A 57,671-nucleotide genomic window follows, 5' to 3' on the forward strand; every position below is an offset into this window, starting at 1 on the left:
CCGCCCCTTTTTGTGCCCCCCCCCCCCCGCCCCTCCGGGGCCCCCCCCGTTGGCGGGGGGCGCGCCCCCCGCCCCCCCCCCCGCGGGGGGGGGGGGGGGCCCCCACCCCCCCCCCCCCCACGCGGCTGTACTGTCCCGGCTCGGTGCTAGCCGGTGACGGTGAACGGTCGGGACACCTTCGTCGCCGACGTGGCGCCGTTCAGCGTGACGCTTGTCGCGCCCGCCTTCGCCGCACGCGGAACGCTGACCGTCGCGCCGGAGATGACGCCGTCACCGTTCGCGTGCACGGTGCTGACCGCCAGTCCGGTCCCGACGGCGATCGTGACCACCTCGTTCGGCGCGAACCCGGAACCGTCGACCATGATCGACGTGCCGCGCGGGCCCGAGGTGGTCAACAGCGCCACCCGCGGCTGGTAGGTCCGCGCCTCCGGCTCCCCGGTCACCTGGACGGTGGCCGTGGCCGGCTCACGCGAGGACGCGCCCGTCGCGGTGACGGCGTACCGGCCGGGTTGCGCGTCACCGGAGGTCGGCACCGAGGCGCGGACCGTTCCCGTCGCGGAGGCCGCGACCTTCATGGTCCGGCCCGGGTCGGTGCCGACGCTGACGGTCACCTGCTCGCCGGCGGCGAAGCCGCTGCCGTTGACCGTGATCGCCCCACCGGTGGTGACGGTGCCGGACGCGGAAAGCGCGATCGCCGGCTGCGATCCGCCCCGAGCCACTGTCACGGTGAAGGACTCGGTGCTGCTCGACAGCGTGTCCCACGCGGTGACGCGCACCGTGTAGGTGCCCTCCCGTGCGTACGTGTGCTGGCCGCTCATCGCGCCGGACGCGCCGATCGTCACGTCGTCCGGAACCGTGCCGTCACCCCACTGGACGCGGGCGCGGTAACCCGTCGTACCGGGAACCCCGCCGGTCACCGCACCGAGGTTCGCCGCGAGGGCCTGCCCGGCGGTGGCCGTCTGGCTCGTCGGGGCGGCGGTCGTCAATGCCGGGGCGGGCGTGCCGTCGTTGGCCACGGCGAACACGTGGATCCGACCCGCCGAGCGAGGGTCGCCGGTCTGCGTCGGCAGGGTCACCGACACCAGCGTCTTGCCCGCCGGAATCTGGTACGGCGCGGTGGCGAAGAGGAACGGCTGGGCGCCGTCGCGGCTCGTGCCCTGCAACCGGTACGCCGTCCGGGCGACGACGATGTTGCCGTAGGACGGGGTGCCGTTGGCGTTGCCGCCCAGCGTCCAGTCGCTCAACTGGATCGGAATGCTGGCCGTGCTGCCGTCGCTGAACGTCGCCGTGCCGGTGGTGCTCTGGTTGCCCTGCGTTCCGGCGCCGACGAACGAGATGCTCTTCGCGTCCTCCGGAAGGTCGAGGACGACCGTCGCCCCGTTGCCGGTGGCGTTGTCCGGCTGCCCGGCCGGGATCACCGGCACTGCGAACCGCAGCGCCGTTCCGGGCACCTGCTGCGGCTGGCCCTGGGTGACACCACCGGCCGCCAGAGCGGCCCGAGAGTACGCCCAGGACTTGGCGTCACAGTCTGCCGCCAGGACCCCCTCGTCACCGATGCAGACGCTGTCGAACGCTGCGGTGAGACCGGAGGCCGGGGCGTACGCCACCTCGACGCCGACCGTCGCGGAGCTCTGGCTGTCGCCGTCGGTCACCGTGACGTTCGCCTGGTGGTAGCCGGGTGTGGTGTAGGTGTGCGACCCACCGATGCGGTAGACGGCCCGCGAGCTCAACGTCACGGTGCCCGCGGTGACCGGCGTGCCGTCACCCCAGTCGATGGTGGCCTGGTAGCCGCCGGCGTCGCCGCCGGTGACGGTGGCCAACGGCACCGAGACGGGTACGCCGGTGGTCGCGTGCACGCCGTCGGCCGCGGTGACGCTGATGTCGCCGCCGCCGAGGTCGAGGTCACCTCCGGCGAGCAGCTCGACCTCGGCGAGGTTGGTCTGCGCGGCGCCGACGGTCTTCGTGACGGCGAGGCGGAACTGGGCGAACCGTCCCGGCTTGTCGATCGAGTACGGGCGGGTCTGGTTGCGCCACGGGAACACCTGGCCGGTGCGGGAGTCCACTGTGGTCCAGGTGAGGCCGTCGTTGGAGCCCTGCAGACGCCAGTCCGCCGGATCGCCGGCAGCGGCCCCGGACGTGACCGTGTAGTACTTCGGCTTCTGCTTGCCACCACGGAAGGCCCAGGTGATCTGCGGGGTCGCCGAGGTGAAGGTCAGCTGCGTGGTCGACGAGTCGTCGAACAGCTTCGACGCGTCCTGACCGCCGGTAGCGCTCGCGGTGCCGAGACCGGGGCCGGTGACGTCCTGCAACGGCTTCGGCGCCTCGTCACCCTTGGTCAGCGACGGCGGCGCGTCGTTCCGGCCGCTGCCCCACGACGACGGTTTGGGGCCCATCTGGAAGTCGATGGTGCCGCCCTTGGCGAGCGTCGCGACATCCACTGACAGGCCGCTCTGCTTCTTGCCGTTGACCTTCACGCCCTGCACGTAGACGTTCGCCGCGCTGTTGTTCGGCGCGTTGACGACGATGTCGCCGCTGCTGCGGTGCACGGTCATCCTGGTGAACTGCGGCGAGCCGATCGCCCACTCGGACGACCCGGCCTGCAGCGGGTAGATGCCCAGCGAGCTGAGGATGTACCACGACGACATCTCGCCGTTGTCCTCGTCGCCCAGGTAGCCCTGGCCGATCTCACTGCCGACGTAGAGACGCCGCAGGATCTCCCGCACGGTCTGCTGGGTCTTGGCCGGCGCCCCGGCCACGTTGTACATGTACGGGATGTGGTGCGACGGCTGGTTGCTCATGCCGAGCTGACCCATCCGCACCGCGCGCGCTTCGAGCATCTCGTGGATGACGCCGCCGTACCCACCGGGGCGGTCGGCGTTCTCCGGGGTGGTGAAGAACGCGTCGAGCTTGTCCCGCAGCGCCTTCTGCCCGCCGTACAGGTTGATCAGGCCCTGGCCGTCCTGCTGGGCGGTGAACGCGAAGTTCCACCCGTTGGTCTCGGTGTAGACGCCACCCCAGTCCAGCGGGTCACCGGCGAGGAAGTTGCCGGCGGCGTCGCGGCCCTGGAAGAGCTTTGTCTTCGGGTCGAAGAGGTGGACGTAGTTGCGGGCCCGCTCCAGGAAGTACCGCGACTCCTCCTTGAGCCGGGCACGCTCCGACTTCGGCGTGGCCGGGTCCTTGGCGAGCGCCGCACCCATGTTGCCGATGCCGAAGTCGTTGATGTAGCCCTCCAGCGCCCAGGACACCGACTCCCCGGTTGACGTCGGCGTGTAGCCGAGGAACAGGGAGCTCTCGATGCCCTTGCGCCCGACCGCGCTGCGCCCGGACGCGACGGTCGCGTCCTTGACAGCCGCGTCGTACGCCGCGAGCGGGTCGGGCAGCTTGACCCCGGTGAGGTACGCCTGGGCCAGCGCCACGTTCGCGCTGGTGCCGGTCATCAGGTCGGCGTAGCCGGGGGACGACCAGCGGGCGATCCAGCCGCCGTCGCGGTAGTGCTGGACGAACCCGTCGGAGATCTTGGCGGCGACGTCCGGGTACAGCAGCGCGTAGGCGGGCCACACGGTGCGGTAGGTGTCCCAGAAGCCGTTGTTGACGTAGATCTGCCCGTCGACGATCTTCGCGCCGGTCCGGGTGGGGGTCGACGCGCCGGTCGGCGCCGAGACCGGGCTCGCGTACTGCCAGCGCGGCGCGGCGGCGGTGCCGGTGTTCTCCGACTGCGAGTTCGGGTAGAGGTTCAGCCGGTACAGGTTCGAGTACATGGTGACCAACTGCGACTCGGTGGCGCCGCGCACCTCGACCCGGCCGAGCCGGTCCTTCCACGCGGCCGTCGCGGCGGCGTGGATCTGGTCGAAGCTCTTGCCGGTGACCTCCAGATCGAGGTTGCGGCGCGCCTGGTCGACGGAGAGGAACGAGGTGGCGAGACGCATCGTCACCTCCCGCGAGCCGGAGATGTCGAAGGTGGCGGAGGTAGCTGCGGACGCCGTCGGCGCCCGGTCGAAGGCGCCGGAGACGAACATCCGGCTACGACCGGCCGACAGGCCGCTTCCGTTGTCGACCCAACCGGTGAACGTGCCGTCCGTGCCGATGGTGAACGTGCCGTTGTGGAAGACGAGACTTCCGGTCGGCTGCCCGGTGGGGAAGGTGAACCGCATGATCCCGGCGTGGTCGGTGGGCGACATCTCCGCGACCAGGCCGTTCTGGAGCGCGACCCGGTAGAGGTCCGGCTGCGCCGTCTCGTCGTCGTGACGGAAGGCGAGCGCACGACTGGCGGGCTGACCGGTGAGCGACCCGCCACCGACGACCGGCATGACGGACATCTGGTTACGGTCACCCATCCAGGGGCTGGGCTCGTGGGAGATCGCGAGGCCCTGGAGCATGGGCAGGTTGGCCTCGTTGTTGATCCGGTGGTACTCGTACTCCCACGAGTCGGAGGTCGCGTCGGTCACCGGGGTGAAGAAGTTGAACCCGTTCGGCACGGCGGTGATCGGCAGGTTGTTGCCGCGCGAGAAGCCGCCCGTCGAGTTGGTGCCCCGTCGGGTGTCGACGTAGTTGGTCAGCTTCGAGCCGTCGATCGACGCCGGCGCGGCCGTCAGCTCGATGTCGTCGAGCCAACCTTGGAACCGGGTCTCCGCAGTGGCCTGCGGATTGTCGTACGCGAGCAGGATGCGGTCGATCGTCTTGCCGCGCGCGACGGTGCCGAGGTCGGCCTGCACCAGGTTCCACTGGTCGGCGAAGAGCACCTTCGAGGCGCCCTGACCGGCGCCCGTGAGTGGGTAGCCGTGCTGGTCGGCGGGCGAGCGACCACTGAGGTAACTGCCGTCGGTGAAGTGCAGGTCGACGGCGGCGTAGGTGGACGGGTACCTGCCGTCTCCACCGGTGAACTCGGGGAAGATCTTGTACGACAGTCGGGTCTTCGGGCCGACCGGGATGGTGACGTCGAAGAGCTTGTTCGTCGCGTACGACCGGCCGTTGCCCTCGGCGCCGCCGGAGTAGCGCAGCGCGGCCAGCCCGGTGAACCCGACGTCCGGCTTCGTGGTGTAGCCGCCGTTCGGGCCGGCGGTCGCCTCGCTGACCATGGGGGTGGCCGGCGGGCGGACGTCCGAGCCGTCGCTGATGTTCCAGTCGGCGAGCTGCAGGAGCGAGTCACCGGAGTTCGCTGTGATGTTGAGCCGGTAGAAGCCGTAGGCGTTCGGGTTGGTGAAGCTGTACGTCTTGGTGGCGAAGCGCCCGCTGAACTTCTCGCCGGCGCGCTTGTCCAGGTCGGTCCAGGTGCTGCCGTCGTTCGACCCCTGGACGACGAAGTCCTTCGGGTCCCGGGTGGGTGCGTCGTCGGCCGCGGTCAGCGAATAGCGCGCCACCGTCGCCGGCTTGGCGAGTTGGTAGGTCACCCAGCCGGTGGACGCGAACACGAGCCACTTGGTCGACGGATCGTCGTCCTTGAGGTTCGCGGCGATCTCTCGCGGCGGGTTCTCGTCGCTCGCGGTCACGGCGCTGACCTGGCCGAGCAGGCTGCCGGGCAGCGTGGCGACAGTGCCGCTCAGGTTGACCTGGACCGGTTTTCCGTTCGGGCCGACCTCCACGGTGCTGGTGGCGGGCTGCGGGTCGGCGGACTCGAACGACGAGGTGAAGTTGCCCGGCGGTGCGGGGGTGGGGGCGGCGTTCGCAAGGGGCGCGGCGACGAGCAGGCCCAGCGGTAGCAGGGCGGCTGTGGTCGCCGCGATCAGGCGGGGTGAGAGGGGGCGCGCAAGGGGGGTGTGCGACATGAGGGACGGAGCCTTTCGACTCGAACCGGGTCGAGTACGTCGAACGTCTGGGCAGTGTGGAGCGGGTGGTGGGTCGAGCCCTGACATCGTTGTCATGAGAGTTCGTGAGTAACGGAAGCCGGGGCGTGTGGACTGCCGCTGATAGTTCCGGGCGCAGCACGGCCGTGTCAACGGGTTGATCGCGCCGAAGCGGCCGCCGCCCTCACCGGGCTCCGGCGGCCGAGGTGCCGGGCCTCGACGCCGTCTGGCGACGTACGCCGAGGCCCGACCACTGATCAGCAGTAGAGGTTGGCTCCGGCGGACACCCCGAGGATGCCGACGAACTGCTGGTACCTGGTGACGCGACTCTGCACCTGGGCGGGGTTTCCGCCGTTGCACTCGATCGAGCCGTTGATGCTGCGGATCGTCTGACCGAACCCGGCGCCGTTGACCATCGCGTTGTGGGCGGTCATGGTGCCCGGCCCGTTCTGGGTCATCCAGTACCAGATACCGGTCTTCCAGGCCACCGCGGCGTCGGTCTGCACCAGCCACGGGTTGGTCAGCAGTGGCAGGTTGAGGGCGTTGCCCGCGGCGTTGTAGTTGAAGTTCCAACTGAGCTGGATCGGCCCCCGCCCGTAGTAGGCGGCCTGCCCGGCGGGGCAGCCGTACGGCTGGCCGTAGTCGCAGTAGTGCGGGTAGTTAGCGGTGTTCTGCTCGACCACGTGCACGAGCCCGCCGGTCTCGTGGTAGACGTTCGCCAGGAAGGCCGCGGCCTCCTGGCGCTGGACCGTGGCGCTGCCGGTGCGCGCGAACGCCGAGTAGGCGCTGAGGGCGGCGACGAGCCCGGAGTACGTGTAGAAGGAGTTGCGACTCGGGAACATCTGGTTGAACTGGGCCTCGGTGACCACGAAGCCACCCGGGTTGGTGGGCGGCGGAGTCGTCGGGGGCTGGCCGCCACAGGTGTAGGGCTCCCAGTACCAGGTGCTGACGACGGGGTCGTACCCCGGGTTGTCGTGCTCGGCGATGTAGTAGGAACCGTTTGTGTACCGGACGATCGCCCCGGCGGCGTACCACGTCCCGGCGGTCCAGTTCGGGTAGCTGCAGGTCCCTCCGGTGGGCGGCGTGGTGCCCCCGCCGCACGCGCCGAGGTCCTCCCAGACGCCGGTAGTGCCCGGCGGCGCCTCATTCTGGGTCCACCACTTCGCCCGGTAGTTGCGGCCGTTGTGGGAGACCTGGGCGTCTCCCCAGTAGACGGCCGATGCCTGCCACGATGCCGTGCAGGCCGCCGCCGACGCGGCAGTGGCCGGGATGACCGCCACCAGCCCGCCGGCGACGATCAGTGCCGCCAGCGCGACCAACGCGCGCAGTCTCGTCATGTGATCACTTCCCTCCTGGGACCTCACTGGCCGAAACCCGAGCCGGATATCGACCGAAGTGACTGTAACATCTTCTGTTCACAATCTTTACTATTAGATGTCGGGGGCGCGACGGTGGACCCGGGGATCGACGACCGGTAGTTCCGGCCACTTTCCGGATCACGTAACGAGGAGACCCATCGATTGATGCGATCAATACGGCATCGGGACTCCAGCCCGACCGAGGCGTGCCTGCCCCGACCGCCGAGCAGCCTCCTGCCGTGTTCCGAGGATGTTCCGGAACTTGTTGACGCGTTGGAATTCTCGCTGTAATACTCCGATCCATTGAGGTCAATGCGATCGGCTTCGTTGCGGTTTCCGGCCCAGCTACCCACTTATCCACACCTGTCCGGACTGTGCTGCCCGCCCCGGGGCGCGTCCGGGCCTGCGCGAAGGGGCACCAGATGAGCAGGCTCTTCCCCCGCACGGCCCTGTGGTCCAGGCGGTTGCGCGCGGCGCTCGCCGTCCTGGCCACCGCCGTCGCCATGTGCGGCGTCGCCCTCGCGGCCACCTCCACCCCGTCGAGCGCCGCCGCCTGCAACGGCTACGTCGGCCTCACCTTCGACGACGGTCCGACCGGCAGCACCAGCGCCCTGCTGAACGTGCTGCGCGCCAACGGCGTACGGGCCACCATGTTCAACGTCGGGCAGAACGTCCAGAACAACCGGTCGGCCGCGCAGGCACAGGTGGCCGCCGGCATGTGGGTGGCCAACCACAGCTGGAACCACGCCCACATGACCTCGATGAGCCAGGCTCAAATGCAGTCGGACCTCTCCCAGACCAGCTCGGCGATCCAGTCGGCCACCGGCAGCCGACCGGTGTTGTTCCGGCCGCCCTACGGCGAGACCAACTCCACGTTGCAGTCCGTCGCGTCGTCACTGGGCATGCGCCAGGTGCTCTGGGACGTGGACTCCCAGGACTGGAACGGTGCCAGCGTCAGCCAGATCGTGGCCAACGCGAGCCGACTCCAAGCCGGTCAGGTCATCCTGATGCACGACGGGATCCAGAACACCCGCGACGCCATTCCGCAGATCATGGCCAACCTGACCAGCCGCAACCTGTGCCCCGGCATGATCTCGCCGTCCACCGGCCGCGCGGTCGCGCCGGACGGCACCACCCCGCCGCCCACCACCACCCCGCCGCCCTCCGGCGGCACCTGCACCGCAACCGCCACGACCCCCAACGTGTGGGGCGACCGGTACAACACGTCGGTGACGGTCAGTGGCGCAAGCACGTGGACGGTGGTCGTGGCCATCACCTCGCCGCAGCGGGTCACCACCATCTGGAACGGCACCGCCACCTGGGACAGCAGCGGCACGGTCATGACCATGCGGTCCAACGGCAGCGGCAACACCTTCGGCTTCACCACGATGACCAACGGCAACAGCAGCGCCCGCCCACAGATTCGCTCCTGCACCTCGGGCTGACATCGCCCAGGTTGAGACGTGCGCGGTGGGTGCGCCCGGCACCCACCGCGCACCTGCCTTCCCGCGGAGCCGGGGCTTCACTCGACGATCCCACCGCGCCCCGTACCCCCGACCGCGTGGCTGACCCTGGGCGTCGGCGCGCACGCGGTGCTCCGCGACGACGCGCTGCGCTGGCCGGACGCCGATTCTGTCGGGGGGCGCCGTTAACGTGTGGTCACTGTCGCCGCGCCGGATCGCGCCGCTCGCTGACCCTCGGAGGCCCCCCATGTCCCAGGAGACGACCTACCTCGAACTGTCCGAAGTGGACGGTGCGCACAAGTTCTACGAGGTCATCGTCGACAATGCCACGCTGACGGTGCGCTACGGCCGGATCGGCGACCAGGGGCAGGTCAAGGCGAGTGCCTATCCGGACAACGCCCGCGCCCGGGCCGCCGCGGCGAAGAAGATCGGCGAGAAGGTCCGCAAGGGCTACGCGCCGGCGGTTCCCGGCGTCCGCCAGAAGCGCACCGTGTCGCGGCGGCAGATCGTGAGTACCCGCTCCACCGCCCACACCGCCCCGGTGCTCTGGCGCTACGACTCCGGCGCCCCCGCCTTCGGCATCTTCGTCGACGGGCAGCACTGCATGGTCGGCAACGAGCACGGGGTCATCACCACCCTCGACCACGACGCCCAGGTGCGCAGCCAGGTCCGCCTTCCCGACGGGGTGAAGTGCATCGTCGCCGACGACGCCTGGATCTACGCCGGCTGCGACGACGGCAACGTCTACGACCTGTCCGGCAAGGTGCCCCGCGTGGCGTACGCGATTGCCCCGGAGATCGACATCTACTGGCTGGACATCCACGACGGCGTCCTCGGCGTCTCCGACGCCGACGGCGGGATCACCGCCGTCGACCACGAGGACGAGTTCCTGTGGCGTCGCCCGGGGCGGGGGCGTTCGGCCTGGATGGTGCGGTGCGACGACGACGCCATCTACCACGGGCACTCGCAGGGCGTGACCGGCTACGAGTGGCGTACCGGCACCGAACTGTGGCACACGAGGACCGGTTCGGTGCTCTTCGGCTGGCAGGAGCACGGCAGTGTGTTCGCCGGCACCAGCACCCGCGAGGTGGTGCGGCTGTCCAAGTCGGGTCGCCACGAACGCACCTATCTGTGTGACGCCCCGGTCTTCTCCTGCGCCACCGCCGAGGGCGGCGAGTACGTCTTCGCCGGTGACAGCCAGTCCTCGATCTACTGCTTCGACGCGGCGGGCACCCGGCTGTGGAAGCTCGGCACCGGCTGCGGCTCGGCGTACTCCATGCAGTACCACGACGACCGGCTCTACGTCGTCACCACGGGCGGCCATCTGGCCTGCATCGACGCGAGCGAGCCGGCGATCCGCGCGGCGCAGGCCGGGGATGTTCCCCAGGTGCGCGACATCAAGGCCCCCCGCCAGGCGCCCCAGCCGGTGCAACCGACGATCGTCGAGGTGACCAGCGACTCGGGCGCGGGCGTGGTCGTGCAGTGCCTGGACGATCGGGGGCGGTTGCGGGTTCAGGTGCTGTCCGACGGTTACCGGCGCGACTGGTCGGTGCAGTTCCCCAAGGGGATTCGCGAGCCGGGCGCCCGATACCTGGTGACCGAGGTGCGCGAGTCCAGCCGCGGTGGTTACTACCGCGCGTACGGCGACATCCGCCGGCTGCGCTGAGCCACGAGCGCGCTGCCTCGTCACCGAGGGGTCCCCGGGCGCACCCGCCCGTGTCGTAGGGTGCCGCCATGGCGCACCCCGTCCGGGCCAACGGCGACGCCAGGAGTGCCTGGTGGGCTGCCCCGCCGACGGGGCGGGTCAGTCACCTGCCGGGCATCGACCCGGAGATGCTGCGGGTGGCACTCGACCCGTTACCGCGGGCAGCGCCCGCGATCGTGCACTACCGGCCCACTGTGACAGGCTCCCTCGGCGTCCTCGTGGACACAGTGCTCGACCAACTGGACTCCGCGGCCCTCGCGATGTTCCCCCGCTGGCTGACCGGGGCCGACCACGTCGACAGCGAGGGCACGCTCGGCGTGGCGGCGGTGCGGGCACTCGCGGCCCGTACCGCCGCCCGCTCCCGGCACTTCGGCCCGTTCCTGGCCGACCTCGCCGAGCGAGGGCTGCGCGGCCCACACCGCCCCGGCGGCCGGTCCCGCTTCGCCCCGGGGGTACGCGCCGCCGGGCTCGCCCGGGTGATCGCCGACGCGTACGACCGGGAAAGCTGCGTACTCGTCGTGGCCCTGCCCGACCTGGAATCCGCCGCCGAACGGACGCTGGTGGCCGCCGCCGAGTGGCTCGTGCGGCACGGTGGCTTCACCGTGTGGTTGGCCGGCGGGCCGCTGCGCCACGCCGACCGGGTGCGCTCGGTGCCCATGCCGGTTCCGGCGCGATTCGCCGAGCTGGCCAGCATGACCGAACGGCTTCCGGCCATCGCCGCGGAGCCGGAGTCGACGGTGCTGGCCTGGCCGCCGATTGCGGGCGTGCCCCGCGGTGACAGCGCCGCCGAACAGGCGTTGGAACGCGCGCTCGCGCCACACGACTGGGCGCGGGGCCGGCGGTGGAATCAGACCTACGAGTGGCACGTCCTGGCCACGGCGTACCGTCTGGATCTGTTTTGGCCCACGGAGGGTCTTGCGGTCGAGGTGGACGGCCCGGAGCATCGTGGGCGAATCGCTTTCGCCAACGACCGGCGGAGAGACGTACAGCTGCAACTCCTCGGGCTGGACGTGCTCCGCTTCACCAACGAGCAGGTGCTCACCGACGCGCCGGCGGTGGTCGACGGGATCCGTCGGCTGCTGGCCCGGCGACGCGCGGGCAGCACGCACCCCCACGGAGATGAGACATCATGACGAGCCCGGCGGACGTCCCGCACCTGACGCCGAACCAGATCAACGCCCTCGTGGTGCTGATGGTCGAGGCACGCCGACTCACCAACGTCGAGCTGAAAGAGCTGGCCGGTTTCACGCTGACCGGCAAGGACAACACGAAGCTCGTCGACCTGGGCCTGGTCGACACCGATCGGACGCACCGGCCCTTCGCCCACGAGCTGACCGAGCAGGGCTGGCGGGTGGCACGTCAGCTGCACACCGCCGCGCCGCCGAAGCAGGGTGGCTCGACGACCCGGTCCCTGTTCGTCGTCCTGTCCAACCTGCACCGTTCGCTGGACCGGCTCCGGGTCAGCCACGGCGACTTCTTCAAGCAGACTGCGGTAACCGCCGCTCCGGCGACCAGCGAGCCGCGACAGGAGGTACCGGCGCCCACCGTGACAGCGACGACGGCGGCGCCGGCGACGGCGGCGACGGCGGCGGCACCGGTGTCCGCAGCGGAGGTGGAGGCGCTGGTTCGCTCTGCGTACCGGGAGCTGGCCACCGCGCCGGGCGCCTGGGTCGGTCTCGCCGACGTCCGCGACCGGCTCGCCGACACCGACCGGGCCGCTCTCGACGCGGCGTTGCGGGCGATGGTCGGCCGGGACGACGTCCGCATCATCCCGGTGGCGAACACCAAGTCACTGACCGCACGGGACCGGGCCGCGGCCGTCCGCATCGGGAACGAGGACAACCACGCCCTGGCGATCGGCCCGGCATGATCTCGGACGACCAGCGGGCCGCGCTGGAAGCGGTCAGCCTCAACCCGGCGGTCACCCCGGACGACGTCTGGCGACCCAGCCCGCACAACGTGCCGGAGCTGCACGAGAAGGTGGCAGCGGAGATCCTGCGCGGGGTGGCGCGGGCCCGCACCGACGACACGAGCATGCCGCTCGGCGTGGCCATGCAGGGCCGCGCGGGCGCCGGCAAGACGCACCTGCTCGGGGCGGTCCGCGAACGGATCCAGGGCGACGGCGGCTACTTCTTCCTTGTCGACATGGTCAGTGGCAAGACGTTCTGGGAGAGCGTGGCCCTGGCCCTGGTGGAGGGCATGGGCCGCCCTCACGTCGGCTGGGGCACCCAGTTGAAGACCTTCCTGCGTCGACTCACCCCCCAGCTCGGCCTGCCGGTGGAGGTCCGCGACGCGGTCGCCGGCGCCCGGCCGGTGACCCGTGCGCAGCTCGACACCTTCATCTGGGCGCTGCGCGAACGCGATCGGGAGGTCGGGCGGGACGCCCAGGACACCGCTCGGGCGCTCGTCCTGCACGGTGCCATCGACTTCGAGGCACAGGACGTCGGTTACGCCCACCTGATCTCCGAACCGGGTGACCCGGCCGCGCGGGCGGCGTGGGGGTTGAGCGCCGCGATCCGCACCCCCCAGCAGGTCGTGCAGGACATCTCCCGGCTGATGGCCCTGACCCTGGACCCCACCGTCATCGCCGTGGACCAGCTCGACACGCTGTTCGCCCAGACCAGCACCTCACTGCTCAACCAGCATCAGGGGCTGGAGGACGGCCAGGCCAAGGTGCTCGGCCCGATCGCCGACGGCCTGCTCAAGCTCCGCGACATCACCCGCCGCACACTGGTCGTCGTCTCGTGCCTGCCGGACACCTGGGTGCTGATGACCCGCACCGCGCCCACCCCGGTCGCTGACCGCTTCCGTACGGCGACCCTGCCGGACCGGATCCCCACCCCGGAGATCGGGCAGGCCATCGTGGCGAAGCGCCTCGCCGCCGCCTACGCGGGCATGTACTTCGGGCCACCGCACCCCACCTGGCCGATCGCCCCCGCCGCGTTCGCCGACGCACCCACCCTGACGCCACGCGCCCTGCTCCGCCGGGTGGACCGCCACATCGCCTGGTGCCGTGATCGCGACGACGTGGTCGAGCTGGACCGGCTCATCGACGGCGCCGACTCGACGCCGACGGTCAGCACCGCCCGTGGCGCCTCCGCCGATCCGAGCACCGACGAGCGCCGGCTGCGCGAGTTGGACGCACGGTTCGCCGAACTGGTCGAGGCCGCGGACGTGTCGGCCGCCGTCGATCCGACGGGCGAGGACGAGCACATGCCGCCGCTGCTCGCCGCCGGCCTGGCCGCCTGGATCGCCGAGCAGGCGCCGACCGGCGCCACCTACAAGTACGATCCGCCGCCCGGCCGCAAGCCCGCGCTGCACGGGCGGCTCATCGAGGTGCTCGACGAGGCCACCGAGAACGAGGCGCACTGGTGCTTCCGGGCCATCGCGCACCCCAACGCCGTCGCCGTCACCGCCCGGGTCAAGGCCGCCTGCACCCTCGCGGGGTTGGACCGGGACCTGCCACAGCGGCGGCTGATCCTGCTGCGCAACGGTCCGTGGCCGACCGGGAAGCGTACGACCGAGGTGTTGACCGGCTTCGACGCGGCCGGCGGCCTGCGGTGTGCCGTGCCGGAGGCGGACCTGCGGGTCTTCGCGGCGCTGCGGGTGATGGCGGCCGAACCGTCCACGGCCTTGCAGGAGTGGCTGGTGGCCCGCCGTCCGGCCAGCGGCACCGAGCTGTTCCGCGCGGTCCTGCCCGGCCCCGACGGGACGCGCGGCGGTGCCCAGCCGCCGACGCCCGACGACGACGAGCCACCGTCGGGTGGCCCCGAATCCGACCCGATGAACGTGCCGGAAGCCGACGTCCCCGCCGGTGTGTCGACCGGTGCGGTGGCCGAGCCCGTACCCGCTGACCCGGCCGACCTCGTGGTCGGCGAGGGCGGTCGGGTCGTCGGGCTGGGGCGGACCGTCGACGGTGGTCACCCGTTCACGGTTCCCCTGGAGTCGTTGCGCCGCCACGCGGTCGTGTTCGCCGGGTCCGGCTCGGGCAAGACCGTGCTGATCCGCCGGCTGGTCGAGGAGTGCGCCCGCGAGGGGGTCTCCGCGATCGTGCTCGACCCCAACAACGACCTGGCCCGGCTCGGCGACCCGTGGCCCGACCCGCCGAGCGGCTGGGGCCCCGGCGACGCCGAACGCGCCGCCGACTACCTCGCACACACCGAGGTGGTGGTGTGGACGCCCCGGGTCACCGCCGGCCGGCCGCTGAGCTTTCAGCCGCTGCCCGACTTCACCTCCCTGCGGGACTGGCCCGACGAGTTCGACCAGGCCGTCCGCTCCGCCGTGGAGGCGCTCGCGCCCCGGGCCGGCGTGGACCGCTCCAGCCGACTGGCCCAGCAGGGCAAGGCGGTCCTCACCGAGGCACTCCAGGCGTACGCGCGCAGCGGGATGGTCGGCCTGCCCGGCTTCACCGAGTTCCTCACCGATCTGCCCGAGGGGGTCAGTCGGCTGGCCCGCGCCGGGAAGCTCGCCGAGGAGTTGGCCGAGGCGCTCAAGGCGGCGATGGTCACCGATCCGCTCTTCGGCGGGGTCGGTGCGCCGGCCGACCCGGGGCTGCTGCTGACGCCGTCGGCGGGGCGGCGGGCCCGGGTGTCCGTGATCAGCTTCGTCGGCCTCACCTCGGATCAGGAGCGGCAGAGCTTCGTCAACCAGTTGCAGATGGCGCTCTTCGCCTGGATCAAGCGGCACCCCGCCGGTGACCGACCGCTGGGCGGGCTGTTCGTGATGGACGAGGCGCAGACGCTCGCGCCCTCGACCGGCACCACGGCCTGCACCGCCAGCTCGATCGCGCTGGCCTCGCAGGCCCGCAAGTACGGGCTCGGGCTGGTCTTCGCCACCCAGGCGCCCAAGGGTCTGCACAACCAGATCTCCGGCAACGCGACGACGCAGTTCTTCGGGCTGCTCAACGCGCCGGCGCAGATCGACGCGGCCCGGCAGCTCGCCGAGGCCAAGGGCGGGCGGCTGCCGGACATCGGCCTGCTCAACAGCGGTGAGTTCTACGCCGCCGGGGAGGGCTTCTCGTTCGTCAAGGTCCGCACCCCGCTGTGCCTGACGCATCACCCGAAGGCGCCGTTGACCCCGGAGGAGGTCGTCGCCCGCGCCCGCCCGGCTGGGTAGCCTGAGGCCATGATCTTCATTACCGCCAAGTTCCGGGTCCTGGCCGAGCACGCCGACCGGTGGCCGCAGATCGCCGCCGAGTTCACCGAGGCGACCCGGGCGGAGCCGGGCTGCCTGTGGTTCGACTGGTCTCGCAGCGTGGACGATCCCACCGAGTACGTGCTGGTCGAGGCATTCCGCGACGACCAGGCCGGCGGGGCCCACGTCCAGTCCGCGCATTTCCGCACGGCCCAGGAGACCCTGCCGCCGTACCTGGCCGAGACGCCGCGCATCGTGAACGCCACGGTGCCGCAGGAGGACTGGTCGCTGCTCGGCGAGATGGCCGTTCCCGAGGGTCGCTGACCGCCGCCGGTCCGCGGTCCGCGACCGTCGTCAACGCAGCCGGTCAGCGGTCCGGGACCCGTCGTCAGCGCAGCCGGCGGGCGGTGAAGCGGGCTGGCGGGTCGGCGATCACGTCCTGCGCCGCGATCAGCTGGATCTCCCGGGTGCCCGCCGCGAGAGTGGCCTCGAGCACGGCGTAGACGGAGGCGATGGTGCGCTCCAGCGCGGTCGCTGGTGAGCCGGTCGTCCACAGGTGCGCGAGGTACAGCGCCGCCGTGACGTCGCCCCCACCGTTCGGGTTGATCGGCAGCAGCGGCGTGGTCACCGCCCAGGCGCCCTCGTCGGAGACCGCCACCACCTCCAGCGAGTCCGGCGGCAGGTCCCCGTGGAGCACGCTGGTCACCAGGACGTGCCGTGGCCCGGTCGCGCGCACCACGTCGACCGCGTCCAGCACCTCGGCCAGCGAGTTCGTGGTGCGACCGGCGAGGAAGTCCAGCTCGAAGTGGTTCGGCGTGATGATGTCCGCACGGGGCACGACGGTGTCCCGTAGGTACTCAGGAATCCCCGGCCGGACGAACATGCCCCGGCCGGCGTCGCCCATCACCGGGTCGCAGCAGTACACAGCGGCCGGGTTGGTCGCCTTCACCGTCGCCACCGCGTCCAGGATCACCGCGCCCATGGCCGGGTCGCCCTGGTAGCCCGAGAGCACCGCGTCGGCGGTGCCGAGGACCCCGCGGTCCTCGATGCCCGCGATCACCTCCGCCACGTCCGCCGCCGGGAGCAGCGGGCCCCGCCACGCGCCGTACCCGGTGTGATTGGAGAAGTGCACAGTCAGGACCGGCCAGACCTCGTGCCCGAGGCGTTGCAGCGGAAAGGCCGCCGCCGAGTTGCCGACGTGACCGTAGGCGACCGACGACTGGATGGACAGGATCTTCACCGGGCCATCATCGCCGCTGCGGCCGGCGTCGCACTGACGGCCCGCCGAATCTGTCGGGTGGCCCACTCGCCGCTCACCCGGCGGGACGGCACGAACAGGCGACCCGGACCGTGTCGTCCGGGCCGCCCGAGCGGTGGCGAGGCGACCAACGCGCCGGCTGGCCGTCCCGTCGTACGGTCAGCCGCCGAGGCTCGCCGCGGCCGAGGCGATCGACGAGGCGAAGTAGCTCACCTGGGTGTAGACACCCGGGTAGTTGGGCCGGGCGCAGCCGTTGCCCCAGCTGACGATGCCGACCTGGATCCAGGCGTTGCTGGCGTCGCGGCGGAACATCGGGCCGCCCGAGTCACCCTGGCAGGTGTCCGTGCCGCCGCTGGCGTAGCCGGCGCAGATCTCCTCGGCGGGGATGAGGTCGCCACCGTAGTTGGCGTTGCAGGTGGAGTCGCTGACGAACGGCACGGTCGCCTTGAGCAGGTACCGCTGCTGGCCGCCGCCCTCGCGCGCGGCGCCCCAACCGGCCACTGTGAAGGTGCCGCTGTCGTACGCGGTGGTGCTGGCGATCGGCAGTGTGCTCAGCCCGGTGACGGGGCTGGCCAACCGGATCAGCGCCCAGTCGCGGCCGGCGCCGTTGTAGCCGGGAGCACGGTAGACGTAGTTGGACCGGACGGTGATCCGGCTGGACGACTGGAGGTCGACCGTCCCGAGCGTCGCGGTGATGCTGGTGTTGGTGCCGGTCCGGCCCACGCAGTGTGCCGCGGTGAGCACCAGCCGGGCGCTGTACAGCGCCCCGCCGCAGCCCATCGAGAGACGCACCATGAACGGGAACTCGCCCTGAGCGGCGCGGGTGCCGCCGACGACGTTCGGCGTCACGGGGCTGTCGGCCGCGGCGGCCGGCGCGGTGAGAGTGAGGCTGGCCGCGGTCACCGCGGCCAACGCGGTGGCCAGCAGGCCAGTGAGGGTACGCCAGCGAACCATGCATTCCTCCGCATCAGGATGGCACGCCTCGTGAGCGCACCGCAGTCGAGATAGCGGTCATCATATTGAGGAATTTGGATCTCGTGGGTCATCCTCTCTGGGTCGTACCACCGGCGGTATGGATCTCGCACGGCACGGGGCTTGTGGGCGACCGGCGGTCAGGCGTCCGGCGGGCCGGTGCTCTCCCGGCGGAGAAGCCGGAACGGTGTCTGCACGGTCAGCGGCCCCTCGACCTCCGCGCCCTCGATGCGGGCGACGAGGCGGCGCACCGCGAGACGGCCGATCTCCCTCTTGTCCGGGGCGATCGTGGTGAGGGTCGGGGCAGTGAACCGTCCCTCCTCGATGTCGTCGATCCCGACCACCGCGACGTCCTCGGGCACCCGGTGACCGGCCTCGGCCAGTGCCCGCAGCGCCCCGATGGCGATCAGGTCGTTGTAACCGAACACCGCGTCCGGCGGGTCACCGAGGGCGAGCAGGTCACGCATGGCGCGCATGCCGTCGAGCCGACCGAACGCGTCGGTGCGGGCGACCAACCGTGGTCGGTACGGCAGGCCGGCGGCCGCCAGGGCCTCCCGGTAACCCCGGACCCGCAGGTGGGCCGACTGCCGGTCACCGCCCGGGGTGGCGCCGATGAACGCTATCCGGCGGCGGCCGATCGCCACGAGGTGCCGGATCGCCGCGTGGCTGGCGGCGACGTTGTCGATGGCGATGTGGTCGTGTGGCACGTCGTAGACGCCCTCGCCGATCAGCACGAGCGGGCTGCCGGCAGTCCGGGCCAGCACCTCCTTCCGGCCGACGCGCACCGGGCTGAGGATCAGACCGTCGATGACGCGCTGTCGCGAGCCGTCGAGAAGCGCCAGCTCCGCCTCCCGCTGCGCGGCGGTGTTCTCCATGACGAGCGTGTAGCCGAGCGCGGCAGCCTCGGAGATGGCGATCTCGGCGAGCTCGGCGAAGTACGGGTTGGTCAGTTCCGGGACGGCCAGGGCGATCAGGCCGGTACGACCCCGGCGGAGATGCCGGGCGCCGAGGTTGGGGCTGTAGCCGAGTTCGTCGATCGCCTGCTGCACCCGCTGTCGGGTCCGCTCCCCCACCGGCCGGTACCCGTTCACCACGTTCGAGACCGTGGCCAGGGAGACACCGGCGCGCTGGGCGATGTCCTTCAGGTTGACGCCCATCCCCAACCTTTCGCTAATTCGACCGGTGGGCCGACCGGACATTGACGAACAAGCATTGACGGGAGGGTCGGCGCGGCTCTATAACGTTATACAGGTGATGATGGATGTCAATATGCCAGTCACCGTTGGCGCGTGGAGATCCCACCGACATCCGTCGCTGACGCCCGCCCCCGTCAATGACCACCCGATGCCCACCACCCACGCGCTTCGGGCCTGGCTGCACCGCCCGCGGCGACTCGTCCCCCCGGAGACGGCATGACACGTCACGTCCCCATCCGCCCCGCCCTGCCACTGCTGCTCGTTCTCGCCCTGCTCGCCGGCGTTCTCGGCGTGCCAACCTCTCCGGTGTACGCCGCGCCGGCCAAGACGCCACCACTGACCACCCCCTGGACCAGCCAGGCCCTGAACGGCACACCTCTGCCCGAGTACCCGAGACCCCAGATGACGCGGCCGGACTGGCTCAACCTCAACGGCGAGTGGCAGCTACGCCAGTCGACGACCGACGACGCCCCGCAGTTCGGCACCAACCTGCCCGAGCGGGTCAACGTGCCCTTCCCGGTGGAGAGCGCCCTGTCCGGCATCCAGCGGGCCGCCAACGACAACCGCAACTACCTGTTCTACCGACGCACCGTCACCATCCCGGCGAACTGGTCGGGCCGGCGCACCCTGCTGCACTTCGGCGCCGTCGACTGGCAGAGCACCGTCTGGGTCAACGGTGTCCGGGTCGGCGCGCACACCGGCGGCTACGACGCCTTCACCTTCGACGTGACGCCCCAGCTCACCACCGGGACGAACGAGATCGTCGTCAAGGTCTGGGATCCCACCGACACCCGGCAGAACGGCAGCCTGCCCGCCATCGGCAAGCAGACCAAAACACCTGGCGGGATCTTCTACACCCCCAGCTCCGGCATCTGGCAGACGGTGTGGATGGAGCCGGTGCCCGCCGCCTCGATCAGCAGCGTGGACGTCTACCCGAACCTGAGCAACAACACACTGCGGGTCCGGGTCTTCACCCGGGGCGACGTGAGCGGGCACAGCGTGCTCGCCGAAGCGCTGAACGGCGCCACAGTGGTCGGCTCGGCCACCGGCGGCTTCACCGACTTCAGCGTGCCGGTGCCCAACGCCCGCCGCTGGTCACCCGACGACCCGTTCCTCTACAACCTCCGGGTGACAGTGCGCGGCGCCACCGGCGCCACAGTGGACCGGACCACGCACTACTTCGGCATGCGGGAGATCACCACCGGCCTGGTCAACGGCGTGCTGCGCCCCAAGCTCAACGGCCAGTTCGTGTTCCAGGTCGGCACCCTCGACCAGGGCTACTGGCCGGACGGGCTCTACACCGCGCCGACCGACACCGCCCTCGCCTTCGACCTGCAGAAGCACAAGGACCTGGGCTTCAACATGGTGCGCAAGCACATCAAGGTGGAGCCGCAGCGCTGGTTCTACCACGCCGACCGGCTCGGCCTGCTGGTCTGGCAGGACATCCCGTCGCTGACCGCACAGGACGTCGACCCCACCGACGCCCAGCAGGCGCAGTTCGAGGCCGAGGCACGTGAGATCGTCGACGAGCACCGCAGCTCACCCGCCGTGATCGCGTACACGCCCTACAACGAGGGCTGGGGTGAGCGGTCCCTCGCCGACACCCGGCGGGTCGCGCAGAACATCAAGAACCAGGACCCGACACGTCTGGTCAACCCGCACAGCGGCCACAACTGCTGCCAGTCCCTCGGCAACCCCGGCAACGGCGACATCGACGACTGGCACGTCTACCTGGGACCGGACTCCCCCGTACCGTCGAGCAGCCGGATCGCGGTGCTCGGTGAGTTCGGCGGCCTGGGCCTGCACACGCCGGGCCACGAGTACAGCCCGAACGGCAGCTTCTTCGCGTACGAGTGGCAGTCCAGTTCGAACGCCCTCACCGACCGGTACGTGGGGCTGGTGCAGGGCACCCAGAACCTGATGCTCGGCAAGGGGCTCAGCGCCTCGATCTACACCGAGATCACCGACCTGGAGGGTGAGCTGAACGGGTTCCTCACCTACGACCGACAGGTGATCAAGATGGACCAGGCGCGGGTACGCGCCGCCAACACCGCCCTGATCAACGCCTCGAAGACCATCGGCAGTTCGGCACCCGTCGCCCTGCCGGTCAACACCCGCCGGTCGTTGCAGGTCACCACGCCCGGCTTCACCAACCGCTACCTTCGCCACCAGGACAGCCTGGCCTACACGGAGGTGGTCGACGCGGCGAGTTCCGGCCTGCTCAAGGCCGACGCCACGTACACCATCCGGCCCGGTCTGGCCGGTGCCGGTTGCTACTCGTTCGAGTCGGTCAACTTTCCCGGGCAGTACCTGCGCCACCAGAACTCCCGGGTCCGCAACTCGCCGGACGACGGCTCCGCGCTGCTTCGTGCCGACGCCACCTGGTGCGCCCGTACCGGGCTGACCGGCACCGGCGTCTCGCTGGAGTCGTACAACTTCCGAGGTAGGTACCTGCGGCACTACAACGCGGAGGTCTGGCTCAGCAACGGCGCCGGCGGCGACGCGTACAACACGCCGGTGTCGTGGACCGCCGACAGCACCTGGAGCATCGCCGCCCCGTGGGCACCCTGACCGCTGCGCCCTGACCGGGCCGTTCCGACAAGAAGAGACGCGGGGGTTCCGGCGTGGGCCGGGACCCCCGCGACGCGTGGACGGTGTGGCGGGCCCGCGCTGCCTACCCGGGGGCCGGCCCCTTCCGTCGGCGCCGACGCCTTCCGTCGCGGTCGGTGACCGGACCCCGGCGTCACTCGTCGTCCCGGAGGTCGTTTCCCCGGTCATGAGCGAAAGCGGCGAGTTGTTTGCACCGTTCGGCCCGGTCGGCTGCAGGGCAAGGACCGGGCCGCAACTTGCATCCGGCCAAGTTCGCTCGGCTGTTGCAACACGCAATTATGCCGACCAATAAATAGACAAGAACCAATCTTGACTTGTACGGCCGGCCAGCGCACCGTAAAGAGCCAGAGGCAGATGCACGCCATTATCGGCCCGGCTGAAGTGGATCGCCAAATGGAGGCGCTGCCGGTTTCGCGCCGCGTGCATCAGGAGGCTTTCCATGCGGTTGAATCCGTTCACCGGGGTCTATCTTACCGATCCGGCTAGCATGTGGCGGCGCATTGTCGACGATCCCGACGGGGTGCACTACGCCGAGGATCTGGGTCTGTGGTTGATCAGCCGGCACGCGGACGTCCGGCGGGCCCTCGCCGACGCCACGACATTCGCCAACGCCCTCACCCTCGCCCCGGTCTACGAGGTGTGTCCACCGGCACTGAACGTCATCATGCAGATCGACGCGCCACCCACGACGGCCGCCGCGGACCCACCGGCGCACCCGCGCACCCGGCGGGCCCTACGGGCGACCTTCGCGAACACCGCCGAGCGGGTCGAGGCCGAGTACGGGGCGATCATCCGACGCCGGGTCGACCAGTTGGTGTCCCGTCTCGCCGCCCGCCAGGGCGAACAGGTCGACCTGATCCCGGAGTTCGCGACCGAGCTTCCCCTGCTGGTGGTCCTGGACATCCTCGGGGTGCCCGACGCCGACATCGGGCGGATCCGGAGTTGGGCGGACGGGCAGATAGCCCTCATCTGGGGGCAGCCGGACCCGGCCGAGCAGGTACGCCTGGCCCAGGGCCTGCTGGAGTTCTGGCACTACTGCGAGGACCTGGTCCGCCAGCGGGTGGACAGTGGACACCGGGGCGAGGACTTCATCAGCCGCGCCCTGGACTACCGGGACGACGACGACAGCGTGCTGACGGTGCCCGAGGTGGCGAGCCTCGCCTTCAATCTCCTGGTCGCGGGTCACGAGACCACCGCCGGGCTGCTCGCGCACGCCCTCGACCAGGCCCTGTCCGCTCCCCAGCGCTGGTCGGCGATCACCGCGGACCCGGGGCTCGTCCCGGCCTTCGTGGGCGAGACGCTCCGGTTCGCGCCCGCCATCGACGGCTGGCTGCGGGTGACCACCCGGGATGTCACAGTGGGGGCGGTGACGATCCCCGCCGGGGCGCGTTGCCTGCTGTTGATCGGAGCGGCGAACCGGGACCCGGTGGCGTTCCACGACCCGGACCGGTTCGACCCATACCGGGCCGACGGGGGCAATCACCTGTCGTTCGGCCACGGTCCGCATTTCTGCATTGGCGCGGGATTGGCGCGACTTGAAGCCGGAATCGCCCTCAGCCGGCTCGCCGAAGCCATTCCCGGGCTGAGACTGTCACCGGAGCAACATCGCTCGTACAAACCCAATATCGCGTTTCGTGCGCACCGCACGTTGCTCGCGATAATCGACGTTCCGGCATCTGCGGGCGTGTCGGCGACACCGGATGGCGCGACGGCCGAAGTGCACGCCGCCTGAGCGGGCGCGGGCGCCAGCGGTGCTGACCTGCGGACGGGTCGACGGTGGGGTGGGGCCGGCGTCGAGCCGTTCCACCCGGCGCACGTCGGCGCCGGCACCGGTCCGGCGCGCACCTTTCCCGCTTTCCCCGACGATCCATACCGGTGAACGTCTTCACACCCATCGCTTCCTGGGTTAAGAATTGCCCTCTGTGAATGTTCAGCTCATCGGTCAATCTCGATCTGGCGTCCGCCGCTGAATGTCCGTTCCACGAAGGTGAGCGCATGGAGCACACGTCCCCGTCGAGCTCGGCGCACTCTGCGGCCAGTCAGCGGTTCCGACGGGAGTTGCGCGACTGCCGCGTCCAACGGGGCCTGACCCAACGAGCCCTGGCAGATCTGGTGCGGTTCAGCCGGGAGACCGTCGCGGCGGTCGAGTCAGGTCGCCGGTTCGGCAGCCACGAGTTCGCACAGCGCTGCGACGACGTGCTCGACACCGGTGGCCGGCTGGCCACGCTCTGGCCGCAGGTCGCGGCCGAGCAGTTGGCGGCCGACGGTCGCCGAGGCCCCCGCGCTCCGGAGCCGGCTCGACTGGATCGGCAGGTGCCGCGTCAACGTGGACGCCGTGACGCGCGCGACCCGGGCGCCGTGGTGGACGCGATCGACGAGCTGCGGGAGCTGATCGGCCAGGTGCTCAACGGTCAACCCGAACCGGATGGACCGGAGCGGCGGCAGCCGTCGGCCGAACCCCTCGACAACCAGCGCTGACCCGACGGATCCAGTCCGACCTCGCGGCGTCACCGGTTGCTGACGTTGGGTACAGATACTGGTACGGGCAGTTTGTACCACGGCCAGGTCTGGTCTACGAGCGCGGCTTCCGGCCGAATGGGACTTGCATTCGGCAACGTGCGGATAGACCGTCATCGACGAGTCGTGGGAGTCAATCTTGGCGTCGAGCACCCGGTCCCACGCGGCCAGACCCTACCCGACCCGCCGACGCGGTTGGAAGATAGCCGGCCGGATGCGCCTCATCGTCGCGGCCCCGCTCGTCGCCGTGATCGGCTTCGCCGGTCTCGCACTGACCGAGAGCGCACGCCAGACGGCCCGCGCCGGCGACCTGCAGATCCTGGCGCAGGTCGGTGCCGAGGCCGGCGACCTGGCCTACCGCCTGCAACGCGAACGCATCGCCGCCGCCGACCTGCTCACCCATGCCCGGCCGGAGCAGCAGGACGCCTTCGGCGTGGAGATGGCCGCCACCGATGACGCCGTCGCCCGCTACCGCGGGCAGCGTGACCGACTGTCCGGCGACAACGGCACCAACTCGGCTCTCCTGCGGCGTATCGACGCTGCCCTGGACGGCCTCGCCCCGCTGCGCACCCAGGTGCGCACCGCCACGCACGCGTCGGTGTCGGCGATGACCTTCAGCTACCGCATCGCCATCGCCGACCTCATCAACTTCCGGGAGAACGTCTCACACGGCGTGGTGGACGCCCCACTCGCCGACGGGATCCGGGCATCGGCGGCGCTGTCGAAGACGGCCGAGGCCATCGGTCAGCAGCAGGTGGCCGTGCTGCGCGCCGTCGCGGGCGGGGAACTGACCCCGGCCACGCAGCAGGACATCACGGCGGCCCGCACCAGCTACACCGAGTCGAGCCTGTCGTTCCTGGCCCTGGCCCCACCCGAGTGGAGCATCTGGTGGGAGCAGGCCGGCACCGGCAAGGAGGCGCTCACCCTGCAACGGATGCAGGACGAGGTGTCCCGGGCCCAGCCGGGGTCGCAACTGAAACTGGAGACCGACGCGTGGGTGTCCACCACCCAGACCCGCGCCGCCCGGCTGGCCGACCTGCGCGCCCGGGTCGACGACGCGGTCCGCGACGACGTTCGCGCCGCGCACGCCGACCAGCGCCGCCGGGCCGTGGCCGAGGCGGCCAGCGTCCTCCTGGCCCTGATCCTGACCGCGTTGGTGACCTGGGCCGTCGCACGGCAGATCACCCGACGGCTGCGCCGGCTACGGGACGCGGCCAACGCGGTCGCCTTCGAACAGCTACCCGCCGTGGTGGCCCAGCTCCAACAGCCCGGCAGCGCCGCCGTCGACCCACAGAAGCTGGCCCACCAGCAGTCCAGTGCCGCCCTCGAACCGTCCAGCGACGACGAGATCGGCGAACTGGGCCAGGCGTTCAGCGCCGTGCACCATGCCGCCGTGCGGACCGCCGCCGAACAGGCAGTCATGCGCGCCAACACCGCCGACATCTTCATCCACCTGAGCCGCCGCGAACAGCGACTGGTCGACGCCGTCCTGGCCCAGGTCGACCTGGTCGAGCGGGACGAAACCGACCCCGACCGGCTCGACCAGTTGTACACACTGGACAACCTGGCGACCCGGATGGGCCGGATCAACGCCAGCCTGCTGGTGCTCGGCGGTGTCGGCGTGGGTCGCGTACGCCAGCGCGACGTTCCGCTGCAACAGGTGCTCCAGGCGGCGCTGTCCCAGATCGAGCACTACGCGCGGGTCCGACTCGGCATGATCGACGGGGACGTCGCGGTGGCCGCCAAGACCGTCGACGAGGTCGTGCACCTGCTCGCCGAACTCATGGACAACGCCACGACGTACTCGCCGCCGGGCAGCGAGACCTGGGTGAGCGGCCGGAGCCTGGGAGACCGCGTCATCGTCCAGATCAGCGACGAGGGTGTGGGGCTGTCCACGCAGAGGATGCAGCAGCTCAACGAGCTGCTGGCCCACCCACCGGCCATCGACGTGGCCGCCGTACGGGCGATGGGGCTGGTCGTCGTGGGCCAGCTCGCGACCCGGCTGGGCGCCACCGTCCAACTGCGACGCGGTCCCCGACGCGGCGTCCTCGCCGAGGCGACACTGCCCGCGGCGATCATCCGGTCGCTGCCACCGGAGGAGTACCTGCTCGCACCCGGCCGGCTGTCGCGGCGGGCAGCGCGGACGCCCAGCCCGCCGCCGCCGTACCAGCCGCGCCCCGAACCCACCGCCGGACGCCCGCCGACCGAACGGACCCTGCCGGCCGCGCCGGTCTTCCGACCGGCTCCCCCACCCCCGGACCGGGGTGACGCGCCCACCGAGGAGCTGCTCATCTTCGAACAGGTCAACCACTGGTTCCAGAACGACGTCGTCGACGGGCAGAACGGCCAGAACGGCCAGCAGTGGTCCAGCCCCGCCGACGACGCCTGGCGTACGGCCGCCCAGGCGCACACCCCCGAGGTCGCCACGACCACCAACTCCGGCCTGCCCAAGCGGCAGCCGCAACGCCACCTCGTGCCCGGCGGTGTCACGGTGCCCCAACAGCAGCAACGGTCCGAGTACCGCGACCCCGCTCAGGTGGCCACGGCGATGGCCGCGTACGCGCGCGGCGTGGCGAACCGACGGCGCACCCCGATCAACCTCGGTAACAAATGACGCGACAGGAGAGCACGTGACCGACCAACAGGATCTCGGCTGGCTGCTGGACAACTTCGCCTCGCGCGCGACCGAGGTCAGCCACGCGATCGCCATTTCCAGCGACGGCCTGATGGTGGCCGCCACCCGCGACCTGCCACCGGACCGGGCCGACCAGCTGGCCGCCACGGGTAGCGGGCTGGTCAGCCTGTTGCGGGGGGCGGCGGCCTTCTTCGACGCCGGCGCGGTGATCTCCAACGTCACCCAGCTCGAGGGCGGGTTCATGTTCTCCATGGCCTTCAACGACGGCGCCTCGCTGCTGGTGCTCGCCGCGCCCGAGTGCGACGTGGGCAAGGTCTCCTACGAGATGACCGAGCTGGCCAACCGCATCGGGGACGCGCTGACCCCCGCTGCCCGAGCGGCGCTCGCCCGCAGCCGCTGACCACCCCGGCGCCCCCACGCCGGAGACCCCTTCCCCTTCCTCTGGAGTTAGACATGCCTCTCACCACGCCTTGGCGCAGCCGTGCCCTCACCGCCGCGCTGCTCGCCGCCGTGCTGACCACCAGCACGGCCTGCGGCGACGACGCTCCGGGCACGGGCGCCGGCGGCTCGATAAAGATCGGCCTGCTCGCGTCGCTGTCCGGGACGTACCAGGCGGTCGGTACGGAGATCCGCGACGGCTTCCAGCTCTACCTGGACACCCACGACGGCAAGTTGGGCGGCCGGCAGGTCGACCTCATCGTCGCGGACGAGGGCAACGGCGCCCAGACCGCCGTCCCGGCGGCGACCAAGCTGCTCAAGCAGGACCGGGTGTCCGCGCTGACCGGCATCGTCGGTGGCGGCTCGGTCGCCGGGGTCACCCCCGTGCTCAACGAGACCAAGGTGCCACTGGTCGGCTCTAACGGCCGACCGGAGCTCAAGGACGTCTCCCGGGTCTGGCACACCTCGTACCTCTCCGACGAGCCCGGGGAGGCGATCGCCCAGCACGTCCGCGACAACGTGAAGGGCTCCGTGTACGCGATCGGCCCGGACTACCAGGGCGGTTGGGACGAGCTGCGCGGCTTCACCGACGCGTTCGGCAAGATCGGCGGGAAGCTCGCGAACGCCGACGGAAAGACGACCTTCACGCCGTTCCCGGCCACCACCAACTTCCTCCCGTACTTCGCCCGCATCAAGGCATCCGGCGCGGCGGCCGTCTACACCTTCTACGCCGGCAGCGCCGCCGTCGACTTCGTGAAGCAGTACGCGCAGTCCGAGATCAGGGACGTCCCGTTGTACGCGGCCGGGTTCCTCACCGAGGGCGGCGTGCTCAACGCGCAGGGCGAGGCCGCCCGGGACATCTACTCGGTGCTCAACTACTCGCCCGACCTCGACAACGCGGAGAACCGCGCCTTCGTGGCCGCGTGGAAGGCGAAGCACGACGGTTCGCCGACGACCTACGCGCTCGCCTCGTACGACGCGGCGGCGGTGCTGGACCGGGCGATCGGCGCCGCCGGAAGCAACCCGACCCCCGAGGCCATCAACACGGCCATCGGTCAACTCGGCCAGATCGCCAGCCCGCGCGGTACCTGGCAGTTCTCCACCACCACGCACTCGCCCGTGCAGAAGTGGTACCTGCGGCAGGTCCGCCAGGACGGCCGGGCGCTGTCCAACACCGTCGTGGGCGACCTCGCGACCGTCGGCCGGTGATCGCGGTGGCGGCCGGCACGAACCGGATCGACCCGTACCTGATCCCGGCGTTGGACGGAGTCGCCTACGGGCTGCTCGTGTTCGTCGCCGCGTCGGGCCTGGTCTTCTGTTTCGGCGTCGCCAACATCCTCAACCTGGCGCACGGCCTGCTCTACGCGATCGGCGGGTACACCGCCGCGGCGCTGCTCGACGGCGGCTGGGTGAGCCTGGCGTTGGCCCTCGCCGTCGGTGTGCTGGCCGCCGCGGCGACGGGGGTGCTGCTGGCCGGCCTGCTCACACCGGTCGCCACCGGCAATCACCTGAGTCAGGCGCTGCTGACGTTCGGGGTGGCGCTGGCCGGCGGCAGCCTGCTCGTCGCCGGCTTCGGGCCCGACAACCCGCAGGTCCAGGTGCCCGCAGCCCTGGAGGGGTCGGTGATGGTCGCCGGTCACCGCTACGCCGCGTACCGGTTGGTGTTCATCGTCGTCGCGGCGGTGCTCGCCGCCGCCCTCTACCTGGTGGTGCGACGCACCAGGGCCGGGATGCTGGTCCGGGCGGCCGTCGACGACCCGGAGATGGTCGCCTGTCTGGGTGTGAGTCCGGCACGGATCCGGGCCGGTGTGCTCGCCGCCGCGGGTGCGCTGGCCGGCGCGGCCGGTGTCCTGGGCGCGCCCATCATCGGCCCCGGCACAGGCACCGCCGACACGGTGCTGCTGCTCTCCCTGGTGGTGGTCGTCCTCGGTGGTCTCGGGTCGATGGCGGGCACCCTGCTGGCCGCGCTCGCGATCGGCGAGATCCAGACGCTGGGGGTGGCGCTGCTGCCGTCCGCCGCGCCGTTTCTGCTGTTCGCCGCCATGGCGGCCGTGCTGGCCGTGCGGGCCCGTGGCCTGGCCGGCAGGTGGAGGGCGGCATGAGGGGTGAGGTGATCCGGCGGGTTCGGGGCGGCATCGCGGCGCTCGTCCTGGTCGGTCTGGTCGTGGCGCCCTGGGTTGTCGACGACTACACCACGGCGATCCTGGCCCGGACGCTGGCGCTGGCCCTGGTCGGGGTGAGCGTGGCGCTGCTCACCGGCGTCGCCGGCATGCCCACCCTCGGCCAGACCGCACCGTACGCGGCCGGCGCCTACGCCTGCGCCGTGGTCGGCAGCCGAGTCTCCGACGTCGGCGTCGTGCAGCTCGTCGTCGCGGCGGCCGCCGGGGCGCTGCTGGCCGCGCTCACCGTGCCGCTCGTCGTGCACGCCCGAGGGGTGATCGTCCTGATGATCACCCTGGCCATCGGTGAACTCGTCGTCATCGTCCTCGGGCGGTGGCGATCGGTGACCGGTGGCACCGACGGGCTGGCCGGCATCCCCGCGGTCCGCCCGTTCTGGGGGCTTCCGGCCCTGGCCAACGATCAGGCCCGTTACCTGTACGCCCTGGTCGTCGTGGCCACGCTGGTCGGCGCGGTGCTGGTGCTGCTGCGTACCCGGGCCGGGCTGGTGCTGCGTGCCGGCCGCGACGACGAGACGCGGTTGCGGGCCAGCGGTCACCGGGTGGCGCTGCACCTGTCCGGCGCGCACATCGCCGCCGGGGCGATCGCCGGTGCCGCCGGCTCGCTCCTGGTCGTCGCCCAGCAGTACATCTCCCCCGCCGACTTCGGCTTCGACACGTCCGCGCTGCTGCTGCTCGGTGTCGTCATCGGTGGCACCGCCTCGGTGGGTGGCGCCCTGGTGGGCGCGGCGTTGGTCATCGCCGCCCGGGACTGGCTGTTCGGGGTGCTGCCGGGCCACGCGCCACTGGTGCTGGGCGCGCTGTTCGTGGCGACTGTCTACCTGCTGCCCACCGGCGTCAACCGGGCCCGGGGACGGCTCCGCCCGCCGGGAGCCCCGGCGCTACAGCCGGAGCAGCCAGCCGCCCATGACCAGGCCACCGTTGCGGAGCTGCACCGATGACCGGCCTGCTGGAAGCCCAGGGGATCAGCGTGCGGTACGGCTCACTCGCCGCACTCGACGGCGTGGACCTGCGCATCCATGACGGCCAACGGCACGCGTTGATCGGCCCGAACGGGGCCGGCAAGACGACCCTGCTCAACGTGCTCGGCGGGTCCACCAGGCCGCAACGCGGCTCGGTGCGGTTCGACGGGCGGGACGTCGGTCGGCTCGGCCCGGCGGCCCGGGCCCGGCGGGGCATCAACCGCATCCACCAACGTCCCGCGGTCTTTCCGACGCTCACCGCGACGGAGAACGTCGTGGTGGCTGCGCTGCCCCGGGTCATCCCGAGCCGCCGGTGGTGGCCGGGCGGCCGCCGACGCGCCGCGCAGCGCCTGGCCGGCCCGTTGCTGGACCAGATGGGGCTCACCGCCGTCGCGGCGGTGCCGGCCGGGCACCTCGCGCACGGGCAACGACGCCAGTTGGAGATCGCGATGGCGCTGGCCGGTCGCCCCCGCCTGCTGCTCCTCGACGAACCGGCGGCCGGGCTGTCCGCCATCGAGGTCGGCCGGCTGGTCGAGTTGCTCCAGGCGCTGCCCAGGGCGGTCGCCGTGTTGCTTGTCGAACACCGACTGGACCTGGTGTACGCCCTCTCCGACACGGTCACGGTGCTGCGCGACGGTCAGAGGTTGGCCGCCGGCACGCCTGACGAGATCCGTACCTCGCCGCTGGTGCGGCAGGCCTACGCCGACGGGGTGGCCTGATGCTCACTGTGGATCGTCTCTGCGCCGGCTACGGCGGGGGAATCGTCCTGCACGAGGTCAGCCTGCGGGTACGCCCGGGCAGCATCCAGGCAGTGGTGGGCCGCAACGGGGCGGGCAAGAGCACACTCGTGCACACCATCGCCGGGCTGGTGCGGGCGTCCAGCGGTCGCGTCGAGATCGGCGGCGTGCACGTCGCCGGCCGACAACCTCATCGCATCGCCCAGTCCGGCGTCGGTCTCGTCCCGCAGGGTCGACGGGTCTTCTCCCGGTTGACGGTGGCCGAGCACCTGCACCTGGCGGCCGCGCCGTGGCGGGCCCCCACCTCCGGCGGCGGGGGCTGGACGGTCGCCCGGACCCTGGAACTGCTGCCAAGGTTGGCGGTGCGGCTGCGACACCGCGGCTGCGAACTATCCGGCGGTGAGCAGCAGATGCTGGCGATAGCCCGTGCGCTGCTCGGCCAACCCCGGGTGCTGCTGCTCGACGAACCCTGTGAGGGGCTCTCGCCCGATCTGGCGGCGCGGGTCCGCGAACTCGTCAACGGTCTCGCCGCCGACGGCCTGACCGTGCTGCTCGTGGAGCAGCAGCTCCAGCACGCGATCGAACTCGCGGACCGGGTGGCGGTGCTGGAGTACGGCCGGGTGGTCTACGACCGGCCGACTGCGGAGGCCCGCCGCGACCCGGCCCCACTGGCGGCGATGTTGAGCGTCGCCGCCGTTGCGCCGCCCCCGGCCAACCGACCGACCCCTCGGCTCTGGGCCGACACCCCGTAGTCAACGACCCTTCACGAGTCACCCGACCCTTCACGGAGAGGTAGACACCGATGACAACCGCTACGAGCGATGACACGTACACGTTCGACAACGGCGCACCGGACGCCGTTCCCCAGATGCATGCGCTGGAGTCCTTCCTGGATCCGATCACGACGCGTCGGCTGGCCCGCCCGGTGCTGGAACCGGGCGCGACCTGCTGGGAGGTCGGGGCCGGTGGCGGCTCGATGGCCCGGCGGATGGCCCGCGCGGTCGGCGACGACGGTCACGTGCTGGCCACCGACATCGACCCCACCCACCTGGTGGCCGAGGGCAACCTGCACGTACGCCGGCACGACGTGCGCACCGAAGCGCCACCCGGGGACGCGTTCGACCTGATCCACGCCCGGCTGGTGCTGCTGCACCTCCCCGATCGGCGACGGGTCCTGCGCACCCTCACCGGCGCGCTGGCGCCGGGCGGGTGGCTGGTGGTCGAGGAGTTCGACTGCACCGCGCCGCAGCGGGTGCTGACCGCGCCCAGCGACGACGCCGCGAAGCTCTTCGCGCAGGTCATGGACGCCATGATGGGTGTCCTGGAGGACCACGGCGCCGACCTGGGCTGGGCGCAGGACGTACACACCGAGATGGCTCTCGCCGGTCTGACCGACCTGGACACCATCACCCACTCGCAGAGCTGGGCCGGCGGGTCGACCGGAACGTCGCTCTACGAGACCAACTCCCGCCAGTTGGAACCGGACCTGCTGGCGGCCGGGCTGTCGCCCCAGCAACTGCACGCCTTCCGGCGGCTGCTCCGTGACCCCGGGTTCGCCGTCATGTCGTACCACTTCGTCTCCACGCGGGGCCGCCTACCGAGCTGAGCAGGTGGACCGCCGCGCGGAGCGCGGTCACGCCGTCCGTACCTCTCCCGCCGCAGCACCTCCCCCCCGCTGCGCTCCGGACAGCTCTACGACGGCGTCGACCGCACCGGCCGGGCTCCCCGCAAGGGAGCCCGGCCGGCCCGCGCCCCGCGCCCCGCGCCCCGCCGATCTTGCAGTTTCGGTTGCCTATACGAGTGGAATGGTCCCTATGTCGGGGCAGAAAATGCAAGATCGCGGCACGCGGGCGGGCTTTTATCGCCCACCACAACTCCATGATCGACGAGGTGACGCGGGGTTGATGGACAACTACTCCACCTGACGCGATGGTGTTGCTGTCAGATCGTCAGACTTGCCGAAGAGCGGGACTTCAACGGCTTCCTTGGTCTGGCGGCCGAGGTCGAGTGCTGGTTCGGCCCGATGGTCGAGGATCGTGGCTTCCATGACGCGGTGCGCAAGCACATTCGTCGGACCACAGCGATCGTTGCTTTCTCCTCCGGGTCCGATCTCCTGGGTGGGTTGTTGTTCACGGCGAAGGTTCCGACCCACCACGTCCACTGGCTTGTCGTTGCTGAGCAGTCACGGGGAAAGGGTGTTGGTCGTGCACTGATGACAGCAGCGATGCGCAGGTTTGTACCGGGCTCAGGTTCCGTCGAAGTGGTCACCTTTGGTGCCGATCACCCGGGCGCCTGCGTCAGCGGTGCGCGTGCCTTCTACGAACGCCTTGGTTTCACCCCTGCCGAGGCCGTCGATCCCGGTCCGGAGGGCGGTTCCCGGCAGGTCTTTCGCCTGGCCGTCGCCTGATCCATCCGACGGCGGTCTAGACAACGAAGCTGTTCAGGAGGATCTGACCGGGGCCCGGAGGAGACGATGCGGGCACACCGAGGCGGGCCCTGGCTCAGCGCGGAGTGGTCTCCTGGTCGGCCAGGACAATCAGGTCGTCGGGGCGGGCCGACAGCGGCGCCGTCGCCCCGTCGAGCCACACGAGATAGCCCACCGGCGGACCTGACCGACCCCACCGGGCACCGATGATCGTGGCCGACCCCGCGTGGTGCGGCTGCCTGAGCAGGCGTACCCGGGTGCCCGGCGCGTGTCCGTCGTCGGCGACGATGAGCAGCGCGTCAAGGATCTGCCGGGCACCGCCAACGGGCAGCCCCGGAACGTACGGCTCGCCCGCGGACCCGAGACGCGGCGTCATCATCGTGCTCAACAGCGCGGTCTGCCGGATCGCCTCCTGGCGGACCTGCCCGTCCACGCTACGTTCGACAGTGGTCAGCGCCTGCTGGATGCGCGACCAGAGGGCCATCGGCTCCTGGTCGAGCAGCCGGCGGGCCTCGCGGTCGATGTCGGCGCAGGCCGTGTCGAGCGCGGTGTCCTCGCCGAGTTCCGCGATCCAGGCGAGGTCCCCGACCTCGGGCAGCAACCCTGGCGACTCGGCCACGATCACGATGTACAGCATCGCGAGCAGTTCCTCGCGGCCCTCGCCGTGATAGAGCGAGTCCACCCCGCTGCCGGTACGCCCACGGCTGGGCGGGAACCGCCCGACGAGGTGCTGCGCGCGACCATGCGGCAGGACCGCGGCCCGCCTGGTGTCCGCCACCCGCTCCTCGAACGACCGCCGCTCACGGCGTTCGACGAGCAGTTGGCGGTGCGGGTCGAACCCGATCGGATAGATCGTTCGCCCGTACCTGGAGAGGGTTTCGCCGGGCCGAAGGCCGACCGACTCGAGCTGCCGGGCGGCCTCCGAGTAGGCGACGCCAGCCCGGGCTGCATGTTCACGGATGGCGCGCTTGCGGGCGCGTCCCGGAGCTGGGGTCCGTCGGGGGGTGGAATCAGACATGACGCCTCCGGTGCAGCCCCACGCACTCCACCGAACAGGCGGCGTGACCGGCACGCCGGGAGTCGACGGATCGGCGCGGAGTCGGAGACTCTTGGCCCCAGGCATGTGGTCGGGCGTGGGCCACCACATCGGGCGCTGGCAGGCGCTCTGCCGTGGCCAGCATATCGTGACGCCGACCGTTGGAACCCGTGCCCTATACAGCTCGTCAGTCAAGGTACTCTTCGGACCAATTGGTGATCACTCACGCTTTCCATCCGTTGGAAGGTCAGCGCTTGACCGTGCTGTTTTCGCAGCGCAAGCGCACTGGGCTGTTCTTCATGTGCGAGGTCGAGGGGGGTGGCGGGACACCGTGGCTCAGGAGTGGACCGACCGCGGCGTGCCCGCCTCAGCTGGTCGCCTAGCGGTGGATGGCTTGACGGCGGCGCGGTCACTCGTCGACGCCATCGACCCCAGCGGAGCGCGGCCCAGCGGTCGATGCAGCAGCCGGGCCCACGAATAGTCAGCTCTGACGGACTGCGGCACCCCTTGTCGTGTTTCAGGTGGTGGCGTACTGCGGGCGCCCGGCGGGTCGGTAGACCTGGAGCGTTATGCCCTTCGGGAAGACTTGCGAGTCGACCAGGTCCAGTGCGATATCTGGGCCGGTGTCGGGGAACATGCGCATGCCTTGGCCGACGACCACCGGGACGATGAGCAGGTTCATCTCATCGACGAGGTCGTTTTCGAGCAGCCACCGGGTCAGGATGGCGCTGCCGTGCACCTGCAGCTCACCCGCCGGCTTGGCTTTCAGCTCGCGGATGGCCGCCGCGGGGTCACCGGAGAGGGTGATCGTGTTCGCCCATTGCGGGTCGGTGAGCGTGGTCGATGCGACGTATTTGGGCTTGGTGTTCAAGGCACCGACGATGGGGTTTTCCAGGTCTTCTCTCACGCCCCAGTAGCCGGCGAACAGTTCGTAGGTCCGCCGACCGAACAGGAACGCGTCAGCGCGCTGGTAGGTCTGGTCGACGAACGTCATGGCCTCGTTGTCGAAAAGCGGCCGGGCCCATCCGCCGCGCTCCATTCCAGGGTCGAGGATCGGATGCCGCCCGCCGTTTGCCTGCATCACGCCGTCGACAGACACCTGCGTGGTGGTCGTCAGTTTCATGATCGTGGTTCCCTTCTCGTTGGTTGGTCGTCCTTCGTGGGGTCGTCATTCGGCAGGGCCGGACCGCCCACGCCGAAGCCGCGGGTCATCGCGCCCGCTGCGCGAGATAGCAGCGGAAGACGAGGCCCAGGCGGATGGTCCCGTCGGCTCGTGATCGCGGCGCGAAGAAGGACCCCAGCGCCGCTTCCACGGCCGCGCGGCCGGAGTGGCGGACCGCCGCGCTGACTGGGCCGGCCGGCATCTGGGCGGCGATCGCCTCGTTCTGGTCGTTGAATTCGATGTCGAACGCGATGTCGGTCGACGTGACGGATGCGAACCCGGCGTCGAGCAGGGCGCTGCGAGCCGCGTCCGCGTCGGCGAGGTCGAGGGTGCTGCGGTCGGGCACTTCGTCGTGCGGAGCCAGTGGATTGATCAGTGCTGCGCTTTCGGCCTGTTCGGGACCGACGCCTACGGTTACGACGGCACAGCCTGCGGGGGCGGTCACGCGCGTGATCTCGGCGAGCGCGTGGCGGGGGTCGGCGGCGTAGAGCACCGAGTTGAACGCGGTGACGATATCGAAGCCGCTGTCGCTGAACGGTATGTGCTCCATGTCGTCGACGACGTAGCGGGCCGCCGGGCGTCGGCAGCGTGCGTACTCGACGAGTCCCGGGGCCGCGTCCAGCCCGACGACGTCAGCGCCGCGCTGGGCGGCAAGCTCCGCGAACAGGCCCGAGCCGCAGCCAACGTCGAGGAGCCGCGTGCCGGGGCGAAGGTGAAGGCGTTCGAGCACACGCATGTACAGCGGCCGGATGCGGCCCTCCGCGGTCTGCGCCCAGCCCTGCGGATCGCTGCTCCAGAGCCGGCCTTGGATGGTCGCGTTCACCGTGCGCTCGCACGGGCCGGACCCTGGCGTCGATCTTGGGGTGGTTGAGCGGGGCCCGGTCGGCGGTCGGGTGTCGGCGGCCCCGTCAAACAGAAGGTCATGAAGTCGAACATGGCCAAACCGTACGGCCGGATTCGCTCCGCGCTCTTGAACAAACCGGGCGTCCTTCTCGCGGCCGACCAACCCGCGCGCGACATACTGGTCACGTGACCAGCGACCCGTTCTCCGCCCACGCCGCGGGCGGGCAGAGCTACGTCGAGCGCTCGCCCGCTCCGGCGTTGCGCGAGCTCGTCTCGTCGGTCTGGGTGCAGCAGGTCGGGCGCGACGCCGCGCCGTACGTCCACCGGCGCATCCCCAGCGGCGCTGTCGAACTCGTATGCAGGGTTGGCGCGGCCCCGCAGGTGATCGGCCCGCTTACCGAGCCGCTGGTCGAGGTACTTCAGCCGGGCACCACGATTCTCGGCGTGCGCTTCGTGCCAGGCGCCTTCCCGATGGTCGCGGGACAGCCCACGTCCGAGGTCGTCGGACTCACACTGGACGCCGAACAGCTGTGGGGCCGCTCTGCCGCCGCACTCGGCGACGTGGTCGGCACGGCGGCCTCGCTCCAGGAAGCGCTCGCCGCCGTGCAGCTCTACGTGCAGGAGCGCGCCAGCGCCGGCCAGCCCGCAGACTCGCTCGTGTCCGAGGCGGTGCGCGGTCTCATGCCGTGGCGCACGGTCGACGTGACGTCGCTGAGGGCGTCTCTGCACATCTCCGAGACGCAGCTGCGGCGCCGCTGCCGGACGGCGATCGGGCTCGCGCCGAAGTCGCTGCACCGGATACTGCGCTTTCAGGGCTTCCTCGCGCTCGTCCAGCAGGCGATCGCCCAGGGCCTCGCGGCGACGGACGACGGGCTCGGGCTGCTCGCCCTCCGCGCCGGCTACGCCGACCAGCCTCACCTCACACGCGAGTGCGTCCGGCTCACCGGCGTCTCGCCGCACGTGTTCATCGCCGAGACACAACAGACCTGCGCCTCCGGGCACGATCACTCGGCGTCGTTCGCGCCCGTGCTGCGCGCCGAGACCGAAACACTGCCCACCCGGGCATAGCGCAGCGCCCGTCGGTGTGGATGTGCATGCCTCCTCGGCGGCTCCGATGTCAGCCCGTGTCGGCCCGTGTCGGTGCCGTGTCGGGGCGGTGTCAGCGGGCCCGCACAGACTGGGCGCATGACAGCTGACCTGGTGATCGAGGCTGAGGGCCTCGTGAAGACGTTTGGGAAGACGAGGGCGCTTCAAGGCGTGGACCTCGCCGTGCCCCGCGGGACGGTGCTCGGGGTGCTCGGCCCCAACGGCGCCGGCAAGACCACCGCCGTGCGCATCCTCTCCACACTGCTCACCCCGGACGGCGGGACCGCCCGGATCAGCGGTTTCGACGTGGTACGGGACGCCGAACGCGTTCGGCAGAGTATCGGCCTCACCGGCCAGTACGCCTCGGTCGACGAGGATCTGACCGGGCGGCAGAACCTGGAGCTGTTCGGCACCCTGCTGGAACTGGGGCGCGCCGGCGCCCGGCGACGGGCCGCCGAGCTGCTCGACTGGTTCGACCTGACCGATGCGGCGAACCGTCAGGCCAAGACCTACTCCGGGGGCATGCGGCGACGGCTGGACCTGGCCGCCAGCCTGGTCGGCTCCCCCGACGTGATCTTCCTGGACGAGCCGACGACCGGGCTCGACCCGGCCAAGCGCGAGGACATGTGGGACGTGGTCCGAACGCTTGTCAACAACGGTTCGACGGTGCTGCTGACCACCCAGTACCTGGAGGAGGCCGACGCGCTCGCCGACGCGATCACGGTGATCGACCACGGCCGGGTCATCGCGCACGACACCCCCGAAGGGCTCAAGCGGGTGGTCGGCGGGCAGACCCTGGAGGTCCGGCCGTCCGATCCGGCTCAGCTGCCCCGCACCGCGGACATCCTGACCCAGGTCGGCTCCGGCGCGCAGGCCGACGAGATCCGCAAGGGCGTGCTCGCGGTGCCGGTCACCGACGACGCGGCCCTGACCGAGAGCGTCGCGCGGTTCGCCACGGCCGGCATCGCGGTCACCGAACTCTCCCTGCACCTGCCGAGCCTCGACGAGGTGTTCTTCACCCTCACCGGGCGTACGGCATCAGAAGACGACACCACCCGCCCCACGGAGGTCGCGGCATGAGCACTCTGACCGACACCGCGCCCACGAGAAGCCGGGCGCTCTCGACAACCGCGCCGAATCCTCGGCCGTTCCGGCTGGTGCGGCACTCGTTGGCGCTCGCCAAGCGCAGCCTCATCAAGACCTGGCGTACGCCCGAGGCGCTCATCGACGTCACCCTGCAACCGGTGCTGTTCCTCATCATCTTCGTGTACGTCTTCGGCGGCGCCGTCGCCGGATCGACCCACGACTACCTTCAGTTCCTGCTCCCCGGCATTCTGGCGCAGACGATCGCGACCGGTGCCATCGCGATCGGCGTCAACCTCAACACCGACATCGCCAAGGGCATCTTCGACAGGTTCCGGTCATTGCCGATCCCCCGCTCCGCACCTCTGGTCGGCGCGGTCCTCGGCGATGTCGTCCGGTACGTCATCGTCACCGTGTCGACCCTCGCGATCGGCTACGTGATGGGTTTCCGGATCGACACCGACCTGTTCCGGGCGATCGCCGGGTGTCTGCTCGCTGTGCTGTTCGCGCTCTGCCTGAGCTGGCTGCCGGTGCTGGTGTCGATGAAGGTGCGGACCGCGGGCGCCGTGCAGGGGGTGATGTTCGCGTTGATCATGCCGCTGAGCTTCGCGTCCAACGTGTTCGTCGGCGCCGACACCCTGCCGGGCTGGATGCAGGCGTTCGTGGACGTCAACCCGATGACCCACCTGGTGGCGTCGGTACGCGGGCTGTTCCTCGGCACCCCGCTGGGCAACCACGTGTGGTGGACGCTCGCCTGGTGCGCCGGCTTCGTTGCGGTGTTCATGCCACTGGCGCTGCGGGCGTACCGCAAGAAGATCTGACCTACGCGAGCAGGTCGTCCATCAGCTCGCGGATCCGGCTGACGGCCGCGGCGGGTGGCCGCTCGCGCCACGCGGCCAGCAACGGCTCACGCTGCTCCTCGTTCCCGAGGATGGCGTTGAGCCGTTCGCCGTTTTCAAAGGGGAAGAACATCTCGATCTGGGTGCCGATCCGCTTCGCGAGTACGGCCAGTTCGCGGGCGGCCTCGACGTCACCCCGGTACGCCGCGAACTCCGCGCCGCCCGACGCCCACGCCCCGATCACCGGCAGGTCCCGTGAGGTCAGCGCGTCCTCGCGGGCGAGCGACAGCATCGCGGCCGCCTGGATGGTGGCGTCGGTGCCCGACACCCGCCCAACCTGGGCCACCCGCAGGTAGATGATCGCCGCCGTGGCTCGGAGCATCACGCGCGGCTGTGGCTGCGGCCCGACCCAGCCGGCGAGGACGCGCGTCACCTCGTCGGCGTGGGCGAGCGCCTCGTCGTACCGCTCACGCTGCCAGGCGAGGTGCGCCAGGCCGAGCAGCGCCTGCGCGGCGTCGATCTGCTCGGCCTGGCCCAGGGCGGCCGTCTCGCCCAGTCGCCGCTCCGCCTCCGCGTCGCCGGTCAGGGCCAGTTGCACGTCCAGCCGTACCCGGATCGACCGGGCGTCCTGCGTGGCGCCGACCAACTCCATGTGCCGGACACTGCGGGTCAGCCACTCGGCCGACCGGGCGTCTCCGCCCGGGACCAGGAACTGCCCGACCGCACCCGCCGCCATCGCCATGCCCCAGTGGTCGCCGGCGGCCTCGAAGCGGTGGTAAGCCTGCTCGGCGTCGCTGATCGACGCTTCCGGCAGGCCGCCGTTCTCCCGTACCGCCGCGCGCGCGAAGAGCCCCAGCCCCTGCACGTACGGGTCTGGGTGCGCGACCATCTCGGTCGCGCTCTTCAGGCTCTGCTCCACGTCGGCGGCGTCGAAGCCGGGCAGTGCCGACGCGATAGCGGTCAGCCGGGACGACACCTCGGCGGGACGTTCGGTCAGGAGCGTCCGCAGCGCCCGCCGGGCGAGCACGGCGGGCCGCAGGTCGGCGCTGACGCCGGCGTTCACGCTGATCACCACGCACGTCCAGGCCAGCCGTTCGGCGTTGGGAAGTGGCCGGCCGCTGGCCGCGCCGCGCAGGATCGTCGACCGCAGCCGCCGCTGCGGGTCGTCGATGTGCAGCAGCCCGCGCGCCCAGGCGAGGACCTCCAGGTGCAGGCCCCGCACCGACCAGAGGTGGAACAGGGCGGTGGCGACGTCGACGGCGGCGGGCTCGTCGTCCGCTGCCATTGCCCATCGCAGGCCCGCGACCAGGTTGTCCTGCTCGGCGGCGCAACGGTGCAGCGCCTCGACCTGGCCGGGGCCGATGAAGTGGGCGGCCAGCACGACGGCCTGCTTCCGCGCCCACCTGACCAGGCCGGCCATGGCCTGGTCCCGGGCGCCGGCCGCGTCCAGCCGGGCCTCGCCGTACTCACGGACCGTTTCGAGCATGCGGTAGCGCGGCGGGCCGTCCCCCTCGACCAGGGACAACAGGGATTGTTCGACGAGGGTCGCCAGGCCGCGACGCACGTCCGAGGCCTGCGCGACGGCGGCGGCGAGGTCCGCTGTAAACGGCGCGGGAATGACCGCGACCCGCTGGAGCAGGTCCCGGTCGGCCTCGGCGAGCAGTTCCCTGCTCCAGTCGACAAGCGCCCACAGGCTCGCGTGCCGCTCAGGCAGGCCGCGCAGGGCGTCGTCGAGCAGCGCGAACCGGTCGGTCAGCCCGGCGAGTACGTCGTCGATCGGCATGTGCCGCAGTCGCGCGGCGGCCAGTTCGAGCGCCAACGGCAGGTTGTCGAGTCGGTGGCACAGGGCGAGCGCCCGCTCGGTGTCCCAGGTCGGCACGGCGCCACCGGCTTGTGCCCGGGACTCGACCAGCGCGAGCGCGTCGGCGTCCGGCAACGCGGTCAGCCGGTGCACCAGCTCGCCGACCAGGCCCAGTGGGGCGCGGCTCGTCGCGAGCACCGCGACCTCCGGCGAGGCCGCCGCGACCAGGTCCGCGACGACGACGGCCACCGCGTCGAGCACGTGCTCGCAGTTGTCCAGCACCACCAGACCGTCGAGGTCCGGCGCCACGGCCCGCAGCCGCTCCTCGGGGCTGAGGACCCGCCGTTCCAGACCCAGGTTGCCTCCGGTCGCCGTGGTGTCCGCGCCGCCGAGCGCCCCGAGCACAGTGGGCAGCACCTCGTCGGGCGAGCGCAGGCCAGCGAGTTCGATCACGCGTACCGCCCGCCCACCCGCTGCCGTACGCCTGGCCACCTCGGCGGCGAGCCGGGTCTTGCCCGCCCCGCCGGTCGCCACGATCGTCACGACGGGTGTCTCGGCGAGCGCGTCGGTGACGGCCTTGACGTCCCGCTCCCGCCCGACGAGGGCGGCCATGGGGCGGCGCCACGCGGCGGGCAGCGTGATCCGCGCCTGTTGCCGGGGCGGCGCCGCGACGGGCGGTGCGGTGAGTTCACCGCGCAGCAACGCCAGGTGGACGCTCGTGATCACGGGCGACGGGTCGGTGCCGTAGCGCTCGGCCAGCTCGGCGCGCAGCCGCTCGACCACCTCCAGCGCCTCCGCCTCCCGTCCCTGCGCGGCGAGCACCCGGACGAGCAGGGCGGCGGACGGCTCGTCCGGCGGTGTCTTCGCGACGAGTCGGCCCAGGTCGACCTCGTCGAACGGGCCCACGCCGGCGAGTGCCGCCTGCGCGCGCAGCGCGGCGACCTCCGCGAACAGGCGGCTGTCCTCGGCGCTGACCAGCTCCGGCACCTCGGGGAACAGGGCCCGCGCCTGATCGGCCAGGCCGCGGGCGGCATTGACGTCACCGCATCGGAGCGTGGCGCCTGCCTGGTCGACGAGCGCGCGCGCCTCGACCGCGTCGACGGTGATCTCCTCGGCGGGCAGCCGGTATCCGCCCGGCACCGCGACCACGGGCAGCCCGAGACGGCGTACCCGGGACACGAGGGCCTGGACGGCGCCGGTCGCGTCGTCGGGTGGCGCGCCGTCCCAGACGGCGTCCACGAGCAGGCTCACGGAGACCGCCCGGCCCCGCGCGTCGACGAGCGCGCGGAGCACCGCCGCGAGCCGTTCACCCCGAACGGGCTGGCCGTCGACGGCGAGTGGGCCGAGGGTCGCGATCTGCACGGACCCAGCATCCCCCACGCGCGCACGGGCCCGACGACCACCGGTCCGCTAGGCCGGTCGCCGCCCCGTGACCGGCTTGACAGGCCGTCATCTGGTTAGGTTAGCCTAACCTCATGCAGAGCGAGTTGGCGTCGGTCAACGGGGAGCGCAGCCTGTCCGGCGTCGACCTCCGTCTGGGCTATCACGGTGTGCCGGTGGTGCACGGTGCCGAGATCAACCTCCGCGCGGGCGCCGTCACCGCACTGGTGGGGCCCAACGGCAGCGGCAAGTCCACACTGCTGCGGGCCCTGGCCCGGCTGCATCCGATCGAGGCCGGAATCGTGCACCTCGCCGACGGCGTCACGGCCGCCAGCCTCGCGGCCCGGGATTTCGCCCGGCGGGTCACCCTGCTCGCCCAGAGCCGGCCGGTGCCCAGCGGCGTCACCGTCCACGACGTCGTCGGCTACGGCCGCCACCCCTACCGGGGGCGCTGGCGCACCGAGGACCCGGACGGTCCCGCCGCCATCGCACGCGCCATGGACGTCACCGGCGTCGCCACGATGGCCGACCGTCCCGTCGACGAACTCTCCGGAGGCGAGTTGCAGCGGGTCTGGTTGGCCACCTGCCTCGCCCAGGACACCCCGGTTCTACTCCTCGACGAACCCACCACATTCCTCGACCTGCGCTACCAGGTGGAGATCCTCGACCTGGTCCGTGACCTCGCGGACGATCACGGCGTCGCCGTCGGCGTCGTGCTGCACGACCTCAACCAGGCAGCCGCCGTGGCGGACGAGGTGGTCCTGTTGCAGCAGGGCCGGGTCCGCGCCACCGGCACCCCGGCAACGGTGTTCACCGAGAACGCCCTCACCGAGACCTACGGGATCCGCATCGAGGTGACCACCGATCCGGTCAGTGGACTGGTCACCACCCGCCCGGTCGGGCGGCACCAGATCCGCGCCCTGGTCTGAGCACCCCCATCCACAGCAGAGAAAGACCGTCATGACCCGTACCCGTTTCACCGCCCTCATCGCCGTCGTGGCCGCGCTGACGCTCGGCGCCTGCGGCACCACCGAGAACGCCGCAGCCCCCGACACCTCCGCCTCGGCGTCCGGCGGCCCGGTCACCGTCACCGACAGCAGGGGCAAGGAGATCACCCTCAAGGCGCCGGCGACCAAGGTCGTCGGGCTTGAGTGGGGCGAGGTCGAGCTGCTGGTCAGCCTGGGCGTCATGCCCGTCGGTGTCGCCGACCCCAAGGGCTACGGCACCTGGGTCACCTCCGCGAAGCTCGACCCGGGCGTCAAGGACGTCGGGGTCCGCGGGGAGCCCAGCGTCGACGCGATCGTCGCCCTCCAGCCCGACCTCGTCGTGATGGAGGACGACCGGGGCGCCACCATCGTCAGTCAGCTGGAGAAGTTCGTACCAGTGGTGGTCGCCAAGGGCAGTGACGCCACCGACAACCTCGGCCGGATGCGCACCGACCTCAACATGATCGCGAAGGCGGTCGGCAAGACCACCGAGGCGGAGAAGCTGCTCGCCGACTTCGACGCGGCCATCGCCGACGGCAAGAAGAAGATCGCCGACGCGGGTGCCGCCGGCCGACCGTTCGCCATCGCCGACGGCTGGAAGGAGGGCAGCACCGTCAGCATCCGGATGTTCGGCACTGGCGCGCTGGTCTCCCAGATCGGCATCCAACTCGGCCTCACCAACGCCTGGACCGGCAAGACCGATGAGGTGTGGGGCCTGGGCCAGACCGACGTCGAGGGCATGACGGTCCTCAAGGACCCGAACACGCACCTCTTCTACAACGCCTCCGACGGCGACGACGTGTTCGCCGACGGTCTCGCCGGCAACGCCATCTGGAAGTCGCTGCCCTTCGTGCAGAAGGGCAACCTGCACAAGATGCCCAACGGCATCTGGACCTTCGGCGGTCCGCTCTCCGGTAAGCAGTACATCGACGAACTCGTCAAGACGTACACGGTGTGAGCGTGCTGAACGCACCCCCGCGCCCGGAGCCGGCCACCCGGCCGGCTCCGGGCGGAAGCCCGGCCGTGCCCCGCATCGCCGTCGTCTTCGTCGCCGCGATCCTGCTGCTGCTCGTGGTCGGCGCGGTGCACCTCACCCAGGGCACCTCGAACGTCGGCGCCCTCGACCTGCTGCGGCTCGCGACCGGCGCCGACGACGAGGCAGCCCGCGTCCTGATCGCGTCCCGGCTGCCCCGGCTGCTCGCCGGGCTCGCCATCGGCGTGGCGCTCGGGTTCGCCGGGGCGGCGTTGCAGTCGATCGCCCGCAACCCGCTCGCCTCCCCCGACACCCTCGCTGTCAACGCGGGCGCCCACCTGGCGATCGTCGCCGTCGCCGCGTTCGGCGTGTCGCTGCCCGCGCTGCCGGCCGGCGGCCTCGCCTTCTGCGGCGGACTGGCCGCCGCCGGCCTGGTGATGGCGATGTCCTCCGGTGGGCAGGCCGGCACCACCCGGCTGATCCTCGCCGGCTCGGCGACCGCGCTGGCGCTCGGGTCGGTGACCACACTGCTGCTGCTCCTGTTCGAGCAGGCCACCATCGGGCTGTTCGCCTGGGGGAACGGCTCGCTGGTGCAGAGCGACCTGACCGCGCTGACCCAACTCGCTCCGGTGATCGTCGGCGCCGCCATCGTGCTCGTGCTGCTCGGGCACCGCCTCGACATCCTCGCCCTCGGCGACGACACCGCCACGGTGCTCGGCCTCGACGTGCGGCGCACCCGGCTCACCGTCATGGTGCTGGCCGTGCTGCTCTCCGCCGCGGCCGTCACCCTCACCGGCCCGGTCGGCTTCGTCGGCCTGTGCGCACCGGTGATCGTTCGGCTGCTCGCCCCGGTGGTGCCGGGGGTGCACCGGCACCGCGTCCTGCTGCCGTTGTCCGGCATCGCCGGGGTCATCATCGTGCTCGGCTCCGACGTGCTGCTGCGGGCCGTGATGGGCGGGCAGGCCGGTGTCGACATCCCCACCGGAGTGGTCACCACCCTGTTCGGCGCGGCGATCCTCATCTGGCTGGCCCGCCGGCACCGCGACGCCGGCCCCACCCGTCGTCCGCCCGGCGGGCACGCCGCCGTCCGCTCCGCCGCCTTCCACCGCGGCGTCGTCGCCGTCACCGCCGTCCTGACCGTCTGCGCCGTGGCGGTCGGCATGCTCGCCGGTGACACCTGGGTGCTGCTGGGCGACGTCGTCAACTGGGTCAACGGCACCACCGGGCCCGCGTACACCTTTGTGCTGGACCAGCGGTGGCCGCGCGTCGCCGCGGCGGTCCTGGCCGGCGCGGCGCTCGCGGTCGCCGGCACCACAGTGCAGGCGGTCTGCCGCAATCCGCTGGCCGAACCCGGCATCCTCGGCATCACCGCCGGCGCCGGGCTCGGCGCGGTCTCCCTGCTCACCTTCGTGCCGCTGGCCGGGGTGTGGGCCGTCTCCGGCGTCGCCGGGCTCGGCGCGATGCTGGCGTTCGCCCTGGTCTACGGCCTGGCCTGGCGCGGCGGACTGAGCTCCGACCGACTGGTGCTGATCGGTTTCGGCGCCTGGCAGGGCGGCATGGCGGTCATCACCTACCTGGTCGTGGCCTTCGACCCGTGGAACACCGGGAAGGCGTTGACCTGGCTGTCCGGCTCCACCTACGGTCGGATGCCCACCCAGGTGCTGCCGGTGCTGATCGCCCTGCTGGTGCTCACTCCGGCCGTGGTCGCCGCCCGCCGGGAGCTCGACCTGATGGCGCTGGACGACGACACCCCCCGGGTGCTGGGCGTCCGGCTGGAACGCACCCGGTTGATCGCGCTCGGCGCGGCGGCGCTGCTCACCTCCACCGCCGTCTCGGCCGTCGGGGTCATCGGTTTCGTCGGTCTGGTCGCCCCGCACGCCGCGCGGGCGCTCGTCGGCGGCCGGCACTCCCGGGTACTTCCGGTGGCCGCCCTGCTCGGCGCTGCGCTGGTCAGCATCGCCGACACCTTCGGTCGGACGGTCATCGCGCCGGCCCAGATCCCCGCCGGCCTGGTCACCGCCATGATCGGCACCCCGTACTTCGTCTGGCTGCTGTGGCGCTCCCGCGCCGTGGCGAGCACCACCCGGTAGCGCCGCCCGAGTCGAGAGAGGCACCATGACCGAGACCCTGCCCATCGCCCCGTGGCGCGTGTTCGCCGTCACCGTCCGGGCGGTACGCCGCCTGAGCCCTTCCTTCACCCGGGTGACCTTCACCGGGGCGAACCTGGACCGCTTCGCCGACAACGGCTACGACCAGCGGATCAAGCTGGCGCTGCCGCTGCCCGGTCAGGACCGGGCGACCCTGCCGGACGGCGCGGACTGGTACGCGACGTGGCGGGCCCTGCCCGAGCACCTGCGCAACCCGATACGCACCTACACGGTGCGGGCGGTCCGCCCCCACCTGGCCGAGGTGGACGTCGACCTGGTGCTGCACGGCGACAGTGGCCCGGCGACGCGCTGGGCTCGGCGGGCCAGCGTCGGCGACGAGATCGCCCTGGTCGGGCCGGATGCCGGCTTCGACGGCAACCACGGCGGAGTCGAGTTTCGACAGCCCACCGGCGGCACGCTGTTACTGGCCGGGGACGAGACCGCCGTGCCGGCGATCAGCAGCATCTGCGAGCGGCTCCCCCTCGACGCCCGGGGCACTGTCGTGCTGGAGGTGCCCGACGCCGCCGACGTGCTGCCGCTGCTCGCGCCGCCTGGCGTCGAGGTTCGCTGGCTGGCCCGGGGCGCCGACGGGTACGGCAGCCGGCTGGTGCCCGCCGTCGTCGCGGCGGCCGGAGAGCTGCTGGCCCCCGGCGTGTCGACGGCCGCCCAGCCCGTGCCGGACGTCGACGTGGACACCGAGATCCTGTGGGAGGTGCCCGAGCAGGTGGCCTCGGCGCCGCTCTACGCGTGGCTGGCCGGGGAGGCCGGTGTCATCCGTAACCTGCGCCGGCACCTGGTCGCCGAGCGGGGTCTGGACCGGCGGGCGGTGGCCTTCATGGGCTACTGGCGTCTCGGCCACGCCGACGCCGACTGACAGCGCCGCGAGGCGCACCACGCCGGGAGGCCGCGAGGTGCGTCGGAGACCGTGAGGCGCGTACCGTTTCGGGTCGGACTTGGGGCGGGTCGGCTGGAGCCGGCACGGGATACGGGACGAGACAACGACGCATGACGGTGGACAACATTACCGAAAACGGTCAAGAGGGTATTGACCGAAGCCGGCTGGAGGCCTGCCTCAGCGTCTTCGAGGCGTTGGAGGCGCTGCCCTCCGACCACCCCGACGTGGTGCAGGTGCAGCGGGCCACCGCCCGGCTCTACAAGGTGATCAAGCAGCGGCGGCGGGAGGAGCGGCGGGACGCCATCCTCGCCGCCGACCGCGCGGTGACGGAGGCCACCGCCACCGGCGCTCCGGGGCGGATCGACGACGAGACGCAGGGCATTCCGCTCGCGTCCTCCGTCGCGGGCGAGACGGCGGGCTTCCTGCACAATCCGCGCGGCTGCTACGTCTGCAAGCAGCGCTACCGCGAGGTGGACGCCTTCTACCACCAGCTCTGCCCGTCCTGCGCCGCGCTGAACCGGGAGCGCCGCGACGCCCGCACCGACCTGACCGGCCGGCGTGCGCTGCTCACCGGCGGCCGGGCCAAGATCGGCATGTACATCGCGCTGCGCCTGCTGCGCGACGGCGCGCACACGACGGTGACGACGCGGTTCCCGCACGACGCGGTTCGCCGCTTCGCCGCGATGCCCGACAGCGCGGACTGGCTGCACCGGCTGCGGATCGTCGGGATCGACCTGCGCGATCCCGCCCAGGTGATCGCCCTCGCCGACGACGTCAGCAGCCAGGGCCCCCTCGACATTCTGATCAACAACGCGGCGCAGACCGTCCGCCGGTCCCCCGGGGCGTACGCGCAGCTCATCGCCGCCGAGGCCGCGGCCCTGCCGGACGGCCCGCTGCCGGAGCTGATCACCTTCGCCAAGCCGGACGGCCAGGGCGGCCCGGTGGGCAGCCTGACTGCCGGGCCGCAGTCGACGGCGCTCACCCCGCACGCGCTCACCGCGCTGGCACTGACCAGCGGCTCGGCCTCGCCGGAACGGATCGCGGCGTCCACTGCCATCGACGCCGGCGGTCTCGTGCCCGACCTCGACTCGGTAAACAGCTGGGTCCAGCGGGTGCAGGAGGTGGACCCGGTCGAGCTGCTCGAAGTGCAGCTGTGCAACGTCACCGCGCCGTTCGTGCTGGTCAGCCGACTGCGGCCGGTGATGGCCGCCGCGTCGGCCCGCCGCAAGTACGTGGTGAACGTGTCGGCGATGGAGGGCCAGTTCGGCCGCGGTTACAAGGGGCCGGGGCACCCGCACACCAACATGGCCAAGGCGGCGCTGAACATGCTGACCCGCACCAGCGCCGAGGAGATGTTGACCGACGGCATCCTGATGACCAGCGTCGACACCGGCTGGATCACCGACGAACGCCCCCACCCGACGAAGATGCGGCTGGCCGACGAGGGCTTCCACGCCCCACTGGACCTGGTCGACGGGGCGGCCCGGGTGTACGACCCGATCGTCCGCGGCGAGCAGGGCGAGGACCTGTACGGCTGTTTCCTGAAGGACTACGCGCCCTGCGCCTGGTGATCGCCCCGCACGACGCACCATAGAGGAGAAGAACATGTCAGCTGACCGTGAACAGTGGCCGACGCTGGACGAGCTGCTGCGCGAGGAGAACGAGCTGGAGCTCGCGGGCCTGTCCGAGACCGACGCGTACGAGCTGGGGATGCTCGCCGTCACCGCCGCGACCGAGCAGCGGCTGCCGGTCTCGGTGGGCGTGTGGCGGGCCGGACGGCAGCTGTTCCACTGTGGCCTGCCGGGGTCGACGGCGGACAACGACGCGTGGCTGCGCCGCAAGGGGCGGGTGGTGATGCGCTTCGAGCACTCCTCGCTCTACATGGCCCGGCTGTGCCAGGACAAGCAGGTGACGCTGGCCGAGCGGTTCGGCCTGCCGGCCTCGCGGTACGCGGCGGCCGGGGGCGCGGTGCCGTTGCGCGTGCGCGGCACCGGTGTGGTGGGCTGGGTCGGTGTCTCCGGGCTGCCGCAGCTGGACGACCACCGTTTCGTGGTCGACATCCTCCGCAAGCTCCCCCGCTAGGGCGCGTTCCTGGCGGCCTCGCAGGCGAGGCCGCCAGGTCACTCGCTCAGCGTTCGCGCCGGTTGGCGCGTAGGGCGCCCAGGAGCACGCCGGGCCGGGCCAGCGAGTGCGGATGCTCGCGCATGGAGACCACGTCGTTGAACCGCCGCGCGGTCGCCACGTCCGTGACGGTCGCGGCGATGATCTGCCCACTGGCCCACTTGGAGAGCCGGTAGCCGCGCGGGTAGGGCCCGTCGACGTGCGGCAACGCCAGGTCCGCCGAGGTGGAGAGCGACCAGGCGGCGTCGACCACTACCTTCTGGAGCGCGAGGTAGTGGCGCGCGGGCTCCCGCAGATCCGGGCCGGACCGGAGGTACGTCGACAGGCAGGCCGCGTGCAGGGCCGCCGCCGTCATGCCCTGCCCGTACACCGGGTTGAACGACGCGACGGCGTCACCGATGCTGATCAGCCCGGCCGGGAACCGCTTGAGCGCGTGGAAGTCCCGTCGCCGGCTGTCGGCGTGGTGGTAGGTCTGGACGTCGCCGATCATCTCCTGGTCGGCGACCTCGGCGAACTCCGGTGGGAACTGCTCGCGCAGGCGGCGGACGAAGTCGTCAGCGGTGCGCCCCGGGCGGTCGTTGCCGTAACCGGCCATCATGGCCATCCACCGACCGTCCTCGATGGCGAAGAACGCGGCCCCGGCCACGTCCATCGCCGTCCTCGGCGTGTTCAGGGCCAGGACGACGGTCGAGGCCGGGGTGACCTCCGGGCGGCGGAACAGGGCTGTCGCGTAGTTGAGGTGCACTGTCATCCGCCGGGTGACCGGCCGGTCCCAGTCGGCCTGCTCCAGCCAGTCCGACAGTCGGCTCGACCGCCCCATGGCGTCCACCACGAGGTCAGCGCGTTCGACACCGAGCACCCCACCGACCTCGCAGTGGACCCCGGTGACCGCGGTGCCGTCGAACACGAGGCCGGTGGCGCGGGCGGTGATCGTCTTGACGTTGGGCAGTCGGAGCACCTGCTGGCGGATCAGGCCCTCCAGCAGCGGCCGACTGCCCGCCAGACTGTCGGCGTCGTCGGGGACGACGACCTTCGGACGCCCGTCGAGGTAGTTGCGCCGGGCCGCGGGCGGCGCCTCGACCGCTCCGCGCGCCAGTGCCTCGTCGCGGAATCCGGGAAACAGCCGCTCCAGCTGGAAGAGGCCGCCGGGCAGCAGCGCGTGCAGCTGCGTCCCCTGGGGTACGCCGGGCCGCGCGCCGGTCACCTGCGGGTCGTCCCGGTCGATGATGACGACGGTGTCGGCGTGGTCGGACAGCACCCGGGCGGCCAGTAGACCGGCGACACTGCCGCCGACCACGACGGCCGTGCCCATCGTCGGGGACGGCTGGTCAGGGGGTCGAGCCGCATTCAGCTCTGCGAAGACCCGGGACGGGGAGAGGGACATCGTGCTCTCCAAGGGGGTAACGGGGTGTGTGCCCTCCCCGGTCACTGTCCGCGGCCGTGCGCGGACAGACCGGTGGACGGTCGTTCGACGTTTTGCCCGCCGATCGTCGCACAACCACCTGAAGGGCAACCGGCTGTGTCCGCCAGATGACCGTGTGTGATCCGACGGGCCGGGTGTGGACCATCGTGCCACGCCCTGACACGATACTTGCGCTAGCAGTGCAAATACTTCGTCCGTCCCAGGTGGAGGATCGATGCACACATCTCGCCGGAGCCTGCTCTCCGTGGTGGCCGGGATCGCCCTCGCGGCCAGCCTGTCCGCCGTCGCCGTTCCACGCGCCGCCGAAGCCGCCGCCACGCCGACATACCGTCCAGTGGTCTTCGTACACGGCAGCGCGGGATCGGCGGCGCAGTTCGAGACCCAGGCCAAACGGCTGGCCAGCAACGGGTACCCGATCGACATCATCGAAGCCCACGAGTACGACTCCCCGAACGTCGCGACGATCCTGCCCCAGGTGTACGCGGGACTCGACGCACGGATCTCCCGCCTGCTGGCGGCCACCGGCGCGGACCGGGTCGACCTCGTCGCGCACTCACTGGGCACCTTCGTCTCGCAGGGCTACCTCACCAGCTCGCCGGAGCGTGCCGTCCGGGTCGCGCACTACGTCAACCTGGACGGGCGCACCGCCACCTCGCCGCCGGGTGGTGTGCCCACGCTCGCCATCTGGGGCGAGGGTGACCCGGCCCGCGCCGTCGTCGGCGCGACAAACGTGCACCTGCCGGACCAGTCGCACACCCAGACCGTGTCGTCGGTGGAATCGTTCACCGAGATCTTCGGCTTCCTCCGGGCCCGCGCACCCCACACGACGCGGATCGTGCCGCAACTCTTCGGCGCCGCCCGGGTCTCCGGCCGCGCCGTGCTCTTCCCGAGCAACGTCGGTGTCACCGGTGCGACCCTCGAGGTCTACCCGGTCAGCCCGCTGACCGGCGGCCGGCTGTCACACCGGCCCGCGCATCGGCTGTCGCTCGGCGGCGACGGCTCGTTCGGCCCTCTCCCGGTGCTCGCCACGGCCCGCTACGAGTTCGCCATCGTGCGCCCGGGCGCCGCGACGCACCACTTCTACTTCCAGCCGTTCCTCCGCTCGGATTCGTTGGTGCGCCTGGCGACCAGCGAGCCGGGCGAGGGCCTCAGCGGCCTGGTCGAGACCAGCGACAGGCACACGGCGCTCACCATCCAACGGCAGAAGGAGTGGTGGGGCGACCAGGGCGACGCCGGCGACCACCTCTGGATCAACGGCAGGGATGTCCTGAACGCGGCGAACGCACCCCGCGTCAAGCGGACGATCGGCATCTTCGCCTTCGACGACGGCAGCGACGGCGTCACCGACCTGACGGCCCCGTTGCCGGAGTTCTTCAGCCAGACCTTCATCACCGGCATGGACGTCTTCATCCCGGCGACGCCGGCACACCTCGGCCTGGTCCGGATCACCGTGGGCCAACGCGGCGGCGGCCACGAGGTAATCAACGTACCCAACTGGAGATCGAGCACCGACCGGGTGACGGTCAGCGTCGACGACTTCTGACCGCGCCTCGCGGACGGCCCGGCCACCTCAGGTCGAGACGGTGGCCGGGACCGCTCGCACTCGTCAGACGATGACCGGGACCCGCTCGCGCACCCGGCGCCCGACGGCGAAGCTGACCAGCCCCAGGATCAACCCGACGACCGCCAGTACGACGCCCACCCGGGCCGGCGCGAGGTAGCCGAATCCAGCGGCGATGGCAACGCTGCCCAGCGCGGCGCCCAGGCTGTTCGCGATGTTCATGGCCGACTGGTTGACCGCCGCGCCCATCAGTTGCGCTCCCGGGGCGACGGTGATCAGGCGCGCCTGCAGGACCGGACCGAGATACAGGCTGGTCGCACCGACCAGGAACGCACCCACGAACAGGCCGACACGGGTCGACGCCACGAGGCTGAACACGGCGATGCTCACGATCATCGCCACGAAGCCGACGACCATGCTCCGCTGCAGGTCGCGGTCCGCCAGCCAACCGCCCAGGGCGTTGCCGACGGTCATCCCGAGACCCACAGCGACCAACGTCCACGGCACCGTCGCGGCGGAGAGGCCGGTGACGTCGGTGGTGACCGGTGCGATGTAGGTGTTCACCGCAAAGAAGCCGGCGAACCCGACAGCGCCGGTCGCGGCGACCAGCCAGACCTGCGAGGTCCGCAGCGCCCGCAACTCGGCGGCCGGCGAGCCGTCGACCGCCGCGGCGACCTCCGGAACGACCGCCAGCACCGCCAGCAGGGTGAGCAGGAAGAAGCCGGCGATCACCAGGTACGCGACCCGCCAGTCGACCGTCTGCCCGAGCCGCGTGATGAGGGGTACGCCGACCAGGTTGCTCACTGTCAGACCGCCGAGCACCGTGGCGAAGCCACGGGCCTCGTTACCGGGGCCCATCAGGGTCGCCGCGAGCAGACCGGCCGCGCCGAAGTACGCGCCGTGCGGCAGCGCCGCCGCGAACCGGGCCACCAGCACCAGGTCGAAGGTGGGGGCGAGCGCGGACGCGACAGTGCCGACAGCGAACAGCACGAGCAGCCCGAGGACGAGCTTCTTGCGGGGCAGGCGCGCGCTCAACGCGGCGATCAGCGGCGCGCCGACGACCACGCCGAGCGCGTACGCGGTGATCATCCAGCCCGCCCGGGCGACGGCGTCCGACGACGACCGCGCGTACTCGTGCGGGAGCAGACCGCGGGCGATGTCGGGCAGCAGCCCCATCGCCACGAACTCGGTCAGGCCGACCGCGACGCCGCCCAGTGCGAGGGCGGCAAGCGCCGCCAGCCGTCGGCCTCTACTCATCTCGATCACCGAAAAAATTTAGCAACAGCGTTGCGTAATAGGGTGGTGAGATGACTCGCGTCACTGCCGACGTCACCTTCCTACGCGGCTACAACGAGGCCATGGTCATGGCGGTGGGACGCACGGCCCGCACGTTCGAGCGCTCGACAGTGGTCGAGGCCACCGGCCTGACACCGCAGGGGGTCTCCAAGGTCATCGCCCGGCTGACCGCCGACGGCCTGATCCGCCCCGCCGGCGTGCGACGTCCCGGCATCGGCAAGCCCGCTGTCGTCTACGAACTCGTCCCGGACAGCCGGTACGCGATCGGCGCCCACGTGGCCCGCCGCACGCTGCGGCTCGTCCTGGTCGACCTGGCCGGCACCGTGCACCCCTCTGCGGTCAGCCCACTGCCCCGCGACTTCACCCCGGAGCAGCTCCTCGGCGCCCTGAGCGCCGGCATCGACACGCTGGCCGGCATCGGCGACCTGCGGGGCCGGCTCACCGGGCTGGGCATCGGCATGATCGGTCCACTCGACCACGCCAACGGCCTGGTCCGCGACGCCCACGGCCTGCGGCACTGGCACGACGTACCGCTGCGCGAGATCGCCGAGAAACACCTCGGCCTCCCCGTCCACCTGGACAAGGACGTCACCGCGGGGATCACGGCCGAGGCCTGGCGGCACGGCGCGACGTTCGGCGACGCCGCCCTCATCATGGTCGAGTCCGGCATCGGCGGCGGCTTCTGGCTGGGCGGTGCGGCCCACCGGGGGGCGCACACCAACGCGGGCGAGTTCGGCCACACGGTCGTCGACCTGACCGGGCCCCGCTGCGTCTGCGGTCGGCACGGGTGCCTGGAGATCGTGCACCACCGGGCCGCCGAGGCCGGAGACATCGCACACGCCGCCCGCGTTCTGGCCGTCGGCGTCGTCAACCTGCTCCAGACCCTCGACCTCGCCCACGTGGTGCTGGCGGGCGCGGACCTCCTCCGGCACCCGCAGACCTATCTCGCTGCGGTCACCGAGGCCGTCGGGGCGGACGCCCGGCGGGCGGACTGGCTCAGCACCAGGGTGGCCCTGTCCAGCCTCGGCGCGGACGTGATCGCCGCGGGCGCCGCCATGCAGGTCCTCGACCAGCACTACGGCATCCCGGAGCTGGCCCATTCTTGATCGTTGGCAGCTGAGCAGCTCCACACACCGAACGACGCCCTGCTGGGCTGCCACCGATCGCCACGAGGTCGGGGGACTCGCCGCGTCGCTACGCCCTCGCGGCGTCGGTGTCCGAACGGGTGCAACCGTTGGCCGGGCTCTCGCTGAGCGCGATGACCTCGTCGAGCCGCTCGCGCGCCTGCCGGAGTTGGGTGATCTGCCGATCGATGCGGTCGCGTTCGGCGCGGAGCATGGCCCGCGACTGCGGTGTGTTGACCTTCGCGTCGACGCAGGGCAGCAGGTCGAGGATGGTTCGGCTGGACAGGCCGGCGGCGTACAGCATCTGGATCAGATACACCCGGTCGACCGCGTCGTCGAGGTAGTGGCGCTGACCGCCGCTGCTCCGCGTGGCAGCCAGGAGGCCCTGTTCCTCGTAGTAGCGCAGGGCTCGTACCGACACCCCGGTCTTCGTGGCGAGTTCCCCGATCCGCATGGACCCCTCCCCCAGCCGGTGACGCCAGCCACACAGCCTCGCCTCTCACGTCAACGTCAGGTTTTACCGTAGCTCGCATTTGTTGACGTTCACGTGGTGGGCCTCGGGCCGGTGGTTCAGCCTGCGGAGGCGGTCGGCTCCGGCGTCGGCGCGCCACCGGCGACCGCACGGGCGGGCGGCGGCGACGCCGGGGCCGGTCGCAGATCCGCGGGTACGGGCAGCGCGCTGCCCTTGACGAACTGGCCCCAACTGGCGTTCCAGGCCGTCCAGCCGTTGCCCGACTGGAGCCGGACCTCGGTGCCGGTGAAGGTGACCAGGTCACCGACCCGGGTGACGCCCATCAACCAGTCGGCGTTGGCCGGCGAGATGTTCGTGCAGCCGTGCGAGACGTTGCGGTGTCCCTGATCCGCCACCGACCAGGGTGCCCCGTGGATGAACTCGCCGCCCCAGGTGAGCCGTTGCGCGTCCTCGACCTTCACCACGTAGCCGCCGTTCGGCTCGCCGCGCGTGTCGAACGTGGTGTACTGGTGCTTCTCCATGATCACCATCTTGCCGCTGGACGTGGGGGTGCTGCGCTTGCCCAGACTGACCGGGATCCTGCGGATCAGCTTGCCGTCCCGCAGCACGCGCATCTGCTTGGTGGCGTTGTCGACTTCGAGCGCCACCTGCCGTCCGATCCGGGACGTCGCGGTGCGGTCGGCGTCACCGACGTGGTTCTTGCCGATCGGCAGACCCGCCAGGCCAGCCCGGACACTGATTGTCGTCCCGGGCCGCCAGAAGTCGGGAGCCCGGTAGTAGACCTGACTGCCGTCGTCCACCCAGGACCAGGCACCCGGCTGCGGTGGGTTCGTGGTGACGAACAAACGACGCTGCACGTCGGCGCGGGCGGCCCTGGCGATGGGCGGATCGAAGCCGATGGTCACCGGCATCGCGGTGCCGTACGTCTGCTTGTCGGCGAAGTACAGGGTGCTGCTCACCTGCGGCGTCGTCGACGCCGCCGCGGTGGTGAAGGTGGTGGTGCGGGTGGTGGTCCGCCCGGAGTCGCCGGTGGCGGTCACCGCCACGGTGTAGGTGTGCTGCGGGCGCAACGGGACGCTCGGCACCCAGGCCGAGCCGTCCTCGCGTGGCTCCGCCCGGACCAGCGTGCCCGCGTCGTCGACGATGCGCACGGCGGTGATCTTTCCGCCCGTGACGAGCGGAACCACCTCGGCGCTGAGCGGCACGTCCCGGGAGAGATCGGCGGGCGTGACGGTCAGTTCGGGCGACGGCACCTCCTGCTCGGCGGGACGCACGGCGGCCTTCCGCTCGGTGGTGCACCCACCGAGGACCAGCGGTATCGCCGCGACGGTCACCGCAACGAGCGCCATACGCCTTCGTAAACCCATCGAACGTCCCCCGGCTTCCGCGTGCTCCGTGGCGGCAATTCTCTCCGCGTCGGCGGCGCCCTGCGCTGTTTCCGGAAATCACGCAACGAAGGTGGGAACGGTCGGCAGGGCACCCGGTCCGGGCCCCTCGGTTGCGCTTCCCTTTCGTGATCCTCGGGGCATCGAAGTGTGATGCTGCCGTGGAATGCTGGCCGACATGCGCAGAAGACGACGTCCATGGATTCTGCTCCCGCTTCCCCTCCTGCTCCTGACCGCCTGCTCGCCGGTGGATGAGCCGATCGTCGCCCTCGCCGTCCAGGATGGTCAGCCGGTCGGCGTACTGGTCACCTGCGAGGACAGGGACGCGCGCCTCGCCGTGTTCGAGAACGACCATCAGGGTGATCCGGGCAAACGAACCCTGATCAGGTGGAGCATCAACGGCCCGCCCGCGAGTGAGATCGTGGAAGTGGCCCTGCTGGGTCAGCCGCCGGAGGGCTGGGAGGTCGCCGACGCTGTCGACACCCCAGCGGCCGAGGCGGACATCGATCCGGACGTCGCGCCGCTCACCGAATTTCGGCCCGGGGTCACCTACACCGTCACCGGGTCGAGCCGCCGTAACGCCATCTCGGTGGACTTCACCCTCGCGGACCTCCCACGGATCGGCCCGGACCAGGTGCTGGCGCCGCGCGGACACGACTCGACGACTGTCGTGTCCCGGGAGACCTTCCTGC

Annotated in this window: 45 protein-coding genes (1 of these 45 running past the window's edge); 30 read left to right on the forward strand and 15 right to left on the reverse strand. The window is 71.4% G+C overall.

The window, feature by feature from the left end; genetic code table 11:
• Positions 1–146: 146 nt before the first annotated feature.
• Entirely contained in the window at positions 147–5,762 is a 5,616-nt protein-coding gene (locus tag ABZ794_RS19775) for a GH92 family glycosyl hydrolase (RefSeq protein WP_357516821.1), read from the reverse strand.
• A 275-nt stretch (positions 5,763–6,037) separates the two neighbouring features.
• Positions 6,038–7,117 (reverse strand): glycoside hydrolase family 19 protein, encoded by a 1,080-nt coding sequence (locus ABZ794_RS19780; protein ID WP_238689407.1) that lies wholly within the window; start codon positions 7,115–7,117, stop codon positions 6,038–6,040.
• 443 nt (positions 7,118–7,560) lie between these two features.
• Here ABZ794_RS19780 and ABZ794_RS19785 point away from each other — a divergent pair, with 443 nt between their 5' ends.
• The 6 genes from ABZ794_RS19785 (at position 7,561) to ABZ794_RS19810 (ending at position 15,763) form a co-directional block, all read left to right on the forward strand.
• Entirely contained in the window at positions 7,561–8,583 is a 1,023-nt protein-coding gene (locus ABZ794_RS19785; RefSeq protein ID WP_238689406.1) for a polysaccharide deacetylase family protein, read from the forward strand.
• A 265-nt stretch (positions 8,584–8,848) separates the two neighbouring features.
• Positions 8,849–10,267: a PQQ-binding-like beta-propeller repeat protein gene (locus ABZ794_RS19790; RefSeq protein WP_210786132.1), complete on the forward strand. Its 1,419-nt coding sequence runs from the start codon at positions 8,849–8,851 to the stop codon at positions 10,265–10,267.
• A 68-nt stretch (positions 10,268–10,335) separates the two neighbouring features.
• Entirely contained in the window at positions 10,336–11,439 is a 1,104-nt protein-coding gene (locus ABZ794_RS19795; RefSeq protein ID WP_357516825.1) for a DUF559 domain-containing protein, read from the forward strand.
• Positions 11,436–12,176: a hypothetical protein gene (locus ABZ794_RS19800; RefSeq protein WP_357516827.1), complete on the forward strand. Its 741-nt coding sequence runs from the start codon at positions 11,436–11,438 to the stop codon at positions 12,174–12,176. The genes ABZ794_RS19795 and ABZ794_RS19800 overlap by 4 nt, the downstream gene beginning before the upstream one ends.
• A complete protein-coding gene (locus ABZ794_RS19805) occupies positions 12,173–15,421 on the forward strand; it encodes a DUF87 domain-containing protein (protein WP_357516829.1) in 3,249 nt (1,082 codons plus the stop codon). The genes ABZ794_RS19800 and ABZ794_RS19805 overlap by 4 nt, the downstream gene beginning before the upstream one ends.
• Positions 15,422–15,430: 9 nt before the next feature.
• A complete protein-coding gene (locus ABZ794_RS19810; RefSeq protein WP_030490272.1) occupies positions 15,431–15,763 on the forward strand; it encodes a putative quinol monooxygenase in 333 nt (110 codons plus the stop codon).
• Between the two features lie 64 nt (positions 15,764–15,827).
• Here the strand turns inward: ABZ794_RS19810 and pdxY are convergent, their stop codons facing one another.
• The 3 genes from pdxY to ABZ794_RS19825 all read right to left on the reverse strand — a co-directional run bounded on the left by pdxY (position 15,828) and on the right by ABZ794_RS19825 (position 18,826).
• Complete coding sequence (gene pdxY / locus ABZ794_RS19815) at positions 15,828–16,679, reverse strand: pyridoxal kinase PdxY (RefSeq protein ID WP_210786127.1); 852 nt, start codon at positions 16,677–16,679, stop codon at positions 15,828–15,830.
• A 177-nt stretch (positions 16,680–16,856) separates the two neighbouring features.
• Positions 16,857–17,651 carry a serine protease gene (locus tag ABZ794_RS19820; protein ID WP_210786126.1) on the reverse strand — a complete coding sequence of 265 codons (795 nt, stop codon included), beginning with the start codon at positions 17,649–17,651 and terminating at the stop codon, positions 16,857–16,859.
• A gap of 158 nt (positions 17,652–17,809) precedes the next feature.
• Positions 17,810–18,826, reverse strand: a complete 1,017-nt coding sequence (locus ABZ794_RS19825; protein WP_357516832.1) for a LacI family DNA-binding transcriptional regulator — start codon at positions 18,824–18,826, stop codon at positions 17,810–17,812.
• A 255-nt stretch (positions 18,827–19,081) separates the two neighbouring features.
• Here ABZ794_RS19825 and ABZ794_RS19830 point away from each other — a divergent pair, with 255 nt between their 5' ends.
• Positions 19,082–21,436 (forward strand): AbfB domain-containing protein, encoded by a 2,355-nt coding sequence (locus tag ABZ794_RS19830; RefSeq protein ID WP_210786124.1) that lies wholly within the window; start codon positions 19,082–19,084, stop codon positions 21,434–21,436.
• Positions 21,437–21,751: 315 nt separating this feature from the next.
• On the opposite strand, the gene ABZ794_RS19835 is transcribed toward ABZ794_RS19830, so the two are convergent.
• On the reverse strand, positions 21,752–21,934 hold the full coding sequence (locus ABZ794_RS19835) for a hypothetical protein (protein WP_357516835.1): 183 nt from the start codon (positions 21,932–21,934) through the stop codon (positions 21,752–21,754).
• A 28-nt stretch (positions 21,935–21,962) separates the two neighbouring features.
• On the opposite strand from ABZ794_RS19835, the gene ABZ794_RS19840 reads away from it, so the two are divergent.
• The 10 genes from ABZ794_RS19840 (at position 21,963) to ABZ794_RS19885 (ending at position 32,547) form a co-directional block, all read left to right on the forward strand.
• The gene (locus tag ABZ794_RS19840) at positions 21,963–23,207 is read left to right on the forward strand and encodes a cytochrome P450 (RefSeq protein ID WP_357516837.1); all 1,245 of its coding nucleotides are present in this window, start codon (positions 21,963–21,965) and stop codon (positions 23,205–23,207) included.
• A gap of 263 nt (positions 23,208–23,470) precedes the next feature.
• Positions 23,471–23,953: a helix-turn-helix transcriptional regulator gene (locus ABZ794_RS19845; protein ID WP_210786122.1), complete on the forward strand. Its 483-nt coding sequence runs from the start codon at positions 23,471–23,473 to the stop codon at positions 23,951–23,953.
• Positions 23,954–24,206: 253 nt separating this feature from the next.
• Positions 24,207–26,606 carry a nitrate- and nitrite sensing domain-containing protein gene (locus tag ABZ794_RS19850; RefSeq protein ID WP_357516839.1) on the forward strand — a complete coding sequence of 800 codons (2,400 nt, stop codon included), beginning with the start codon at positions 24,207–24,209 and terminating at the stop codon, positions 26,604–26,606.
• A gap of 16 nt (positions 26,607–26,622) precedes the next feature.
• Positions 26,623–27,027 carry a roadblock/LC7 domain-containing protein gene (locus ABZ794_RS19855; protein ID WP_357516841.1) on the forward strand — a complete coding sequence of 135 codons (405 nt, stop codon included), beginning with the start codon at positions 26,623–26,625 and terminating at the stop codon, positions 27,025–27,027.
• Between the two features lie 53 nt (positions 27,028–27,080).
• Entirely contained in the window at positions 27,081–28,274 is a 1,194-nt protein-coding gene (locus tag ABZ794_RS19860; RefSeq protein ID WP_357516842.1) for an ABC transporter substrate-binding protein, read from the forward strand.
• A complete protein-coding gene (locus ABZ794_RS19865) occupies positions 28,271–29,167 on the forward strand; it encodes a branched-chain amino acid ABC transporter permease (RefSeq protein ID WP_210786119.1) in 897 nt (298 codons plus the stop codon). The genes ABZ794_RS19860 and ABZ794_RS19865 overlap by 4 nt, the downstream gene beginning before the upstream one ends.
• Positions 29,164–30,183: a branched-chain amino acid ABC transporter permease gene (locus ABZ794_RS19870; RefSeq protein ID WP_357516844.1), complete on the forward strand. Its 1,020-nt coding sequence runs from the start codon at positions 29,164–29,166 to the stop codon at positions 30,181–30,183. Before ABZ794_RS19865 ends, ABZ794_RS19870 begins: the two co-directional genes overlap by 4 nt.
• On the forward strand, positions 30,180–30,923 hold the full coding sequence (locus ABZ794_RS19875) for an ABC transporter ATP-binding protein (RefSeq protein WP_357516846.1): 744 nt from the start codon (positions 30,180–30,182) through the stop codon (positions 30,921–30,923). The genes ABZ794_RS19870 and ABZ794_RS19875 overlap by 4 nt, the downstream gene beginning before the upstream one ends.
• The gene (locus ABZ794_RS19880) at positions 30,923–31,693 is read left to right on the forward strand and encodes an ABC transporter ATP-binding protein (protein ID WP_357516848.1); all 771 of its coding nucleotides are present in this window, start codon (positions 30,923–30,925) and stop codon (positions 31,691–31,693) included. Before ABZ794_RS19875 ends, ABZ794_RS19880 begins: the two co-directional genes overlap by 1 nt.
• 50 nt (positions 31,694–31,743) lie before the next feature.
• On the forward strand, positions 31,744–32,547 hold the full coding sequence (locus tag ABZ794_RS19885) for a methyltransferase domain-containing protein (RefSeq protein ID WP_357516850.1): 804 nt from the start codon (positions 31,744–31,746) through the stop codon (positions 32,545–32,547).
• 306 nt (positions 32,548–32,853) lie between these two features.
• On the opposite strand, the gene ABZ794_RS19890 is transcribed toward ABZ794_RS19885, so the two are convergent.
• The gene (locus ABZ794_RS19890; protein WP_357516851.1) at positions 32,854–32,988 is read right to left on the reverse strand and encodes a hypothetical protein; all 135 of its coding nucleotides are present in this window, start codon (positions 32,986–32,988) and stop codon (positions 32,854–32,856) included.
• A gap of 6 nt (positions 32,989–32,994) precedes the next feature.
• Between ABZ794_RS19890 and ABZ794_RS19895 the strand changes: the two genes are divergently transcribed.
• The gene (locus tag ABZ794_RS19895; RefSeq protein ID WP_357516853.1) at positions 32,995–33,348 is read left to right on the forward strand and encodes a GNAT family N-acetyltransferase; all 354 of its coding nucleotides are present in this window, start codon (positions 32,995–32,997) and stop codon (positions 33,346–33,348) included.
• 94 nt (positions 33,349–33,442) lie between these two features.
• On the opposite strand, the gene ABZ794_RS19900 is transcribed toward ABZ794_RS19895, so the two are convergent.
• The 3 genes from ABZ794_RS19900 to ABZ794_RS19910 form a co-directional block, all read right to left on the reverse strand.
• Positions 33,443–34,384: a hypothetical protein gene (locus ABZ794_RS19900; protein ID WP_357516855.1), complete on the reverse strand. Its 942-nt coding sequence runs from the start codon at positions 34,382–34,384 to the stop codon at positions 33,443–33,445.
• A 535-nt stretch (positions 34,385–34,919) separates the two neighbouring features.
• Entirely contained in the window at positions 34,920–35,525 is a 606-nt protein-coding gene (locus tag ABZ794_RS19905; RefSeq protein WP_210781136.1) for a dihydrofolate reductase family protein, read from the reverse strand.
• A gap of 85 nt (positions 35,526–35,610) precedes the next feature.
• Positions 35,611–36,387, reverse strand: coding sequence for a methyltransferase domain-containing protein (locus tag ABZ794_RS19910; protein ID WP_238689391.1), 777 nt, complete (start codon positions 36,385–36,387; stop codon positions 35,611–35,613).
• Between the two features lie 206 nt (positions 36,388–36,593).
• On the opposite strand from ABZ794_RS19910, the gene ABZ794_RS19915 reads away from it, so the two are divergent.
• The 3 genes from ABZ794_RS19915 to ABZ794_RS19925 all read left to right on the forward strand — a co-directional run bounded on the left by ABZ794_RS19915 (position 36,594) and on the right by ABZ794_RS19925 (position 39,397).
• Entirely contained in the window at positions 36,594–37,475 is an 882-nt protein-coding gene (locus tag ABZ794_RS19915) for a helix-turn-helix domain-containing protein (protein ID WP_357516858.1), read from the forward strand.
• Positions 37,476–37,592: 117 nt separating this feature from the next.
• Positions 37,593–38,573: an ATP-binding cassette domain-containing protein gene (locus tag ABZ794_RS19920; RefSeq protein ID WP_238689390.1), complete on the forward strand. Its 981-nt coding sequence runs from the start codon at positions 37,593–37,595 to the stop codon at positions 38,571–38,573.
• Positions 38,570–39,397: an ABC transporter permease gene (locus ABZ794_RS19925; protein ID WP_210781140.1), complete on the forward strand. Its 828-nt coding sequence runs from the start codon at positions 38,570–38,572 to the stop codon at positions 39,395–39,397. Before ABZ794_RS19920 ends, ABZ794_RS19925 begins: the two co-directional genes overlap by 4 nt.
• Before the next feature lies 1 nt (position 39,398).
• Here the strand turns inward: ABZ794_RS19925 and ABZ794_RS19930 are convergent, their stop codons facing one another.
• Positions 39,399–42,578, reverse strand: a complete 3,180-nt coding sequence (locus ABZ794_RS19930; RefSeq protein WP_210781141.1) for a BTAD domain-containing putative transcriptional regulator — start codon at positions 42,576–42,578, stop codon at positions 39,399–39,401.
• Positions 42,579–42,691: 113 nt separating this feature from the next.
• Between ABZ794_RS19930 and ABZ794_RS19935 the strand changes: the two genes are divergently transcribed.
• The 6 genes from ABZ794_RS19935 (at position 42,692) to ABZ794_RS19960 (ending at position 49,679) form a co-directional block, all read left to right on the forward strand.
• Positions 42,692–43,525, forward strand: a complete 834-nt coding sequence (locus tag ABZ794_RS19935; RefSeq protein ID WP_210781142.1) for an ABC transporter ATP-binding protein — start codon at positions 42,692–42,694, stop codon at positions 43,523–43,525.
• 31 nt (positions 43,526–43,556) lie between these two features.
• Entirely contained in the window at positions 43,557–44,540 is a 984-nt protein-coding gene (locus tag ABZ794_RS19940) for an iron-siderophore ABC transporter substrate-binding protein (protein WP_210781143.1), read from the forward strand.
• 5 nt (positions 44,541–44,545) lie between these two features.
• A complete protein-coding gene (locus ABZ794_RS19945) occupies positions 44,546–46,645 on the forward strand; it encodes an iron ABC transporter permease (RefSeq protein WP_210781282.1) in 2,100 nt (699 codons plus the stop codon).
• Positions 46,646–46,670: 25 nt separating this feature from the next.
• On the forward strand, positions 46,671–47,576 hold the full coding sequence (locus ABZ794_RS19950) for a siderophore-interacting protein (RefSeq protein WP_238689384.1): 906 nt from the start codon (positions 46,671–46,673) through the stop codon (positions 47,574–47,576).
• 131 nt (positions 47,577–47,707) lie between these two features.
• Complete coding sequence (locus ABZ794_RS19955; RefSeq protein WP_091406888.1) at positions 47,708–49,168, forward strand: SDR family oxidoreductase; 1,461 nt, start codon at positions 47,708–47,710, stop codon at positions 49,166–49,168.
• 34 nt (positions 49,169–49,202) lie between these two features.
• Entirely contained in the window at positions 49,203–49,679 is a 477-nt protein-coding gene (locus tag ABZ794_RS19960) for a heme-degrading domain-containing protein (protein ID WP_210781145.1), read from the forward strand.
• A 46-nt stretch (positions 49,680–49,725) separates the two neighbouring features.
• Here ABZ794_RS19960 and ABZ794_RS19965 read toward each other — a convergent pair whose 3' ends face one another.
• On the reverse strand, positions 49,726–51,102 hold the full coding sequence (locus ABZ794_RS19965) for an FAD-dependent oxidoreductase (RefSeq protein WP_210781146.1): 1,377 nt from the start codon (positions 51,100–51,102) through the stop codon (positions 49,726–49,728).
• A 253-nt stretch (positions 51,103–51,355) separates the two neighbouring features.
• Here ABZ794_RS19965 and ABZ794_RS19970 point away from each other — a divergent pair, with 253 nt between their 5' ends.
• A complete protein-coding gene (locus ABZ794_RS19970; RefSeq protein WP_357516864.1) occupies positions 51,356–52,684 on the forward strand; it encodes an alpha/beta hydrolase in 1,329 nt (442 codons plus the stop codon).
• Between the two features lie 63 nt (positions 52,685–52,747).
• Here ABZ794_RS19970 and ABZ794_RS19975 read toward each other — a convergent pair whose 3' ends face one another.
• The gene (locus ABZ794_RS19975) at positions 52,748–53,959 is read right to left on the reverse strand and encodes an MFS transporter (RefSeq protein WP_357516866.1); all 1,212 of its coding nucleotides are present in this window, start codon (positions 53,957–53,959) and stop codon (positions 52,748–52,750) included.
• 50 nt (positions 53,960–54,009) lie between these two features.
• Here ABZ794_RS19975 and ABZ794_RS19980 point away from each other — a divergent pair, with 50 nt between their 5' ends.
• Positions 54,010–55,104: an ROK family protein gene (locus ABZ794_RS19980; RefSeq protein WP_238689381.1), complete on the forward strand. Its 1,095-nt coding sequence runs from the start codon at positions 54,010–54,012 to the stop codon at positions 55,102–55,104.
• Between the two features lie 88 nt (positions 55,105–55,192).
• Here the strand turns inward: ABZ794_RS19980 and ABZ794_RS19985 are convergent, their stop codons facing one another.
• Complete coding sequence (locus tag ABZ794_RS19985) at positions 55,193–55,576, reverse strand: MerR family transcriptional regulator (RefSeq protein ID WP_210781150.1); 384 nt, start codon at positions 55,574–55,576, stop codon at positions 55,193–55,195.
• Positions 55,577–55,692: 116 nt separating this feature from the next.
• The gene (locus ABZ794_RS19990) at positions 55,693–56,943 is read right to left on the reverse strand and encodes an Ig-like domain-containing protein (RefSeq protein ID WP_357516869.1); all 1,251 of its coding nucleotides are present in this window, start codon (positions 56,941–56,943) and stop codon (positions 55,693–55,695) included.
• Between the two features lie 214 nt (positions 56,944–57,157).
• Here ABZ794_RS19990 and ABZ794_RS19995 point away from each other — a divergent pair, with 214 nt between their 5' ends.
• Positions 57,158–57,671, forward strand: partial view of a hypothetical protein gene (locus tag ABZ794_RS19995; RefSeq protein WP_357516871.1) — the 5' portion only. Its footprint extends 23 nt past the window's final position; 514 of the gene's 537 nt are visible here — the first part of the coding sequence; it begins with the start codon at positions 57,158–57,160; its stop codon lies off the right edge, out of view.

Source organism: Micromonospora sp. NPDC047187, assembly GCF_040643355.1.
In the GTDB taxonomy this organism is placed as follows: Bacteria; Actinomycetota; Actinomycetes; order Mycobacteriales; family Micromonosporaceae; genus Micromonospora; species Micromonospora salmantinae.

Bases quoted from the DNA above. Each gene is read 5' to 3' on its own strand.
- ABZ794_RS19870 (WP_357516844.1), top strand. From the start codon at position 29,164: ATGAGGGGTGAGGTGATCCGGCGGGTTCGGGGCGGCATCGCGGCGCTC.
- ABZ794_RS19980 (WP_238689381.1), top strand. From the start codon at position 54,010: ATGACTCGCGTCACTGCCGACGTCACCTTCCTACGCGGCTACAACGAG.
- ABZ794_RS19905 (WP_210781136.1), bottom strand. From the start codon at position 35,525: ATGAAACTGACGACCACCACGCAGGTGTCTGTCGACGGCGTGATGCAG.
- ABZ794_RS19955 (WP_091406888.1), top strand. From the start codon at position 47,708: ATGACGGTGGACAACATTACCGAAAACGGTCAAGAGGGTATTGACCGA.
- ABZ794_RS19900 (WP_357516855.1), bottom strand. From the start codon at position 34,384: ATGTCTGATTCCACCCCCCGACGGACCCCAGCTCCGGGACGCGCCCGC.
- ABZ794_RS19860 (WP_357516842.1), top strand. From the start codon at position 27,081: ATGCCTCTCACCACGCCTTGGCGCAGCCGTGCCCTCACCGCCGCGCTG.
- ABZ794_RS19780 (WP_238689407.1), bottom strand. From the start codon at position 7,117: ATGACGAGACTGCGCGCGTTGGTCGCGCTGGCGGCACTGATCGTCGCC.
- ABZ794_RS19975 (WP_357516866.1), bottom strand. From the start codon at position 53,959: ATGAGTAGAGGCCGACGGCTGGCGGCGCTTGCCGCCCTCGCACTGGGC.
- ABZ794_RS19785 (WP_238689406.1), top strand. From the start codon at position 7,561: ATGAGCAGGCTCTTCCCCCGCACGGCCCTGTGGTCCAGGCGGTTGCGC.
- ABZ794_RS19970 (WP_357516864.1), top strand. From the start codon at position 51,356: ATGCACACATCTCGCCGGAGCCTGCTCTCCGTGGTGGCCGGGATCGCC.
- ABZ794_RS19830 (WP_210786124.1), top strand. From the start codon at position 19,082: ATGACACGTCACGTCCCCATCCGCCCCGCCCTGCCACTGCTGCTCGTT.
- ABZ794_RS19880 (WP_357516848.1), top strand. From the start codon at position 30,923: ATGCTCACTGTGGATCGTCTCTGCGCCGGCTACGGCGGGGGAATCGTC.
- ABZ794_RS19960 (WP_210781145.1), top strand. From the start codon at position 49,203: ATGTCAGCTGACCGTGAACAGTGGCCGACGCTGGACGAGCTGCTGCGC.
- ABZ794_RS19935 (WP_210781142.1), top strand. From the start codon at position 42,692: ATGCAGAGCGAGTTGGCGTCGGTCAACGGGGAGCGCAGCCTGTCCGGC.
- ABZ794_RS19940 (WP_210781143.1), top strand. From the start codon at position 43,557: ATGACCCGTACCCGTTTCACCGCCCTCATCGCCGTCGTGGCCGCGCTG.
- ABZ794_RS19920 (WP_238689390.1), top strand. From the start codon at position 37,593: ATGACAGCTGACCTGGTGATCGAGGCTGAGGGCCTCGTGAAGACGTTT.
- ABZ794_RS19840 (WP_357516837.1), top strand. From the start codon at position 21,963: ATGTGGCGGCGCATTGTCGACGATCCCGACGGGGTGCACTACGCCGAG.
- ABZ794_RS19875 (WP_357516846.1), top strand. From the start codon at position 30,180: ATGACCGGCCTGCTGGAAGCCCAGGGGATCAGCGTGCGGTACGGCTCA.
- ABZ794_RS19950 (WP_238689384.1), top strand. From the start codon at position 46,671: ATGACCGAGACCCTGCCCATCGCCCCGTGGCGCGTGTTCGCCGTCACC.
- ABZ794_RS19800 (WP_357516827.1), top strand. From the start codon at position 11,436: ATGACGAGCCCGGCGGACGTCCCGCACCTGACGCCGAACCAGATCAAC.
- ABZ794_RS19850 (WP_357516839.1), top strand. From the start codon at position 24,207: ATGCGCCTCATCGTCGCGGCCCCGCTCGTCGCCGTGATCGGCTTCGCC.
- ABZ794_RS19825 (WP_357516832.1), bottom strand. From the start codon at position 18,826: ATGGGCGTCAACCTGAAGGACATCGCCCAGCGCGCCGGTGTCTCCCTG.
- ABZ794_RS19990 (WP_357516869.1), bottom strand. From the start codon at position 56,943: ATGGCGCTCGTTGCGGTGACCGTCGCGGCGATACCGCTGGTCCTCGGT.
- ABZ794_RS19795 (WP_357516825.1), top strand. From the start codon at position 10,336: ATGGCGCACCCCGTCCGGGCCAACGGCGACGCCAGGAGTGCCTGGTGG.
- ABZ794_RS19890 (WP_357516851.1), bottom strand. From the start codon at position 32,988: ATGGAAGCCACGATCCTCGACCATCGGGCCGAACCAGCACTCGACCTC.
- ABZ794_RS19810 (WP_030490272.1), top strand. From the start codon at position 15,431: ATGATCTTCATTACCGCCAAGTTCCGGGTCCTGGCCGAGCACGCCGAC.
- ABZ794_RS19965 (WP_210781146.1), bottom strand. From the start codon at position 51,102: ATGTCCCTCTCCCCGTCCCGGGTCTTCGCAGAGCTGAATGCGGCTCGA.
- ABZ794_RS19885 (WP_357516850.1), top strand. From the start codon at position 31,744: ATGACAACCGCTACGAGCGATGACACGTACACGTTCGACAACGGCGCA.
- ABZ794_RS19790 (WP_210786132.1), top strand. From the start codon at position 8,849: ATGTCCCAGGAGACGACCTACCTCGAACTGTCCGAAGTGGACGGTGCG.
- ABZ794_RS19985 (WP_210781150.1), bottom strand. From the start codon at position 55,576: ATGCGGATCGGGGAACTCGCCACGAAGACCGGGGTGTCGGTACGAGCC.
- ABZ794_RS19805 (WP_357516829.1), top strand. From the start codon at position 12,173: ATGATCTCGGACGACCAGCGGGCCGCGCTGGAAGCGGTCAGCCTCAAC.
- ABZ794_RS19820 (WP_210786126.1), bottom strand. From the start codon at position 17,651: ATGGTTCGCTGGCGTACCCTCACTGGCCTGCTGGCCACCGCGTTGGCC.
- ABZ794_RS19925 (WP_210781140.1), top strand. From the start codon at position 38,570: ATGAGCACTCTGACCGACACCGCGCCCACGAGAAGCCGGGCGCTCTCG.
- ABZ794_RS19845 (WP_210786122.1), top strand. From the start codon at position 23,471: ATGGAGCACACGTCCCCGTCGAGCTCGGCGCACTCTGCGGCCAGTCAG.
- ABZ794_RS19775 (WP_357516821.1), bottom strand. From the start codon at position 5,762: ATGTCGCACACCCCCCTTGCGCGCCCCCTCTCACCCCGCCTGATCGCG.